This is a genomic window from Streptomyces sp. NPDC024555, assembly GCF_055559335.1.
The window spans coordinates 230,361-286,935 of sequence record NZ_JBVHKV010000004.1 but is presented as its reverse complement, the minus strand read 5'-3'; the positions used below and the strand labels follow the sequence as shown (position 1 = coordinate 286,935).

Sequence of the window (56,575 nt, the reverse complement as noted above, 5' to 3'; positions counted from 1 at the left end):
TCGTTCACCGGGCACCTCCGGAGGCCGGGGCGGTCACGGCGCTGCGGGACTTCAGCAGGCCGCCCCCGCCGGTGTCCAGGCCGAGCCGCCGCTTGGCCGACCGCTCCAGCAGGTTCATCAGCAGCGTCAGCGCGTACGCCAGCACGAAGTAGCAGACGAGCAGCGTCCCGTAGGCGGCGAGCGTCTCACCGGTGCGGCTGCGCAGCTGCTCGATCGCGGTCATCAGATCGGCCGCCGAGATCAGCCAGAGCAGCGGTGTGCACTTCAGCAGCTGGATCAGCAGATTGGTGAAGGACGGGATCATCTGCACCCACGCCTGGGGCAGGATCACCTTGCGCATCCGGTGCAGCGGCGTCATGTTGAGCGCCACCGCCGCCTCGTACTGCGCACGCGGTACGGAGTTGATCGCGCCGCGCACCACCTCGGCGCCGTAGGCACCGTAGTTGAGCCCGAACGCGACGACCCCGCAGAGCAGCGGCGTCAGCTCGTACCCCGTCAGCAGCGGCATCGCGTAGTAGAGCCAGAACAGCTGGACGTACAGCGAGGTGCCGCGGAAGAACTCCACGACCACCCGGGACACGCCGCGCACCGCGATCAGCCCGCTGACCGACATCAGGCCGAGCGCGAAGGCGAGCACCAGGGCCGTCAGGGCGCCCAGGACGGTGGCCTCCAGGGTCACCCACAGGCCCGAGCGGAGCTGGGGCAGATCGTCGGCGAGGGCGGAGAAGAAATCACTCATGCGGTGGGTTCCGTCCCTGTCAGCCCTTGCAGAGGTCGGCCGTCTTCAGGGTGGCCGGCGGGAGTTCGGTGGCTCCGAAGCCGTAGTCCTGGAGCAGCTGCACATAGCGGGACTTGTCCGAGACGATCTTCTTCAGCTCGCGGTTGAAGGCGTCCCGCAGCTCCTCGTTGCCCTTGCGGAAGACGGCGCCGCCGGGGCTGTACTGCTTGACCCCGTCCAGCTCCGGCAGGAAGGCCTCGGTGACCTCGGTCTCCGGGTTGGTCTTCGCCAGCCAGCGCAGCGAGATGCCGGTCAGCAGGAAGGCGTCGACCCGGCCGCCCTTCACCGCGTCGGCCCCGTCCTGCGGCTTCTGGAGGGTCTTGATCTTCCCCTTGGATATGCCGGCGCCCTCGGCGTACGAGCCCTCGACCGCACCGGCCATGACGCCGACGGTGATCCCGGCGGCCTTCGCCGAGGCCAGATCGGTGATCTTCTCCGGGTTGCCCTTCTTCACCATCATCGCGGTGGGGGAGATGAACTCCGGCTCGGAGAACAGGGCGTTGGCGCAGCGCTCCGGCGTGATCGCCATACCGGCGCTGACCACGTCGTACTTCCCGGCCTGGAGGCCGGGGATCAGGCCGTCCCAGTCGGAGAGCGTCGGCTTCAGCTCGTCGACCCCGAGGGCCTTGAAGATCTCCCGGTGCAGCGCGGGCGCCTCGCCCTTCAGCTCCTTGCCCTCCATGTAGCCGTACGGCGCCTCGTTGGCGTACGCGACCCGGACGTAGCCCTGGTCGCGGAGCTTGTCGAGCGCCCCCTTCCCGTCCGCCGAGCCGGAGTCGGTCTTGCTGCACGCGGTGAGCAGCCCGGGGACGACGAGCAGACCTCCCACGGCGGCCGATCGGTTGAGAAAGCCCCGGCGGGACAGGTTCGGGAAGTCAGCCATGTTCGCAATCTCCTGAAGGGGTCGCACAGTCCGGACAGGGTTGGCGCCTGCCCGATCCCGTACGTCTATGCAGGAAACCCGGTCATGTAATCGAACGGTGGCCGGAGGGTGACCTTCCCGTGTCCGAATTCCGGGTGTCCGGTGCCGGGGTCACGGACCCGGTGTGTAGCCGAGCACCGGGTCCACCGGATGCGGCAACTCCTCGCCGGCCGCCCACTGTTCGTACAGCGCGACGAACTGCTCGGCCAGCCGGTCGGACCGGCCCGCCACCGCCCCGGCCCGGCGGGGCGTCACGAGCAGCCCCGGCACCTCCGCCGGAGCGCCGGCCGGCCCGTCGAGCGCCGCCCCCGCGATCCACCGGTCGCGCACCGCGGCGGCCAGCTCGTCCTCGGCCACCGAGGCCGCGCTGCCGACGTTGACGAACACGGCCGAGGGCTGCATCAGCCCGAAGAACCGCCGGTCGAACAGGCCCCGGGTGAGCGGCGTCGGCGGCAGGGCGGCGACCACCCCGTCCGCGGCCGCGGCCAGCCGGTCCAGATCGTCCATGCCGTGGATGGTCCGCCGCGCCGTGCGCCCCACCAGCGCCACCTCCACCCCGAGCGCCATCAGCAGCCGGGCCGTCTCGCGCCCGACCGGACCGGCCCCGACGACCACCGCGCGCGAACCGGCCAGCAGCACCGGCGTACGGCCCCGCCGACTCTCCCGCGAACCGGGGAAGTCCTGGGCGAAGGCCAGCAGCAGCCCGGCCACGTACTCCGCGACCGGCCGCTCGAAGACGCCCCGCGCCCGGGTCAGCACCGTCCCGCCCGCCGCCAGCTCCGGGCAGACCACCCGGTCCACGTCGGGGCCCGCCACATGCACCCAGGCCGGACGCCGCCCGGACCCGGGCCAGGCCGTGCGCACCGCGTCGGAGCCGGTGTCCCAGACCAGCAGCGCATCGGCGTCCGGCAGCGCCGCGGCCAGCCCGGCGCCGTCGGTGCGCCGGACGCGCACCCGGCCCGTCAGCGCGCCGAGCCGGGGCGGCGGATCGGCGTCCAGGACGAGCAGAACGGGCTGCTCCGGCATCGGGCGGTTCCTCCGCGTCGGCCGAGACGGACGGTCCTTCCACGCTCGCAGCAGCCCCCCGGCCCGTCAACCGGCCGCGACCTCATCCGGCGCGTCCCCGCACCGGATGCGAGGAATACTGGAACCGAGGCGGGGAACGCGGCCGGAATGCCGCGGTCCGCCCCGTCTCGTCCGGACCGTGCCGCACCGGACAGGAAGGGTGGACATGACGACCGTCGGATTCCTCTACCCGGGCCAGGGTGCGCAGGACGACTTCCCGCGCCTGGAGATCCTCCTCGACAGCACCATCAGACTCGTCGTCCACCGCACCGGGTGCCCCGACGACGCCTACCGCGAGGACGCCCTGCGCGCCCTGGGCGCCACCGGGCTGCTCCTCCCCGGGATCGAGGAGCTCCAGCGCTCCGGGGTGCAGTCCGTCGTCTGGGCGTGCGACGCGGGCAGCTTCCTGTACGGGCGGCAGGGCGCCCACGACCAGGTGATGGCCGTCGCCCGCGCGGCGGGCGTCCCCGCCTCCAGCACCTCGATCGGCTTCGTCCACGCCGTACGGAAACTGGGCGTCGCCCGGGTCGCGGTCGCCGCCACCTACCCCGAGGAGATCGCCGCGGGCTTCACCGCGTTCCTCGGCGAGGCGGGTGTGGAGGTGGTCGCCACGCACGCGGCGGGCGCGGCGTCCGCCGCCGAGGTCGCGGAGTGGGGCCCGGAGCGGGTGGCGGAGCTGGCCGCGGCGGCGGACCGGCCGGAGGCCGAAGCGGTCCTGCTGCCGGACACCGCCCTGCACACCGTCGGCTCGCTCCCCGCGCTGGAGGAGGCCCTGGGCAAACCGGTCCTCACGGCCAACCAGGTCGCGGCCCGGGAGGCCCTGCGGCTGGCCGACCGCCCCGCCTGGGCGCCCCGGCTCGGCGCCCTGTTCGCGGGCCGCGAGGCCGCCCCGGCGCCCGTGACCCCCACCCGGCGGCGGGCGTACGCGCACACCCGGCGGCCCTGACCCGGAACGGCGCGGCCGGGGCCAGGAATAAGGGGCCAGGAATAAACGGAGTCATCCTCCTGTTGGCGTTCTCCGGACCGGAAGCAACGACGCGAGCACCACCGGAGAGGCCAGGACGTGGACGAGACCCGAGGCGACGAGATCCGTGGCGAGGCGCGGGGGACGGCGCCCGTACCCCTGTCCGTACTGGACCTGGTGACGGTCGGGAAGGGCCGCACCGCGAGCCAGGCCCTGCGCACCGGCGTGGAGATCGCCCGGCTCGCCGAGTCCCGCGGCTACCACCGCTACTGGGTCGCCGAGCACCACTCCATGCCCGGGGTCGCCTCCTCCTCGCCGGCCGTGATCCTCGCCCACACCGCCGCCCGCACCGAGCGCATCCGGCTCGGCTCCGGCGGCGTCATGCTGCCCAACCACGCCCCGCTCGTCATCGCCGAGCAGTTCGGCACGCTGGAGGCCATGGCCCCCGGCCGCATCGACCTCGGCCTGGGCCGCGCGCCCGGCACCGACGGCGCCACGGCCGCCGCCCTGCGCCGCACCGACCGGCTGAACGAGGGCGCGGACGACTTCCCGCAGCAGCTCATGGAGCTGACCCGGTTCCTCGACGACGACTTCCCCGACGGCCACCCCTACGCCCGGATCCACGCCGTCCCCGGCCCGGTCCAGGCCACCGGTGACGGCGGCGTCCAGTCGCCGTCCCGCCCGCCGCTCTGGCTGCTCGGCTCCTCCGGCTTCAGCGCCCGGCTGGCCGGACTGCTCGGGCTGCCCTTCGCCTTCGCCCACCACTTCTCGGCGCAGAACACCGTGCCCGCCCTGGAGCTGTACCGCGAGTCCTTCAAGCCCTCGGCGGTCCTGGACGAGCCGTACGCCCTGATCGGGGTCGCCGCGCTGGCCGCCGAGGACGAGGCGGAGGCCCGCCGCGAGGTGCTGACCGGCGCCCTGTCGATGCTCCGGCTGCGCTCAGGGCGGCCCGGCCTGGTCCCGACGCCCGAGGAGGCGGAGGCGTACGCCTTCTCCCCGATGGAGCGCGAGTTCGTCGACAGCTGGCTCGTCAACATCGTCCACGGCACCCCGGACGAGGTCCGCACCGGCCTCGACGACCTGGTCAAGCGGACCGGCGCCGACGAGCTGATGATCACCGCCAACGCGCACGGCGGCGAGGCCCGGCTCCGCAGCTACGGCCTGATCGCGGACGCCTACGGGATGCCCGGGGCCTGAGCGCCGGAGTCCGCGGACGCCCCGGGGCCGGGGCCGCTCACGGGCTGCCCGGGGCCCGGGTCACGGCCCGCGCGCCGATCAGTTCCGTGATGCGCTCCGGGGCGACCGCGCGGGAGTACAGCCAGCCCTGACCGGTGTCGCAGCCGATCCGGCGCAGCCGCTCCGCCTGGCCCGCCGTCTCCACGCACTCCGCGGTGACGGTGAGGCCGAGGCGGTGGGCCAGCTGCACCATCGCCTCCACGATCGTCTCGTCGGCGGGGGTGGGATGCGTGCCGTCCTCGTAGCGGAAGCCCCGCACGAAGGCGCCGTCCAGCTTCAGCGCGGAGACCGGCAGCCGGCTCAGATAGGCGAGGTTGGAGTAGCCGGTGCCGAAGTCGTCGATGGCGATCCGCACGCCCATGTCGCTGAGGGACTGGAGGGCCCGCAGCGGCCGGCCCGCCGAGCCCATCACCGCCGACTCGGTCAGCTCCAGCTGGAGCAGCGAGGGGTCCAGACCGGTCTCGGCGAGGATCTCCGCCACATCGGTGACCAGGTCGGAGTCCCAGACCTGGCGTACGGCGACATTGACGCTGATGAAGAGCGGCGGCTCGTCCGGGTGGGCGAGCTGCCAGGCCCTGGCCTGCCGGCAGGCCGCGCGCAGCACCCACCGCCCCAGCTGCACGATCGAACCGTCCTCCTCGGCGATCGCGACGAACCGATTCGGCGCGAGCAGACCGAACTGCGGGTGGTTCCAGCGCACCAGCGCCTCCACCCCGCGCACCACCCCGTCGGCCATCCCGACCAGCGGCTGGTACTCCACGGTGAACTCCCCGCGCTCCACGGCGGGGCGGAGCGTGGAGGAGAGCGCCTGGCGGGTCATGCGGTGGGCGTTGCGCTCGGGGTCGAACAGGGTCCAGCGCGCCTTGCCGTCGGCCTTCGCCCAGTAGAGCGTGGTGTCGGCGGCCTGCATCAGCCCGGTGGCCGAGGTGCCCGTCACCGGACGCTCCACCACACCGATCGAGGCGGAGACCGCGAGCCGCTGGCCGGCCAGGTCGAAGGGCTGCTGGAGGGCGCCGAGCAGGGTGCGCGCCAGTTCGGTCAACTGCCGGGTGCCGGTCGACTCCTCGACCAGGACGGCGAACTCGTCGCCGCCCAGCCGGGCCACCAGATGCGGACCGAGCGCGTGCTCCCCGCCCCGGGCGGCGCAGTCGGTGAGCCGGGCGGCCACGGCGGCCAGCAGCCGGTCGCCGGTGCGGTGGCCCAGGGTGTCGTTGACCGCCTTGAAGCCGTCCAGATCGAGGTAGCAGAGCCCGATCCGGCCGGTGTCGTCCCGGTACGGACCCGGCCCCAGGACCGCCGAGAGCCGTTCGAAGAACAGCGTCCGGTTGGGCAGCCGGGTCACCGGGTCGTGCATCTGGAGGTGGCGCAATCGTTTGCGCAGTTCGCGACGGTCGCTGACGTCGGCCACGGACATCAGGACCTGGCCGGGGCCCGCCGCCGCGTCCGCCCGGTCCGGGGGAGCGGCCATCGGCACGACGGTGATCTCCGCCCACAGGGAACGTCCGTCGGGGTGCTTGAGGCGGCGGGTGCAGCGGAAGCGGGAGCGGCGGCCGTGCAGCACCTCGCGGTACGCGTGCCAGGTGCGGCCGTCCGCGCCGAGGTCGACCAGGTCCGAGGCCGACTGCGCGGTCAGGGCCGCCGCACCGGTCCCGGCCAGCGCGCCCAGCGCCTCGTTGGCGGTGACGATCAGTCCCTCGTGGTCCACCACGGCCATCGGGAGCGTCGCGGCCCGGAAGGCCGCCCGGTAGTCGTGCGCCTCGGCGGCCGGACCGGCACACCGCCACGCCTCGTCACGTTCCGTGACCGTATGGGGTGGGGACGAGGGGGTCGTGCCTGCCGGGGGCCTGGGCCCCTCGGAGGTTCCGCTCACCGTTCGCTCCCGCCGTGCAGTTCTGTCCCGGACGCCTCCGGCCGGACCGGCCCGCCGCGTGGAACGCCGTTGTCAGGGGCGCGGACCGCGCGGGAAAGCGAGGTGAAGCATAGAGGCTGGTGCCTCGGCCGTTCCAGCGCCCCGACGGTCCGGGGCCGCTTCCCCCGCGCACGGCCCAGGACGGCACCCATCCGCTTTGTCCGCGACTGACTCTTTCTGCGCGGCTCTGTTCTTCCGCGTTGCTCCGGTGATCGATTGTGACTGTACGTGAGCATGGTGGGTGCTCCGGTGGCTGACCCGAGTGGGGCAGCCCAACAGGACGTACCTCTCGAACCGCCCCAAGGTGGTGACCAGGCCGCTGGAGTCCGCACCCGCACCGGAGGTAGATGTGCCGCGTCAGTACGGGCCCCGAAGGGTGGAGAGACCCACCCCGCGCGCGCTCGCCGCCGGACTGATCTCCCTCCTCGCGGTCGCCGCCACCTCGCTCGTGGCCGGCCCCGCCTCCGCCGCCACCGGCACCGCCGAACCCTGCGCCCTGCCCCGCACCGACGCCCACCACTCCCTCGGCCTGGACGACTGGAACGGCGCCTACCCGCGCCCCGACCGCGCCCTCGACGCGGTGATGGTCTTCCTCTCGTTCCCCGACTCCCGCCCCCTCACCACCCCCGCCGAACTGGCCGCCGACTACTTCCCGGCCACCACCCGCTTCTTCCAGCGCGCCTCGTACGGGAAGTTCACCCTGCGCCCGCACCCCGAGCGCCGGTGGATCCGGATGCCCCGGCCTTCGTCCGCGTACGGCATACAGCGCGACTGGGCCGACGACCGGCGCAGCGCCTACCTCCGCGACGCGATCGACGCCGCCGACCCGCGGGTCGACTTCTCCCGGTACGACATCGTCTACCTCGTCGCGGACCCGGACGCCCCCGGCGTCGACTCCGACGCCACCAAGGTCGTCAACTTCGACCGGCCGCTGCGCGCCGACGGCAAGGACATCCGGCGCGTGGTCACCGTTTTCGAACACCACCCGCCGGACCACAACGTCCTCGCCCACGAGACCGGCCACGTCTTCGACCTGCCCGACCTCTACCACCGCCCCGCGGACGGCAAGGGCGACTGGGACACCTACGTCGGCGACTGGGACGTCATGGGCAGCCAGTTCGGCCTCGCCCCCGACCTCTTCGGCTGGCACAAGTGGAAGCTGGGCTGGCTCGACGACCGGCAGGTGGTCTGCGTCCAGAGCAGCCGGGTGCTCACCCTGGAACCGATGTCCTCCGTGCCCGTCCGCGGCGCCTCCATGGGCACCCGGCTCGCCGTCATCCGGACCGGCGAGGGCAGCGCCGTCGGCATCGAGGCCCGCAGCGCCACCGGCAACGACGGCACCACCTGCTCCGAAGGCGTGCTCCTCTACCGGATCCGGAACGAGACCCCCTCGGGCGGCGGCCCCGTCGACGTCCTCGACACCCACCCCGGCACCGACGCCTGCTGGGACCGCTCCGTCTACCCGCCGCTCGCCGACGCCCCGCTCCGGGTCGGCGAGACCTACTCGGTGCCCGGCGGGCACGCCACGGTCGAGGTGGCCGACCGGACGCCGTCGGGCGCGTGGACCGTACGGATCACCACCGGCACCTGAGGCCGCGGAGGAGGTCCGGACAACGAAGAAGCCCCCCGCTTCCGCGAGGGGCTTCTTCCGTCGGTGCGCCGCCAGGGACTCGAACCCCGGACCCGCTGATTAAGAGTCAGCTGCTCTAACCAACTGAGCTAGCGGCGCCTGCTGACGTCGTAGACCTTAGCACCCTGATCGGCGGGAGGAAAAATCGAAATACGAGGGGGCGGAGCGGGCACCGCGCGGGCCACCCGGACACAGGCCCAGAGCAGCGCGTCCGGCCCCGGGAGCCAAGGGCTGCGGGTGTCCGGGGCGACCAGCCAGCGGGGTCCGGTGTACCCGGGACCGCAGGTCAGGGGCGGGACCGTCACCGCGTCCCCGGCGCCGTGGCAGAGCAGCGGAGGCACCCGCGGGGCGGTGTCCCCGGGGGCCGCCGCCGTCCGCCCGGAGGGCCCGGACGGGCCGCCGCCCCACTCCTCCCAGTCGAGCAGCGAGGGCAGCCGCTGGGCCGTGCCGGGGCTGGCGAAGAGCAGCATCCGGCCCCGGTGCGAGGCGACCGGACCCGAGCCCGGACCGTCCGCCCACAGATGCTCCAGCATCCGCCGCCCGAAGAGCGTCGGCACGTTCACCACGTCGAAGGCGGAGCCGCACGGCAGGACGCCGGGGGCCGAGGGGTGCGACTCCCACTGGGCCAGGGTGCTGCGCGGATACGCGGTGGCCCCGGCCAGCCAGGCGGCACCGGCCGCGGTCACCTGGGCGGTCCGGTTCCCGGCCTGCTCGCGCAGGAGGGCGAAGATGTCCTCGCCGCCGCCCCCGGCGGGGGTGCGGGGGCCGTCGCCGTGATGCAGGGTCGTTTCGTCAGGCAGCCATGCGGTCATGTGCACAGGTCTACCCGGAGTGATCAAGCGGATTCCGAGAGTTGCCGGAAATCGGGACAGGGCGGGGTGCCAGGGGGTATCTTGCGCGGCTGGCATATGCCAGGCGGGTCGACGGGACTACCCGGAGTCATCGGAACGGCCGGTCGGCGGACCGGTCCGGAGCCCCCCGCGCCCCCGCGTCAGGGCCGGCGTTCGTTCAGCAGGCTGCGGCCGAACTCCACCATCTTCACCGCGTAGTCCTCGGTCCACTCCGCCCGCCGCGCGATGTCCGCCGTCGACAGCCGGTCGAAACGGCGCGGATCGGCCAGCTGGGCCGCCGCGATCGCCTGGAACTCCACGGCCCGGTCCGTCGCCGCGCGGAAGGCCAGCGTCAGCTCGGTGGCCCGGCCGAGCAGCTCCTTCGGGTCCTCCATCGACTCCAGGTCGAAGAAGTGCTCCGGATCGGCGACCGCCGCCGACGGCTCGAAGAGCAGCGGTGCGGGGCGCAGCCTCTGCTGCTCGTTCCGCTCGGGTTGTGCCATGGGTGTCGTCCTCCTCCGGTGGCCGGGCGGCCACCCTCCATTGTCCGGGCGGGCGCAAGGGCGCCCGGCGTGCTCACGGCCGCCCGCGCCCCCGCACTCAACACCCCGCCCGCCCCCGGTGTTCCGCCGGACGGGCAGGGGGCCGGTGCGGTGGTCACGGTCGCCAGACCACGCGGTGTTCCGCGAGATGGGCCAGCACCGCGTGATTCGCCTCCCAGCCGTCCGGGGCTGCAGCCGTCGGCCGCCTCCGGCGGCGTGCCGGACTCCGTCCGGCGGTGGGGCGGCGACGGGATCGGCGCGGGACGGGCAGGGGGCCGGTGCGGTGGTCACGGTCGCCAGACCACCCGGTGTTCCGCCAGGTGCGCCAGCACTGCGTGATTCGCCTCCCAGCCGTCCGGGGCTGCAGCCGTCGGCCGCCTCTGGCGGCGTGCCGGACTCCGTCCGGCGGTGGGGCGGCGACGGGATCGGCGCCGGGCGGGCAGGTGGCCGGTGCGGTGGTCACGGTCGCCAGACCACCCGGTGTTCCGCGAGATGCGCCAGCACCGCGTGATTCGCCTCCCAGCCGTCCGGGAACTTGACCGTGACCCCCAGCTGCACCGGCTCCGTGGACGGATGCTCGTCCAGCAGCTCCGCCACGCCCTCCCGGCACACCACGATGCACGCGTGCCGGTGCCGGGACGCCAGCACGCACAGCCGGCCCGTCTCCAGATGGAAAGCGGTGGCGTCCGGGCGCCCGGACAGCGGATGGAGGACCACCGTCACATCGAACTCGCGGCCCTGGAGCCGGTTGGCCGTGTCCACCGCGACGCCGGACACCCCCAACTCGGCGAGGGCCGCGCGCACCGCCGCCGCCTGGTCCCGGTGGGCCGTGCCGACCGCCACCCGGTCCGCCGTCACCGGCGCGGGCACCTCGGAGCGCTCGCTGACCGCGGCCCCGCCCCGGTCGAGCAGCCGGCGCACCACCCCGGCCACCGCCCGGACCGCCTCCGGATCGGTGCGCGGGGTGTGCCGGGCCGGCAGCTCCAGCAGCCCCCAGCCCGACTCCGCCGCCTCGTCCAGCACCCGGTCCGCCGCCGACCCGTCCGACGCCACCCCGAACGACAGCCGCCGGTCCCCGTGGTCCGTACCGCTGCGGAACGGGGTGTACGGGTAGAAGGCGTCCGACACCAGCGGCGCGGCCGAGGCCGGCAGCCGCCAGGACACCGGGAGCCGGTGCTGCGGAAGCTCCGGATTGTGCGCGAGCAGCGTGCTCACCGCACTGGCCGAGGGGTCGTAGCTCAGCCCCGCCCACTGGTCCGCGCCCACGATCGAGAACGGGTCCAGCTGGCCCGGATCACCGACGAACAGCGCCCGCTCGAAGAGCCCGGCCACGGCCAGCAGCGCGTCCGAACGCATCTGGTACGCCTCGTCGACGATCGCGTGCCCCCACGGCTCCACGTTCTTCACATGGGCCCACTTCGCCGCCGTCGAGATGACGACGTCGAGCCCCGCCAGATCCGCCGCCTTCGCCGACTTGCGTACGTTGTCCAGGCCGTCCAGCACCTTGTCGTACGGGTCGGAGTCATTGCTGTGCAGCCGGCCCACCGGCAGCCCCGGGTCCTTCTCCGCCAGCCGCACCACCAGGTCGTCGACCTGCGCGTTGGTCTGCGCCACCACCATCAGCGGCCGGCCGGCCGCGGCCAGCTCCCGCGCGGCCCGCACCACCAGCGTCGACTTGCCGGCCCCCGGCGGGGAGTCCACCACGATGCCCCGGGCGGTCCCGTGCAGCGTGTCCTCCAGGATCCGGGCGGTGGCCAGGTCCGCCGCCGCGCCCGGGTCGAATACGGCCGTCACAGCAGGTCCTCCGGGGTCACGGGGTCGGGGCGCTCGGCGGTGTCGCCGCCCGGCGGGCCGCCGTGGGTCCACGGCGTCTCCTCCGCGTCCGGCAGCTGCGGCCCGCCGCGCTGGTCGTGCTCGAACAGGGTCCAGGCGATGCGCTCACCCGGCCCGGGGACGGACCCCGGCGCCGGCTCCCTGCCCCGGCCCATCCGGTCCAGGATCCGCAGCACCAGCGCGGGCGCGCCGTCCTCGCCGTCCGCCGGGCCGTATCCCGCGAACTCCGCCGTCTGCGGCTTGCCGTCCAGCGTGCGGTAGACCTTCACGCGCTCGCCCAGCTGCGGCCGCTCGTCGGTGCGCACGGTCACCAGCGGGCGCGGCGAGGGCCGCTTGGACTCGCTGTACGCCATCTCCACCGCGGCCACCTCGCCGAGGAACGCCTCGCCCGCCAGCCGCCGGCCGGCCAGCACCAGCGGATCGTCCAGCGCCTCCTGGGCCTCCAGCTGGGCCTGCGCCGTCTCGCGCGCGGCCAGCTTGCGGGCGGCCGTGACCGCGTCGTCCCGGCGCGGCTGCGGCGGCTCACCGGCCCGCACCCGGTCGCGGTGGCTGGTGAACGACCAGCGGTCACGCGTCCAGCGGTCCTCCGCCCCGGCCCCCTCCGGCAGCTCCCGCAGCAGGTCCAGGGCGTGCCACACCGCGTCCCAGGTCGGCCGCATCACCCCGGCCAGCAGCCCCCGGATCTCCCGCTCGGCCGCCGTCAGCTCCGCCAGCCGGGCATCGGCCGCCAGACCGTCCTCGGCCGAGGCCAGCGCCGTGCGCGTCCGGTCGAACCGCTCGATCGCCGGGGCCAGCAGCCGGTTGTCGAAGTCCGGATCGGTGGCCGGACCGGCCGGCGGGCAGAGCAACTGGCCCCCGGCGTCCCTGGCCAGCTCGGCGCGGAACGCGGCCTCGGCCCCCGACTCGCCCGCCGGCGGATCGATCCAGGCCAGCAGGGCGCCCAGATGCTGGTCCTCCAGCGAGGACTGGCCGCTCGCCCAGTGCCGGTTCAGCAGGTCCGTGGCGGCCAGCAGCAGCGAGGAGCCCGGCACCCGGGCCCGCTCCCCGTAGTGCGTCAGCCAGCGGCCCAGCAGCGGCACCCGGACGGGCGCCGGATACGGGGTGTCCGGATCGTCCTCGGCGGTGCGCCGGAACCGCATCGAGCGGCCCAGCAGCCGGACGAACTCGATGCCCGCCCGGCTCGGCACGATCAGCTGCGCCGCGTCCAGGCACAGCTCCGCCTCGACCTTCGTCCGCTTGCCCGTCGCGGGATCCGTCTCGTTCCGCTCGACGGGCTCGACCTCGTCCGCGTACGCCTCGACGGCCGGCAGGACCGCCTCGGCCAGCTCGGCCAGGAAGGAGAAGCGCAGATCCCGGTCGCGCGGCTGGGCCACCGTCAGCAGCCGGGGCGCGTCCCGGTCCGTGCCCACCAGCGCGCCCAGCGGCGCGCCCGCCTCGCCCGCCGTGGTCAGCGGCACCAGCACCAGCGGCCGCTCCACCAGATGCCGGTGGCGGACCGTGGCCGTCGGCTGTGCGCGCCCGCTCTCCACGGCCTCCAGCCGGGCCAGGGTGGTGATCAGCGACATGCCGCACCGCCCTCCAGCGCCTCGGCGCGCAGCGCCGCCGCCCGGCGCAGCGCGGCGACCGTCGGGTCCGCCGGATCGCCCTCCTTGCCCGCGGCGGCGGCCAGCACCCCGCCGACCGTGGTCAGTCCGCCCAGCTCACCGCGGATCCCGCGCCCCAGCGCCTCGACCGCTCCCGCGTCCCGGGCCCGGGACCGGCAGTGGAAGGCCAGCTCGCAGGCGGCCAGGCACTCCGGCGCATAGGCCGCCGCGACCGCGTCGACGGCGGTGCACAGCTCCTGGGGCGAGGACGCGGGGTCGAAGGTGGTGCCCTCGGGGAGGGCGTCGGCGATCTCCTCGATCCGGGTGAGCCGGGTCAGCTGGCGGCGGGTGACCGCGCGCTGCTTGCGGACGTCGACGACGGAGGCGGTGGGCAGATTGGAGAAGTCCTTGGGACAGACCAGCAGCACCCGGTGGTCCACCGACGCCCCGTCGGTCGCGTCCGCGACCCGCTCCAGCGCCAGGACGTAGACGGCGGACTGGCGGGCGGCGGCGCCGACCTTCGCGGCGTCGGCGGAGCCGTCGATCATGGGGAAGGACTTGATCTCGACGACCGTCCAGGTGCCGTCGGGGTGGACCACCACCGCGTCCGGCTCCAGATAGGCGGGGGAGCCCGCCACCTCCAGGGCCAGCATCGGGTGGTCGAGCAGCGTCCAGCCGCCGGAGCCGGTCGCCTCGCGCAGGGCCAGCGCGGTGCGGGCCGCGCGCCCCTCGGGCCCGGCCGCCGCCAGATCGGGCACCGCCACGTCCCGGGGCGGCTCGCCGGGCACCCCGAAGCGGTCGTGCAGCAGCCGCATCAGCTCCGTACCCCCGTCGGCCTTGACGCGGGCCTCGAAGGCGTTGCCCCGCATGAAGGCGAACTGGGACTGGCCGAAGGGGGCCGGGGAGCCGAGGGCGGTGGCGAGGGCGCCCTTGTCGACCCCCGCCCCGTCCAGCAGGGCGCGCCGTCTGCAGCCGGGATTGGCGGCCAGGGCGGCCAGCGCGCGGGCGTCCAGCGGACGCGGCGCGACCGCCGGTCCCCTCAGCTCAGCGAGCCGCCGCCGCAGGGTCGCCGCCGGTGGCCCGTCCGGCTCCGGCGGTGACATCGGCCGGGGCAGCCGGGCCGGTTGCTGCGGTGTCGGCGGGGTCTGCGGAGGAGGTCCGCTGGCCGGGAATTCGCTCACCCGCGGAAGTCTTGCATCCGGCACTGACATCCGGGGCGCCCACCGGCGCGGACACCCGGGCGAAGCGCGCTCCCACCGCCGCCTTGACCCGGTCGGCCAGACGCATGACGGGCCGGGCCAGCAGCGCCCCGACCCCCATCACGGCGGCACCGGCGACGGCGTCGAGGAAGTAGTGGTTGGCGGTGCCCATCACGACGAACACGGTGATCAGCGGGTAGGCGATCCCCGCGGCCCGCAGCAGCGGGTGCTTGGCGTGGCGCCAGAGCAGGATGCCGCACCACAGCGCCCAGCCCACGTGCAGACTCGGCATCGCCGCGTACTGGTTGGTCATGCCCCCCATGCCGCGCGGGGCGCTGGCCTCGGTGCCCCACCAGCCGTACGAGCTGTACTGGGCCATCGTGTCGACGAAGCCGTGCGTGGCGTCCAGCAGCCGCGGCGGGCAGGTCGGCATCAGCGTGAAGCCGATCAGACCGAGCATCGTGGAGGTCATGAGCCAGGTGCGGGCCCGGCGGTAGACGTCGGAGTGGCGCCGGAACAGCCAGATGAGCACGGCCGGGGTGACCACGTAGTGCAGGGAGGCATAGGCGAAGTCCGCCGGTATGCCTATGGAGGCGTGGGCGGTGAAGAGCCGGTTGAGCGGATGCTCGGCGTTGAGGTAGAGGGCCTTCTCCAGGTCCAGGATCCGCAGGCCGTGGTCGACGGCCGTGGACACGTCGCCGCGGACCAGGAGCCGGCCGCCCGAGTAGCACGCGTACACCAGGGCCAGGAGCGGAAGCTCGGTCCACCAGCGGGGCCTGGGGCGCTGCTCGGGCGCGGTGGTGGCAAGCGGCATCCGGAAGCTCTCCATCATGTGTTCATGCGGCCGACGACGGGCGTTCAACCGTACGGTGCACGTCGGCCGCGATTCCCCCGGGGGTGCCGGCGGGCACCCCACAGCTGCTCATTCTGTCTGTGGTCACAGGGACGTCGTGACGGCCCTGCGGGTTGCCTCGCGCACAGGTGCGCGATGATGGAAATCCGGACGTTCCGTTCCCCCGCTCCGCCCGTTCCATCCCGGACGGATCCGTCCCCGTCGAAGTCCAAGATCTCAGATCTCCGCACCTCAGGTCTCAGTTTTCCAGGGAGAACCGTCACATGGCACCGCGCATCCTGCTGGCCCGGCACGGTCGGACGGAATGGTCCGTCCGCGGCAATCACACCGGCAGGACGGACATTCCGCTGCTCGACTCGGGGCGCGAGGGGGCCAAGCTGCTCGGTGAGCGACTTCACAGCGGACCGTGGGCGGATCTGCCCGGTCTGGAGGTCCGCACCAGCCCGCTCGTACGGGCCTCGGAGACCTGCGCCCTCGCGGGCTTCGGCGGGCGGGCCGAACCGTGGGACGCGCTGCTGGAGTGGGACTACGGCGCCTACGAGGGGATGACGCCGGCCGAGATCAAGGCGATCCGGCCCGACTGGTTCATCTGGCGCGACGGAGTGCCGGACGGGGAGACGCTGGACGAGGTCTCGGCCCGTGCCGACGAGGTCGTGGAGTGGGCGCGCTCGGCCGACCGCGACGTCCTGGTCTTCGGCCACGGCCACATCCTGCGGGTGCTGGGCGCGCGCTGGCTGGGCGAGCACGCCTCCTTCGCGGCCCGCATCCGGCTGGACCCGACCTCGCTCTCCGTCCTGGGCTGGGCGTACGACGCCCCGGCGATCGAGCGCTGGAACGACACCGGGCACCTGGAGCGGTAGGGCGCGACGCCCCGCTACACGGAGGCCCGTGCCGTCGCGTGGCGGTCGAGGAAGTCCTTGACGTCCACCGAGCCGCGGACCCGGGGCCGCAGCACCGACGCCGCGTTCGCCAGCATCGTGCGGATCCGCGAGGACTGGACCTGGTCGAGCAGGTCCAGCACCCGGTGCCCGGTCGCGGCGGCCTCCTCGGTGAGACCGGCGCGGGCCAGGTCCATGGTCAGTTCCGTGCGGTAGAGGGCCAGGTTCCGGGTGAAGTGCGGGTCCTGGAGCCGGGTGGCCCGGCGGGCGTGCCGGGCGGCCCGCGCCCACTCGCCCAGCGCCGACCAGCACTGCGCCTCCAGCATCTCCAGCTCCGCCTCGCGGAAGAACGTCATCCACTCCGGGTCCGAGGCCCCCGGGCCCCTGGCGAACGCGGTGTGCGCCCGGCCGAGCGCCCGTTCGCAGCCGGTACGGTCCCCGAGCCCGGCCCGCCCGCCCGCCTCGCGCAGCGAGAGCAGCGCCTCCAGCCGGGGCGAGCCCAGCGGCCGGGCGGCGCGCTGCCCGGCCTCGGCCGCGCGGACGGCCTCACGCGGCCGGCCGGTGTCGCGGGCCAGGAAGGAGGTGTTGCAGAAGGCGTGCGCCTCCAGCGCCGCGTCCCCGGCCACCCGCGCGGTGGCCAGCGCCTCCGCGTAGTGCGAGCGGGCGTCCGCGAAGCGGCCCGAGTCATGGGCCAGCCACCCCACCGAGATCGCCAGTTCGCCGGCGCCGGCGTGCAGCCGGTCCGCGGTGGAGCGGCGGGCGGCGACGCCGGAGTCGAGCAGGGCGTAGGCGGTGCGCAGGGGGTGCGAGGCGCGCCGGTAGAGGCCGTCGCCGCCGTGCCGGTCGTCGAGCAGCCGGATCTGGCGCACCGCCCTCTCGACGGCGTTCACCTCCGCCTCGCCGACCCGGCGTTGCAGGGGCAGGGCGACGGCGGGGCCGCCGAGGCCCAGGCCCAGGGAGGCGGCCACCGTGGTGCCGCCCGTCATGAATGCGCGACGCAGCACGTCGCTCTCCTCGTCGGTGTCGCTGCCGAGCACGAGCAGCGGGGAAGTCGGGGACGGCGGGGATTCCGCCGCGGGCCTGGCCGCCCGGCCGCGTACCGATTCACGCGGGGAGAAGCCGAGGTCCGCGAGGCTCGCCCCGGGGAACATGTGGAGGAAGACCCGTTCGTACGCGTAGTTGGGGCAGCGGATCTCGCCGGACTCCACGCGCCCGATGTAACGGGCGTCGCACGCGACCTGCTCGCCGATCTCGCGGGCGGACCTGCGGACCGCGGCAGCGAACTCCCCGGCGGACCGCTGTCCGCGCAGTCGCCGGAAGGCGAGGTTGGGAACTGCCCCTGTCGACACCATGGCGGGGCCCTCTCTGCTGCGAGCCGGAAGCCGGTTGCCGGGTCTCCCGGCGGGCAAGAACGTACCTGCCGTGACGAGGCACACACGCAGCGTTTCCCAACAAAACGGGTATCTCGGCCACGATCCGCCATGAACTGCCACCCTTTGCGGCGGTGCTGCACCGTAGCCCTTGACGCGGTCCGCGCGTTGGTCCATGCGGTGGCGGAGTCCGGCTCCGTCCGGCGATGAGAGGAGAGGTCCCTTGTTGCATCCCGGCACGGCGACCGGCGCGCGGACGCCCGCGACGACGACGGCCGCGACCGCGACGAGTGGCACCGAGGTGCCCGCCGGCGGGGACGGCGCGCCCCCGGTCCCCGAACCCTGCGACCTGGTCACGGTCCCCGCGCGGCAGGGCCTGGAGGCGGTCGACATCCTGCGCCGCGGCGCGGCCCAGGAGGCCGTCGGCCCGGTCATCCACGACGGCGCCTGCGCCACGGTCGGCTTCCTGGTGCCGCCCGGCACCGCCCAGGGCTGGGACGTGCCGGGCAGCGCCTGCACCCGGACCGACGGCCGGGGGCTGCGCATCCCCGCCGAACCCCCGGCCGCCGGAAGCGGCTGGCTGCTGCCGCCCGCCGAGAACACCCCCGTCACCGACCCGGCCGTGCTCAGGGCCGCGCTCGACCAGGCCGCCCGGCTCATCGAGGCGGCCGACAACTGCCGCTGAGCGTCCGTCCCGGGGTGCCGCCCATAATGGGGGGGAACGGCACGGAGCGGGGACGAGGGGCAGTGGCACGCAGAGGAACGTCCGGCGGTACGGGCGACCGCAGGCAGCGGGCGGACCGGGGGACCGGGCGCCGGTCGGCGCGCGGCTCCGGCGCCGCCGGCACCGTCTCCGAACCGGTCGGCGGCGGGCTCGCCGCGCTCGTGCCCGACCGGGAGCGCCCGCGCGCCCGGACGCTGACGATCGACGGCGCCCCGCAGTCCCATGTGGACCTCGACGACCCGGCGTACCTCTCCTTCTCCTACCAGCGCCGGATCGGCCACATCGCGGATCTGGCGGCCCCCGCCGGACAGCCGCTGCACGTGGTGCACCTGGGCGGCGGGGCCTTCACCCTGGCCCGCTACATCGCAGCCACCCGGCCCCGCTCCACCCAGCAGGTCATCGAGGTGGACGAGGCGCTCGTCGCCCTGGTCCGCCGGGAACTGCCGCTGGACCCGCAGGCCAGGATCCGGGTCCGCGCCACCGACGCCCGCGCCGGGCTCGGCAGGATCCAGGACGGCTGGGCCGACCTCGTCATCGCCGACGTCTTCAGCGGCGCCCGCACCCCCGCCCATCTCACCAGCACCGAATTCCTCACCGAGGTCCGCCGCGTGCTGAAGCCCGGCGGGAGCTACGCGGCCAACCTCGCGGACGGACCGCCGCTCGCCCATCTGCGCGGCCAGATCGCCACCGCGGCCGCCCTCTTCCCCGAACTCGCCCTCGCCGCCGACCCGGCCGTCCTGCGCGGCCGGCGCTTCGGCAACGCCGTACTGCTCGCCTCGGACACCGCGCCGCGGACCGCCGAGCTGACCCGCAGGGTGGCGACCGATCCGCATCCGGGACGGGTGCTCCACGGCCCGGAGCTGACCGGCTTCACCGGCGGCGCGAGCCCCGTCCACGACGCCGCGGCCAAGGCCTCCCCGGCCCCGCCCCCCGGCGCCTTCGACTGAGCGGCCCGGCCCCGCGGGGTCAGGAGGCCACCACGTCGACCTTCGGCGGATGGTCGTGCCAGGTGCAGTAGACCGACACCGTCGTGCCGTCGACCTTGGCGAAGTTCACCCGGATCCAGGTGGAGTTGGTCCACACCTGCACCGACCAGCCCTGGTCCGGGGTGGCGGAGACCAGCGTCGCCGCGTCCGCGCGGAACTCGAAGACGACCCGGCCGCCGTCCGTGGCGTAACTGCGCGCCGTGCCCGAGGAGGCGGCCGCCGGTTTCGGGGAGCCGGCCGGGGTGTGCGAGGGCGCCCGGGACGGGGCCGCCGACGGCGTCGGTGTGGCCCCGGGAGCGGTGTGCGCGGGCGAGGGCGTCGGGCGCGGGCGGTGCGTGGAGGACGCCAGCGTCGTCGCCGCGTCCCGGTCGTCCGTCGTGATCGGCACCGCGCGCGGCGGGTCGTACGCCGTCCCCGCCATCACGGTGTGCACGCCCCACCACGTCAGCGTGACCGCGGCGCCGGTGGCGAGCGACCACGCGAGCGTGTGTACGAGTCCTCGTTGCATCGGGGCACATCCTGCACCACAGGTCCCGGCGGTGTCCTCCCCGCCCGTTCCCCGCCCCCTCCCCGGCCGGACCGTGTCCGGAACGGACCCGAATGGCGTACGGTGCCGCCCATGCCCAGTGTGCTCGTGGTCGAGGACGACCAGTTCGTACGTTCCGCCCTCATCCGGCACCTGACCGAGGCCTCGCACACCGTGCGCAGCGTCGGCACCGCGCTCGAAGCGCTGCGCGAGGTCGCCCACTTCCGGTTCGACGTGGTCATCCTCGACCTCGGACTGCCCGACCTCGACGGCGCCGAGGCGCTGAAGATGCTGCGCGGCATCACCGACGTCCCCGTCATCATCGCGACCGCCCGCGACGACGAGAGCGAGATCGTCCGGCTGCTCAACGACGGCGCCGACGACTATCTGACCAAGCCGTTCTCCGTGGAGCACCTGTCCGCGCGGATGGCCGCCGTGCTGCGCCGCTCCCGGGGTACCGGCGGACGGACCGCGCCGCCCCGCGTCATCCAGGTCGGCGGGCTCTCCATCGACCCGCTGCGCCGCAGCGCCGAACTCGACGGCGCCGCACTCGACCTGACCCGGCGCGAGTTCGACCTGCTCGCCTTCCTGGCGGGCCGGCCCGGTGTCGTCGTCGCCCGCAAGGAACTGCTCGCCGAGGTCTGGCAGCAGTCCTACGGGGACGACCAGACCATCGACGTCCACCTCTCCTGGCTGCGCCGGAAGCTGGGCGAGACGGCGGCCCGGCCCCGCTATCTGCACACCCTGCGCGGTGTCGGCGTGAAGCTCCAGCCGCCCGCCGCCCCGGAGCCGCCCGCATGAGATGGGCCCTGGTCAAGGTCTGCCTGGCCGTCACCGCGATGGTCGTGGTGGCCTTCGCCGTCCCGCTCGGCCTGGTCGTCAAGGAGATGGCCCGCGACCGGGCCTTCTCCGACGCCGAACGGCAGGCCGCCACGATCGGCCCCACGCTCTCCATCACCACCGACCGCGACAAACTGCAGAAGGCCGTCCTCACCACCGAGCCGGGCGCCGAGGGCCGGATGGCCGTCCACGTCCCCGCCTCCGGCGAGACCGGGAGCGCCGCCGTGGAGATCGGCACCCGCCGCGCCACCCGCGCGGACCTGGAGACCGTACGGAAGTCGGGGCGGGCCGCCATCACCGAGGTGACCGGCGGCTCCGCGCTGCTCCAGCCGACCTCGCTGGGCGCGCGCGGCACCGTCGTCGTCGAGGTCTTCGTCCCCGAGGACGAGGTCTCCACCGGGGTCACCACCGCCTGGCTGATGCTCGCGGCCGTCGGCATCGCGCTGGTCGTCGGCTCCGTGGCGGTGGCCGACCGGCTCGGGGTGCGCATGGTGGAACCGGCCCGGCGGCTGGCGGACGCCGCCCAGGACCTGGGGGAGGGGCGGCTCGGCACCCGCGTCCCGGAGGAGGGGCCCACCGAACTGCGCTCCGCCGCGACCGCGTTCAACTCCATGGCCGACCAGGTCGTCCAGCTCCTCGCCAACGAGCGGGAACTGGCCGCCGACCTCTCGCACCGGCTGCGCACCCCGCTCACCGTGCTCCGCCTCAACGCCGCCTCGCTCGGCGAGGGCCCGGCCGCCGAGCAGACCCGGGCCGCCGTCGAGCAGCTGGAGCGGGAGGTCGACACCATCATCCGGACCGCCCGCGAACAACGCCCCCAGACCCAGGGGCAGTCCGGTGGTCCGGGCGCGGGCTGCGACGCCTCCGAGGTGATCCGCGAGCGGATGGCGTTCTGGTCGGCGCTGGCCGAGGACGAGGGCCGGGAGGTGCGGCTGGCCGGGGTGGACCGGACCGTACGCATCCCGGTGGCCCGCCCCGAACTGGCCGCCGCCCTCGACGCCCTGCTCGGCAACGTCTTCCGCCACACCCCCGAGGGCACCGCCTTCGCCGTCGACGTCCACCACAGCGGGGACGCCGTGATCGTGCTCGTCTCGGACGCCGGGCGCGGCATCGCCGACCCGAAGGCGGCACTGGCGCGCGGCGGCAGCGGCGGGGGAGCGCGGGGCGCGGTCGGCTCCACCGGGCTCGGCCTCGACATCGTGCGCCGGGTCGCCGAGTCCACCGGCGGCGATGTGCGGATCGGGCGCTCGGTGCTGGGCGGCGCGGAGGTCCGGATCTGGATCGGGCTCGGCCCGCAGGGCCCGCAGGGGCGCGGGCGCGGCCACCGGGTGGGACGGCAGCGGCGCGGGGTGCTGCGCCGGCGCCCCCGCCCGCGCTCCGGCGCGGGCCCCCGCCTCTGACCCGGCCCCTGCTTCCGACCGGCCCCGCCCCCCCTGCTTCCGACCGGCCCCGCCCCCCCGCTTCCGACCGGCCCCGCCCCCCGCCTCCGACCCGCCCCCCGCCCTCTGACCGGCCCCCGTCTCTGACCGGCCCCCGCCTCCGACCGGCCCCCGCGCCTCCTGCCGCGCTCCCGGTGCCGGGTCCGGGCGCCGTTCTTAACCCGTGCCGATGCGTTCCTTAAGCCCACCCTAAGAACGCCAACAGCCGCCCGAATGGGGAGCTTTGCCGGAATCGGGGCCGCTAGCGTGCTTCCGGATCCCCCACTTCCGTATGACGAGGCAGGAACGCGATGGGCACCAGCACGCACCGGCGCACCGTGAGCACCCGGACGAAGGCGATCGGCGCGGTCGTCGCCGCGGCCGTGATCGGCGGCACCGTCTTCGCCCTCACCGGCACGGCCCAGGCCGCCGCCGTGGGTGCCGCGTACACCCGGACCAGCGGCTGGACCGGCGGATACACCGGGCAGTACGTCGTCACCAACGACACCGGCAGCGCCCGGTCCGGCTGGACCCTGGAGTTCGACCTGCCCGCCGGCACCCGGATCAGCTCGCTGTGGAACGGCGAACACACCGTCAGCGGACAGCACGTGACGGTGAAGCCCGCGAGCTGGGACAAGGAGCTGCCCCCGGGCCGGTCCGTCACCGTCGGCTTCGTCACCACCTCCGACACCACGGCCGCCGACCCCACCGGCTGCCGCATCGACGGCACCGCGTGCTCCGTCGACACCGGCGCCACCCCCGAGCCCAGCGGCCGCCCCAGCGAGACCGCCACCCCCACCCCGACGGCCTCCGCGACCCCCACCGCCACCCCGACCGGGAAGCCCACCGCGACCGCGAGCCCGACACCCACCCCCACCCCCACGCAGACCGGGGGCGGCGGCACGGCGGGCGGCGCACGGTTCGCCCCCTACGTGGACACCTCGCTCTACCCCGCGTACGACCTGCTCGACACCGCGGCCAAGACGGGCGTGAAGGAGTTCACCCTCGCCTTCATCACCTCCGGCGGCGGCTGCGCCCCGCTCTGGGGCGGGGTCACCGGACTGGGCGACGACCACGTCGCCTCCCAGATCGGTGCCCTGCGCGCCGCCGGCGGCGACGTCCGCGTCTCCTTCGGCGGAGCGGCCGGCTCCGAACTGGCCCTGCGCTGCACCTCGGCCGCCGACCTCGCCGCCGCGTACGGCAAGGTCGTCGACACCTACAAGCTCACCAAGGCCGACTTCGACATCGAGGGCGGGGCGCTCCCCGACACCGCCGCGAACACCCGCCGCGCCCAGGCCATCGCCCAGCTCCAGAAGTCCCACCCCGGTCTGGACGTCTCCTTCACCCTGCCGGTGATGCCCGAGGGCCTGACGCAGCCCGGCGTCGACCTGATCGCCGACGCGAAGAAGAACGGCGTCGACGTCGGGGCGGTCAACGTGATGGCGATGGACTACGGCGCCGCCTACAGCGGCGACATGGGCGCCTACGCCGTCCAGGCCGCCACCGCCACCCAGGCCCAGATCAAGGGCGTGCTCGGGCTCTCCGACGCGGAGGCCTGGAAGACCGTCGCCGTCACCCCGATGATCGGCGTGAACGACGTCAGCACCGAGGTCTTCACGGTCGAGGACGCCACGCAGCTGGCCGCCTTCGCCGAGGAGAAGGGCCTCGCCCGGCTCGCCATGTGGTCCGGCACCCGGGACAAGGAGTGCGCCGGCGGCCCCAAGCCCGCCGCGGACGCCTCGTGCAGCTCCATCGCCCAGGAACCGCTGGCCTTCACCAAGGCACTCGGCGCCTACAAGTAGCGCCCGGCAGCAGCGCCCGCGAGCAGCTCCTCCGGGCGGCACCCACCAGAAGCCATCCTTCCCCGCGCATCCCGGCCGGCCCCCCACCCCCCACCGCCCGGCCGGGGTGCGCCCCCTTCCCGCCCCGGCCGGGGGAACCGCCCTTCCCCCGGCCGGGGTGCGTCACCCTTCTTTCCCCCTGGCTCGGTCGAGGGCCGGGGCCGGGACGTCCATCCGGTTCACCGCCGAGAGGACCGCGGCCACCGCGGCCGCCACCGCCGAGTCCGCCCGGCCCGCGCCCCAGCGCACCGTCCCGCCGGAGCGGCACTCCGCGTACGCCGTGACCGTCCCCGGAACCGCACCGCCCTCCGCGCCGTGCTCCGCGAAGTCGAGGACCGCGACCGGGACCCCCGCGGCCTCCAGGGCGTGGGTGAACGCCGAGACCGGGCCGCCGCCGGTGCCCTCGTAGTCGCCCTCGCGCCCGTCCACCCGCAGCGAGCAGACGAACCGGCACTCACCGGACCCGGTCGTCTCCGCCGACCACGAGGTCAGCACGACCCGCTCGTCCCCGCCCGGCGCCAGATACGTGGCCGCGAACAGGTCCCACAGATCCCGGGCGCTCGCCTCCCGGCCGCTGTCGTCCGTCGCCCGCTGCACCGTCCGCGAGAAGTCCGCGCGCATCCGCTCCGGCAGGTCCACCCCGTGCCCGGCGCGCAGCAGATGGGCGATGCCGCCCTTGCCGGACTGGCTGTTGACCCGGATGACCGCCTCGTACGTACGCCCCACGTCCGCCGGGTCGATCGGCAGATAGGGCACCTCCCACCGCTCCTGGCCGGTCCGCTCCCGGTGGGCGAAGCCCTTGCTGATCGCGTCCTGGTGGGTGCCGGAGAACGCGGTGTGGACCAGATCGCCGCCGTACGGATGGCGCGGCGGCACGGCCAGCCGGTTGCAGTGCTCGACGGTGCGGCGGATCTCGTCGATGTCCGAGAAGTCGACCATCGGGTCCACGCCCTGCGCGTGGAGGTTGAGGGCCAGCGTGACCAGGTCGACGTTGCCGGTGCGCTCGCCGTTGCCGAACAGGCAGCCCTCCACCCGCTGCGCGCCCGCCAGCACGGCCAGCTCCGCGCAGGCCACCCCGGTGCCCCGGTCGTTGTGCGGGTGCACGGAGAGGATCACCGAGTCGCGGCGGTCCAGATGGCGGTGCATGTACTCGATCTGGTCCGCGTAGACGTTCGGCGTCGCGATCTCCACCGTGGCCGGGAGGTTGTGGATGACCGGCCGGTCCGGCGAGGCCTCCCACAGCCGGGTGAGGCTGTCGCACAGCTCCAGGACGTAGTCCGGCTCGGTCAGCACGAAGACCTCGGGGGAGAACTCGAAGCGGATGTCCGCCCCGGGCCGCGCCGCCGCCAGCCGGTCCATCAGCCGCGCCGCGTCCAGCACCAGACCGTGCAGCTCCGCCCGGTCGCGCCCCAGGACGACATCGCGCCAGACCGGGGCGGTCGGGACGTAGAGGTGGACGACGGCCCGGTCCAGGTCCTCGACCGAGGCGAAGGTCCGCTCGATCAGGTCCGCCCTGGCCGGGGTGAACACCACCGGGGTGACGTCGTCCGGCACGGCCCCGCTCGTCGCCAGATGGCGGACGAAGTCGAAGTCGGTGCGGCTCGCGGACGGGTAGCCGACCTCGATCTCCTTGTAGCCCATCGCCACCAGCAGATCGAACATCCGGCGCTTGCGCGGGGTGTCCATCGGCTCGGCCAGGGCCTGGTTGCCGTCGCGCAGGTCGACCGGGACCCAGAGCGGGGCCTGTTCGGTACGGGCCGACGGCCAGCTCCGGGCGGTCAGGGGTACGTCCACGCGCTCGAAGGCCGGGCGGTAGCGATGGGAGGGCATCGAGCTGGAGCGCTGCGGATTCCAGCGCGGGGCGTCCTCGGGCACCGGGCCGCGCGGGGTGCAGAGGGTGGGGAAGGCGAACATCGGGGACGGGGCGCCGGCCGGGGGCTCGGGCGTGGACTGCTGAGGGAACTCGGGCATGAACACGGTCTCTTCTCGCATCGCCGGACGCGACCGGCACAGCACGGCACCCCGCGGCGGGGTGCCGATCGCTTCAGGCCCCGCCGCGGCAGCCGAGAAGAAGGAGACCGCGGTACGTCATGATCGGTACACTAGCCAGAAACCAAGTCCTCAGACAACCTGACAGGTGAACGCGTGTCCTCGCTCGGCCCCCTCCACCCCAGCCCCCTGGTCGACCAGGCGACGCGCCATCTGCGCGCCCAGATCACCGAGGGCCACTGGCCGGTCGGCACGAAGATCCCCGGCGAGACCACGCTCGCCCGCACCCTGGGCGTCGGCCGCTCCACCGTGCGCGAGGCCGTGCGCACGCTCTCCGCGCTCGGACTGCTCCGCGCCCGCCAGGGCTCCGGCGTCTTCGTCATCGCCGACGAGGCCGCCGAGGAGTGGCCGCTGCGACTGCGCCGCGCCGCCGTCACCGATGTCTACGAGGTCCGGATGCTGATCGAGGTCCAGGCCGCCCGGCTCGCCGCCCGCCGCCGCACCGACGAGGACCTGACCGCCCTGGACGCCGCGCTCACCGCCCGGCGGGCGGCCGGCTCCGGCCCCGACGCCGCGTTCGTCGACGCCGACATCGCCCTGCACCGCACGGTCGTGGCCGCCGCCCACAATCCCGTACTCACCGATCTCTTCGGCGAGTTCGCCCCCGTCCTGCGGCAGGGGCTGATCGATCTCGTCGAACTGCTCGGACTGCGCCGCGCCGATCCGCACCACGGCGAGGCCGAGCACCACGCGCTGGTCAGGGCGGTCGTGGCGGGCGACGCCGAGGCGGCGGGCCGGGCCGCGCAGGCGGAACTGGAACGGACCCTGGACCGCCTGCGCACCGCCTGAACTCAGGCCGCGCCCGCCGCCCCCGAGGCCCGCCACTCCTGGGCGTACTCGTCGAAGATGGTCCGCAGCTGGTGGCCGATCTTCAGATAGTCGAGGTCGTCGAGATTGGCCAGCGAGACCCGGACCGACCACTCCGGGCCGTCGAAGCCGCCGCCGTTGAGCAGCACCACGGAGGTCTGCTCGGCCAGCCGGAACAGCGGGTCCACGGGCTCGTAGTTCTGCTCCAGGTAGTCGGCGAACTCCTTGCCCAGGGTCCGTTCGGCCTCCGCGAGCAGATCCAGCTCGATGTAGTACGCCGCCCGCTTGGGGTCCTCGGAGATCTTCATATGGGCGCCCTCCAGCAGCAGTTCGAGCCGCTGGTGCACGATGGCGCGGATCCGGGCCTTGTACTCCTGCCCCTCGTCCAGCATGTCGAAGAGCGAGAAGAGCACCATCATCACCTGCTGCGGCAGCGACAGCCCCGCCGTGTGGTTCAGCGCCACCTGCCGGGAGTCCGCCAGCAGCCGGTCGATGAACCGCATCCGCTCCGGCTCCAGGGTCAGCGAGCCGTACCGCTTCGCCAGCCGGGCCTTCTCCCCGGGGCCCTGCGCGGCCAGCGCGTCGTCGATGACGTTGTCGTCGTGCAGCCCGATCACCCCGAGCCGCCAGCCGGTCGCGCCGTAGTGCTTGGAGTACGAGTACACCAGCAGCGTGTTGCGCGGCAGATCGGCGGCCAGCGAGCGGAAGCCCTCCACGAAGGTCCCGTAGACGTCGTCCGTCACCACGATCAGGTTCGGGTTGTCCTTCTCCACGATCCCGACGATCTGCTCGGCGACCCGCGGGGCCAGCGCCAGCGACGGCGGGTTGCTCGGGTTGACGCAGCACACCATCCGCACCGAGGGGTCCGCCAGCTTGGCGATCTCCTCCGGCGGATAGCGCCACTGCCGCACCCCGGTCTCGGTGAACAGGTTCGCCTCCACGTGCACCACGTCGAAGCCGTACGTGTCCAGCTCCGGGATCTCCAGGTACGGGGTGAAGACCGGCACCATCAGGGCGATCCGGTCGCCCTTCTTGAGGACCCCGTTCTTCAGCAGCGAATCGAAGAGGTAGCACATCGCGGCGGTGCCGCCCTCGGTCGCGAACAGGCTCAGCGTCTGCCCCTCCGGCGGCCGGTGGTCGAACATCTCGTCCGCCAGATAGCCGCGCACGATCTGCTCGGCGTGCGGCAGGATCCGGCCCGGCACCGGGTAGTTGTCCCCGATCGAGGAGTCCGCCAGCTCATGGACGAAGGCGTCGGGCACGAAGCCGAAGCGCTTGACCGCCAGATCGACGCACGCCTTCAGCAGCTCGATCCCCGGCAGCTCCGGATGCGTCCGGGTGAACCGGGCGAACCGCTCCGCGCAGCCGTCCTCCTCCGGCATCCCGCCCAGGTTGTCCGCCGTCCAGACCCGGCGCGACTCCTCGATCGCGAAGTAGCCGAGCGCGTGGTACGCCTCGCGGGGGCCGGTGGCGACCCAGTTCGGGTTGCCGCGGCCCGCGTTGAGCATGACCCGCGTCGTCTTCCCCTTCTGACCGGGCTTGTCGCTCTGCGCCGACTGGGCGATGCTGATGAACTTGTCCTTCAGCTCGAACGGGCTGAGCTGGGCGAACGAGCGGATCTCGGCACGGCTGAGAGTGGCCTTGGGCATGACTGCGCTCCCGGTTCAGTGGTTGAGGATGACGATGACGGCGCCCCACACGGTCAGCAGCACATTGCCGACGGCGTACGGGATGGTGTAGCCGAGCGTGGGGATCTGGGACTTCGAGGTCTCGTTGACGGCCCCGATCGCGGCCGTGGTGGTCTGGCCGCCGGCCAGCACCCCCATGAGGATGGGGAACCTGATCCTCTGCACGTAGTGCCCGACCAGGAAGCCGACGATCAGCGGGACGACGGTGGCGACCGCGCCCAGGAGCAGCAGCCCCCAGCCCGCCGACGACAGCCCGCTGGTGAAGCTGGGACCGGCGTTGATGCCGACCACCGCGACGAACACGCACAGGCCCAGCGTGTCCATGAACCACTGGGCGCCCGGCGGCACGTTCCCGTACGTGGGGTACTTGCCCCGGATCCAGCCGAAGACCAGCCCCATGATCAGCCCGCCGCCCGAGGTGGACAGCGAGATCGGCACCCCGCCCGCGGTCAGCGCCGGAATGCCGATGCAGCCGCCGAGGAAGATGCCGAGCCCCACCCAGACCATGTCGGTCGCGAAGCTCGTCGGCACCGGCTTGCCCAGCTCCCGCCCGGCCGGACCGACCAGCCGCTCGGGACCGGAGAGCACCAGCGTGTCCCCGCGCTCCACCGGGGTGGAGAGCCGGAAGGGGAACTCCGCCCCGGCCCGGTAGATCTTCTCGATGTAGACCCCGGCCATGAAGGGCTCGCGGCGCAGCTCCTCCACGCTCCGCCCCAGCACGGCCTTCTCGGACACCACCACGTGCAGCGTCTCGGTGCGGTAGCCGAGCAGCGCCACGTCGTCGGCCTCCGGACCCACATGCGTACGGGCGTCGAAGTCGACCAGATCGTGGCGCAGGGCGCTGACCGCGACCGTGTCGCCCTCGCGCAGCACCAGGGACTGGTCCTGCGGCAGGACGCTCCCCTCGCGCCGGACTCCGGTGATGTAGACCCGGCGGCCGAGCGCCTGCTGCTGGGCCTCGATGTCGGAGATGCTGCGGCCGACGAGGTCGTGGCGCACGACGGTGTACGCGCGCAGCACGGTCTCGTAGTAGCCGCTGCCCTCGTCCGGGTTCTCGTCCGGGGCGTCCAGTTCGGCGGCCAGCTCCGCGCTCTCCTTCGCCAGGTCCCTGCGGTAGAGCCGGGGCAGGACGTTGGCCAGGAGCATCGCGCACAGGATGGTGCCCAGCGGGTAGGTGACCGCGTAGCCGACGGCGACCAGGTTCTGTTCGGACTTCACCTGCGAGGAGGAGAGTCCGGGCAGGGTGCCGATGGCGTCCTGGGCGACACCGATGGCGGCCGACTGGGTGAGCGCGCCGCTCATCAGACCGGCGCCGAGCCCGGGGCCGTAGCCGAGCAGCACGGCGAACAGCCAGGAGACCAGCAGCCCGGTCACACAGACCACGACCGCGTTGAGGACCTGCGGCAGCCCGTCCTTGCGCAGCCCGCGGAAGAACTGCGGGCCGACCCGGTAGCCGAGCGCGAACAGGAACATGATGAAGAACAGGTTCTTCACCGTGCCGTCGATCTGGACCTCGAACTGCGCGCCGAGCACCAGCCCGGCGACCAGGCAGCCCGTGACCGCGCCCAGCGCGATCGCCCTGTAGCGGACCTTGCCCAGCAGGAAGCCGAGCGCGAGGACGAGGAAGACCAGCAGTTCGGGGTGGGGCTCGAAGATGTTGCGGTTCAGGAAATCGATCATTCAGTTCCCCAGGACGCCGACGAGGATGGGACCGGTGAGCGGCAGCAGGAAGTTGGAGAGCGCGTAGGTGATCGTGTAGCCGAGCAGCGGGACGGAGCTCTGCGCCACCTGGGTGATGGAGGTGATCGCCGGGGTCGAGCACTGCTGGCCGGCGATCGCGCCGATGAGCAGCGGTTTCTCGATGTGCAGCAGTTTGAGCCCGACGAACAGGGAGATGGTCGCGGGCACCAGGACCATGGCGATCCCGGCGAACGGGAGCAGCGCCCCGTACTCCTTCAGCAGCGGCCAGGCCTGCGGCCCCGCGGTCAGCCCGGTGCAGGCGATGAAGACGGCGAGCCCCAGGTCCTTGAGGGTGTTGGCGGCCTGCGGGGGGAAGGCCCCGAAGGTCTGCTTGCGGGAGCGGAACCAGCCGAAGAGCAGCCCGGAGACCAGACAGCCGCCGCCGGTGCCGAGCGACATCGGGATGTCGCCGATGCGGACGACGACCTGGCCGAGCAGGGAGCCCGCCACGATGCCCGCACCCAGGTAGATGAAGTCCGTCGCGTCGTTCTTGACCACCGCGCCGATCTTCGCCACGAGCCGGTTCAGCCCCGAGCGGGCGCCGACCAGGGTGAGGACGTCGCCGCGCTGGACCGTGGTCTCGGCCGAGGCGGGCAGATGCTGGTCGTTGCGCAGGACATCGGTGATGTACACCCCGTCCTGTCGGAATTCGGGATGGTCCTGCTCCAACTGGGCGATGCTGGAGCCGGCCGTGGCCTTCTCGGTGACCGCGACCTGGCGGGTGGCGAGCGGGGTGTCGAGGCCCGGGACCGCCGGGGTCTCCGGTCCGATCTCCCGGCCGGCCTCGATGATCCCGGCCCGGCGGCCGACCAGCTGGACCAGGTCGCTCAGGGTCAGTTCGAGATCCGGGGCGGGGTCCATCAGCACGCTGCCGCGTTTGACGGCCTCGACGGTGACGGTGCCGCCCAGTGAGGACTCCAGCTCCCCGACGGTGCGGCCGTCGGCGAGGGTGACGAGGAAGGTGCGGCCGACCGTGCCGGGCAGCGCCTCGCGCTCGTCGGACTCCAGTCCGCGGACGCCGCCGCGCATCTTCTCCCAGAGTTCGCGCGAGGCGTCCCGGAGGTTGATGCGCATCAGCATCGGCATGATCTGGCTGGTGTAGAGCACGATGGTGACCAGGCCGAAGAGGTAGCAGACCGTGTAGGCGGTGGCCACGTGCCCCTGGTACTGGGTGATCTGGGCCGAGGTCAGCCCGTCGAGCTTGCCGATGGCCTCGGTGGCCGTACCGACCACGGCGGACTCGGTGGCGGCCCCGGCCAGGATGCCGGACGCGGTGCCCACGTCGAGGTCGAAGGCCTTGGCCAGACCGAAGGCGATGCCCAGCACGCAGACCAGCTCGATCAGGCAGAGCGCGAAGAACCGCAGGCTCTTGCGGTTCAGGTTGGCGAAGAACTGGGGTCCGGCCAGATAGCCGAGCGAGAAGATGAACAGCGCGAAGAAGACCGTCTTGACGTCGTCGTTCACGCTGACGTGCCGGGTGCCGATCAGCAGCGAGACGATCAGCGTGCCGCAGATCCCGCCGAGCGTGATAGGGCCGACGCGGATCTTCCCGACCAGGTAGCCGAGGGACAGACAGAGGAACAGGGCGAGTTCGGGATGATCGCGGACCACTCCCATCCGGCCTCACCCGCCCCTGGTGTCATACATGATCATCTGGTGCATAAGGGAGAAATTAACAGCGGGTGAGCTGGGTGGCATGTCCGCTTCGCGCTACGGGAATCGGCGACTCCGGATGCGCCGATGGGGTGACGATCCGGTCAGGCGGCGGCCGGGCGTTCCGGCCACCGTCCGGCGCCCGGGTTCGGGGAAAGAACGCGAAACGGGGTCCGGGCGGGCCCGGGACGCGGGGCCCCGTTCACCTTCCGGCGGGGGGAGTACGGGTAACGACAGCCGTTCACCGGCCGTGGCGGAAATCCGGCGCGATCGCGACGACTTCCCGGCGGCGGTCCCAAGATCCACTCCCAACACCGCCCCCACCTGCGGTTATTCGGGAATCTCCCGCTCCGCTTGAGGGGGCGGGGTGCTTTGGCAAGCCCTCGGCCGGACACGGTCTCGTGACTTGCAGGACACGCTCGCGCAACGGAAGCGTCTTCAAGTCTTGACACCCACCCCCCCGAGGCAGCAACCTTCCGACATCGACGCATGGGAGCGCTCCCACATCGCTCCGGGTTTTCCCGGGCGAACAGCACTGCCCGTGTCTTCCCCCCCGACCCCACGGCACCCGCGCCCACCAGCGGGAACGCCACGCAGTGAGCCAGTCCCACCCTGGAACAAGGAGTAGTGGAATGCGTATCACCCGCACCGTCGCCGGACGGAGCCGCAGAGTCGCGGTTCTGACCACCACGGGCCTGACAGCGGCAGCCCTGCTGCTGACGGGCTGCGGCAGCGACTCGGACGACTCGGACAGTGCCGGCGGCGAAGCAGGCGGGAAGATCACGCTGACCGTCGCCGACTTCGGGCAGTTCGGCTACAAGGAGGCCGGGCTCTTCGAGAAGTACCACGAGCTGAACCCGAACATCACGGTCAAGGAAACGACCGCGGCGGACGAGAAGGTCTACTACCCCAAGCTGCTCCAGCAGCTGAACTCGGGCAGCGGCCTGGCGGACGTCCAGGGCATCGAGGTCGGCCGCATCAAGGAACTGGTCGACACCAAGGCCGACAAGTTCGCCGACCTGAGCAAGGTCATCGACGTCAACGAGTGGGTGTCCTGGAAGGAGAAGCAGGCCACCACGCCCGACGGCAAGGTGATCGGCGCGGGCACCGACATCGGCCCGATGTCCCTCTGCTACAACACCGACCTCTTCAAGAAGGCCGGTCTGCCGACCGACCGCAAGGAGGTCGCCGCCAAGGTCGCCGGGGGCTGGGAGGACTACCTCAAGCTCGGTGAGGAGTACAAGAAGAAGGCGCCCTCCGGCACGTTCTTCATGGACTCCGCCAGCGCCATGTACAACGCCGTCGTCAGCTCCAACGCGGAGCAGTACTACGACGAGAGCGGCAAGCCGGTCTACAAGGACAGCGCCAGCGTCAAGCAGGGCTGGAACCTGGCGGCCGAGGCCGCGGACAAGAAGCTGACCCAGGGCCTCGCGCAGTTCAACGACCCGTGGAAGGCTGCCCTCCGCAAGGGCACCATCGCCACCGTCGCCTGCCCCGCGTGGATGGCCGGCCAGATCTCGGTGAACGCCGGTGACGGCAACAAGGGCAAGTGGGACATCACCACCGCCCCCGGTGACACCGCCGCCAACTGGGGCGGTTCCTTCCTCGGCGTCCCGACCGCCGGCAAGCACGTCGAGGAGGCCAGCAAGCTCGTCAAGTGGCTGACCGCCCCCGAGCAGCAGGCCGCCGTCTTCAAGGCGATCGGCAGCTTCCCGTCCAACAAGGGCGCGTACGACCTGCCCGACGTGAAGAACGCGACGCTCCCGTACTTCAACGACGCCCCCATCGGCCAGATCTACGCCGATGAGGCCAAGTCCATCCCCGAGACGATCCTCGGCCCGAAGGACGGGATCATCAAGGACACCATCTCCACGCAGATCAACAACATGGAGCAGCGCGGCACCAAGCCGGACGACGCCTGGAAGGCGGCGACCGAGTCGATCGACAAGGCGATCGGCTGACGTTCCGCAAGCGCGGGCGGCCCCCGGGCCGCCCGCACCTGCGTGTCCCACTCCAGGGGCACTGGGCTCCGCGGGTCGGCCGCGCGGAGGGCTTGGACGGGGCGGCCGGAAGACTCCGGCCGCCCCGTGCAAGCCCACCGCCCGCGCCCTCGCCGACGGCCAGGCCCCGTACCCGGGTAACCAAGCAATCCAGGGAAGGACTCCCGCTCGTGGCCACCTCGACTCCCACCCGGGACGCATACACCCCGCCACCCCGGCGCTCCCAGCAGCCCGTGGACAGCCGCCGGCAGACGTGGCGGAGCCGGCTCTGGCGTTTCGACGACAAGGCGTCGCCGTACGCCTACATAGCCCCGTTCTTCCTCATCTTCGGCGCCTTCGGGCTCTACCCGCTGCTCTACACCGGGTGGATCGCCCTGCACCGGGTCGAGATGACCGGCATGGACCAGATGGAATGGGTCGGCTGGGGCAACTTCGACAAGATCCTGCACGACTCGGAGTTCTGGACCGCCGTCAGCAACACCTTCCTGATCGGTGTGATGTCCACGGTCCCGCAGCTCCTCGTGGCGCTCGGCCTGGCCCACCTGCTGAACTACAAGCTCCGCGCCAGCACCTTCTGGCGGACGGTCATCCTCACCCCGTACGCCACCTCCGTCGCCTCCGCGGCCCTGGTCTTCGCGCTGGTCTTCCGCGCCGACGGCGGTCTGCTGAACTGGGCGCTGGACTTCATCGGCTTCGGCCACACCAACTGGGCCAACGGGTCCTGGACCTCGAAGATCGCGATCTCCGTCATCGTCATCTGGCGCTGGACCGGGTACAACACGCTGATCTACCTGGCGGCGATGCAGGCCGTGCCCTCCGATCTCTACGAGGCCGCCTCGCTCGACGGCGCCAGCCGCTGGCAGCAGTTCCGCAAGGTGACCATCCCCTCGCTGCGCCCCACGATCCTCTTCACGATCGTCATCTCGACCATCGGCTCCATGCAGCTGTTCGGTGAACCCCTCCTGCTGGAGGGCGGCACCATCGGCGCCAGCGGCGGGACCGAGCACCAGTACGAGACGCTCAGCGTCTACCTCTACAACTACGGCTGGAACCTGGGTCATCTCGGTCCGGCCGCCGCCGTGGCCTGGGCGATGCTCGCCCTCCTGCTGATCATCGCCGGGATCAACTGGCTCATCGGCCGCTTCGTACGCAAGTCCGCGGTCTGACCGGGAGCGATATCCATGACCCTCACCAGCCCTTCCCCAGTCAAGGGATCCGCCGTCCCGGCGCGCACCGCACACCGCGCGCCCAAGCGCCGCAGCCGCTTCAAGCCCGGTGCCGGGCAGCAGCTGAAGGGCGGCCCCTTCGCCTACATCGCGCTGATCGTCGTCGGCATCGGCTCGCTGCTGCCGCTGTACTGGACCCTGGTCGCCGCGTCCCACACCCAGGACGACGTCCTGGCCTCCACCCCGCCGTTCCTGCCGGGCGGGCGGCTCCTGGACAACCTCCAGGCCGCCTGGGACCAGGCCCACCTGGGCAAGGCGATCGTCAACAGCTTCATCGTCTCCGCCTGCATCACGGCCGCGACGCTCTTCTTCTGCACCCTGGCCGGCTACGCCTTCGCCAAGATGCGCTTCCGCGGCCGCGGCGCGCTGATGACCGGCGTCATCGCGACGCTGACCATCCCGCCGCAGCTCAGCGTGGTCCCGCTCTTCATGCTCATGTCCGACCTGGGCTGGAGCGGCAGTCTGGAGTCGGTGATCTTCCCGACCCTGGTCAGCGCGTTCGGCGTGTTCTTCATGAGGCAGTACCTCAGTGAAGCGCTTCCGTACGAGCTGATCGAGGCGGCCAAGATCGACGGCGCCAACAACTTCCGCATCGTGCTCAGCGTGGTGCTGCCGGTGGCCCGTCCCGCGATGATGGTGCTCGGCATGCTCACCTTCGTCCAGGCGTGGAACGACTTCTTCTGGCCCTTCCTCTCGCTGAACGCGGAGAACCCCACGCTCCAGGTGGCCCTCGGCCAGCTGAGCGCGTCCTACACCCCCGACCAGAGCATCGTGATGGCCGGCGCCCTGATCAGCACGCTGCCCCTGCTCATCGTGTTCGTGATCTTCGGCAAGCAGATCGTCGGCGGGATCATGTCCGGCGCCGTCAAGGGCTGACGCCCCCGCACGCCACCCCGTCCCGGTCACTCCGTACGGCCCCGCCCGCACCGCGGGCCGTACGGGCTCCGGAGTTCCACTCCATGCCCCTGTCCGTCCATTCCTGGGAGCGCTCCCGCATGACTGCCGTACGACCTGACATCGCCCCGAAGCAAGCGCCCGAGGCCACCAGATTCCCGACGGGCTTCGTCTGGGGGGCGGCCACCGCCGCCTACCAGGTCGAGGGCGCCGCCGCCGAGGACGGACGCACGCCCTCCATCTGGGACACCTTCAGCCGCACACCGGGCAAGGTCCGCAACGGGGACACCGGCGACATCGCCGCCGACCACTACCACCGCTTCCGCGACGACGTGGCGCTGATGAAGCAGCTGGGGCTGAAGGCGTACCGCTTCTCCGTCTCCTGGTCGCGGGTGCAGCCCACCGGCCGGGGCCCCGCCGTCGAACGCGGCCTGGACTTCTACCGCAAGCTCGTCGACGAACTGCTGGAGGCGGGCATCGCCCCCGTCGCCACCCTCTACCACTGGGACCTGCCCCAGGAGCTGGAGGACGCCGGCGGCTGGCCGGAGCGGGGGACCGCCGACCGGTTCACCGACTACGCCGCGATCGTGGCGGGCGCCCTCGGCGACCGGGTGCAGACCTGGACCACCCTGAACGAGCCGTGGTGCTCGGCCTTCCTCGGCTACGGCTCGGGCGTGCACGCCCCCGGCCGCACCGAGCCCGCCTCCGCCCTGCGGGCGGCCCACCACCTCAACCTCGCCCATGGCCGGGCGATCGAGGTTCTGCGCGGACAACTCCCCGCTGGTGCGCAGACCTCGGTCACCCTCAACCTCCACCAGGTCCGCCCGCTGACCGCGAACCCGGCCGACGCCGAGGCGGCCCGCCGGATCGACGCCGTCGGCAACCGGGTCTTCACCGGCCCGATGCTGAACGGCGCCTACCCGGAGGACCTGCTCGCCGACACCGCGCACCTGGTGGACTGGTCCTCGCTCGTCCGGGACGGCGACCTGGCGACGATCTCCAACCCCGTCGACGTCCTCGGCGTCAACTACTACACCCCGACGCTGGTCTCCCTTCCGGAGAAGGGCGAGACGGGCTCTGGCAACGATGTCCACGGCGCCAGCGCCTTCTCCCCGTGGCCCGGTTCCGAGCATGTCGCCTTCCACCTCGCCGAGGGGAAGGAGCGGACCGCGATGAACTGGTCCATCGACCCCAACGGCCTGCACAGCCTGCTGATGGACCTCCACCGCGACCACCCGGGCCTGCCCCTGATGGTCACGGAGAACGGCGCCGCCTTCGACGACTACGTCTCGCCCGAGGGCCGGGTGGAGGACCCCGAGCGCATCGCCTACCTCCACGGCCACCTCGACGCCGTCCAGCGCGCGGTCGCCGACGGCGCGGACGTGCGCGGCTACTTCCTCTGGTCGCTGATGGACAACTTCGAGTGGGCGTACGGCTATTCGAAGCGCTTCGGCACCGTCTACGTCGACTACGCCTCGCAGCGCCGCATCCCCAAGGCGAGCGCCCACTGGTACTCCGACGTGATCCGCCGCCACGCCCTGCCGCCGCTGGACAGCGCCTCCTGACCCACCACGCGCACCTTCCACGCCACACCCTCTGAGACCCGGCCCGCGGCCGGGTCTCAGTCGTGTCCCGGCCCTTCTCCGGCCGTCCACCCGGGGGACCTGCGAGCCGTCGCGCCCACGCGCGTAGAGTGGGAGCGCTCCCACGATGCGGTCCCGGGAGCGGCGGGCCGGTCCCGTCGAGTGTCAAGGGATCCCACACCAGGACTTGGTTTGGTTATCCGACTGTGAGAAATTGACCGCGAACGGGAGGCAGCCATGACGGCAGCGCGAGTACGGAGCGGGGGCCGGCCCACGCTCGAAGAGGTCGCGGCACGGGCGGGGGTGGGGCGCGGTACCGCCTCGCGGGTCATCAACGGCTCGCCGCGCGTCAGCGCGCACACCCGGCAGGCCGTCGAGGCGGCCGTGGCCGAGCTGGGCTACGTGCCCAACCGCGCGGCCAGGGCCCTGGCCGGGAACCGGACGGACGCCGTCGCGCTCGTCGTCCCCGAGTCGGAGAGCCGCTTCTTCGCCGAGCCGTACTTCTCCGACATCGTCCGCGGGGTGGGCGCCGCCCTCGCCGACACGGAGATGCAGCTCCTGCTCACCCTGGTCGGCAGCGACCGCGAGCGCCGCCGGCTCGCCCAGTACCTCACCGCCCACCGCGTGGACGGCGTGCTCCTGGTCTCCGTCCACGCCGACGACCCGCTGCCCGACCTCCTCGAACAGCTCGGCATGCCCGCCGTGATGAACGGCCGCCGCTCCGCCGCCGAATCCCTCCCCTCGGTCGACTCCGACAACTTCGAGGGCGCCCGCGGCGCCGTCGAGCACCTCGTCTCCCGGGGCCGCCGCTCCATCGCCACCATCACCGGCCGCCTCGACGTCTACGCCTCCCAGCGCCGCCTCGACGGCTACCGCAGGGCCCTCGCGGACGCCGGCCTCGAACCCGACGAACGCCTCATCGCCCCCGCCGACTTCTCCGAGGAGGGCGGCGTCCACGCCATGCGCGAACTCCTCGCCCGCCGCCCCGACGTCGACGCCGTCTTCGCCGCCTCCGACCTCATGGCCGCCGGCGCCCGCCAGGTCCTCCGCGAGGCCGGCCGCCGCATCCCCGACGACGTCGCCCTCATCGGCTTCGACGACTCCGCCGTCGCTCGCCACATGGACCCCGCCCTCACCAGCGTCCGCCAGCCCATCGAGGAGATGGGCCGCACCATGACCCGCGTCCTCCTCGACCAGATCGGCGGCGAGGGCGCGGAGCATCCGCAGATCGTGCTGCCTACGGAGCTGGTGGTGCGGGATTCGTCGTGAGGGGGCTGCCGTCCTTCCGTTGCCCCGGCCGATCGCGGCGGTCAGTCCTGCCAGTCGGTTTCGCCGCCCGGACCCACCAGGACAGGATCGATTCCCGAGCCGGTGAGGCTCCACGACTCGTAGTCGGAGTGCGGCTCGACGCCGAGCCGGGTGCCGTCGTCGAAGCCGAGGCACAGAGCGCCTGACCCGGTGACCTCGGTCTCGGTGACGGTCCTGGCGAACAGGCCGAGCAGCGGAGCCAACGACGGTCCGGTGCCGGGGGAGAGAAGGACTTGGTGGCCCGAGGCATCGGTGAAGACGCACGGTGTCTCGATGACGAGCTCGCCATCGACGCGTACGCGGCCGTCCGGGGTGTGATCGGTGAAGCTGATCCGGACCTGGTGGTCGAAGGCCGTGCGCCCGACACGGGTGCCGACCAGCTCCGTGGGTATCTTCACCGTTCCCCCTGCTGCGCTCCTGCCGTGTGAGCCGGGAGGCCGACGACCGGCTCCAAGGCCCTGAGCAGTGTAGGCGGATGTGCGGCGGGAGCTGCCCCGGCCGGACGTCTTGCGGGTTGCGGTTCGGCAGACGGTGCACCCGTGATCGCCTCGGGCGCCTCGGTCCCGGGTCAGGGACCCGGACGCGTGGTGGGATGCCGGCGTTGTCGGAGCCTTCGCACAGGCACCGGGCCGCGACCTCGCGCGCGGACGGTGTGGAAGGAGGAATCTTCCCCAGGTCCGCTCTCAGGCGAGGGGGTGCGGCGAGGCGGTGAAGTCGGCGGAAGGGATCGCGTACCGCCAGGCCGTATCGCGTGCCTGGCACGCTGCGAGCACTTCTGCTGGATCCTCGGAGAGGGTGACTCCCACCGTCGTGTCGTGCTCGTCGAAGAGGAACCGCATCAGGAGGCGGGAGTCGAAGAGCCAGAAGTCCCAGTCGGGCAGCCCGAGTCGTACGGCATCTCTCCGCCACAGGTTACGGATGTCCTCCCCGGCGGCCACGTTGCCCGGCGCGGAGCTCAACAGGAAGCGCTGTCCGGCGGTGGGAGGGTCGTCGACCAGGCGGACGCGTTCGAATCGCCGCCCCTCGTCGGTGGCGGCACGGACGTTGAGCTGCCACGTGTCGAAGGGATCCGCCGAGATGTCTTCGCCGGCCAGCCAGCGCTGCCACTCGTTGCTGGTGCGGTCGGAGCCATAGCCTCTTCTCGTCTCCAGCCGCCATGCAGCATGCGTGAAGTCCCGGAACAGGTGGGACACCTCGGAGAACGGGACGAGCTCCGGGCCCGGCGCCACCGGCGGGGATGCGGTCCCGACCCTGCTCGGCTGTTCCGTACCGTCGAGCAGCCGCCGCAGACGCTGTCGGCGCCGGTCGCGGGGGCGGCATTCCGGTGTGCGGGGCGGATGGGCGTAGGAGTCCTGGCGGGCCGCCGACATCGACTCGCCCGCCGCGATCACCACGTAGGGGCCTGTGATCACCTGGTCGCAGTCGGCGCAGATCATGTCCGCACCGCCCGTCGGCGTTCCTGCCTCCAGCGCCGGGCCAGATGCCGGGCGTCGGAGCACGGACCGGGGACGCAACGGCAGCAGGCGTACGTATGGTCGACCCATGCCCGGTACGCGTCCTCACCCCTGAGCGGGGGCGGTGTGCTCATGCGGAGTACAGGTGTCAACGGGGGCCTCCTCGGGGCAGGACCGGCAGCGGCGGGGGAAGATCTGTACGGATGAGCCGTCGCGCTCGGGGCGGGCCCCGAGGTCGACGGCCGTGGTGGCGGTCAGCTGGGCGGAGCACCGTACGCAGGCGGTGCCGCGCAACTGCTGGGAGGTCAACGACTCGACGGGCGGCAGGGGTTCGGGCCGACGCCGGTTCGATGGAGCGTCCCGGTCCACGGCGGGTCGAGACGGTCGGGACCCCGTCTGCGACGGACGCTCGCCGGGGCGGGGGCAGAGGGCGCGTTCCGGTCCCCCGCTGTGTGTCCGTGAGGCCATGACGTACACGTTAGAGAGCGGCATGGGGCCTGTGCCCGTGGATTGCTTCTGATTGCGGACGGGGTTCTGGCCATCTGAGAGCGCGTTGCTACGACCGGTTCAGCAGCGCCTTTGCCCGGCTGATCAGGCGGCGAGCCCGTTGTCCGTGGACTGCCGCTTCATCCGTCCATGCCCACGCCCGTTCGTACAACGCGATGTTGTCCGCGTCGTCCAGCCACAGTTCGACGTTGATGGTCTCCACGACGACGAGCCGCCGGTCGTAGATCCAGAAGCCGTGCGTCGGAGGGCGGCGCAACCGGGCGCCGAACGGGATGATGCCCAACTCGACAGTGTCCAGTTCGCTGAGGACCGCCAGTCGCTCCAATTGGTCGGTCATTACCTTGGTCGGGCACGTGAGGACGTGAAGCGCGGCCTCCCAGACGAGGAACCGGAACTCTCGGCCGGGCCTGTGCAAGTCTTCCTGACGCTTCATCCGGGCCTTGACGGCTTCCTCGGTGTCGCGAGGCGTCTGCCGGAAGGCCGCGTTGGCCATGAAGACGTGCCGAGCGTAGTCGGCGGTCTGAAACACCCCGGGAATCCGGGACACCTCCAGCCCCCGGATCACCCTGGTGGCGGCGCTCTCGGCCACCCCCAGTTCCTGACGGGCTCGATGGCCACCGACGAGTTGCCGCCGCCAGGAGCGGTACTGGGTCTCCAGTCCGGCGAGCCTTGCTTTCAGCTCCCCCGCCAGATCCTCCCGCCGTGCCGCCCGTGCCCAAGCCACCAGGTCATCGGCCGAAGGCGTCTGCTTGCCGTTCTCCAAGCGCGACACCTTGGAGGGCTGCCACCCCAGCAGGGCGGCGATTCCCCTGCCGTCCAACCCGGCCTCGGTGCGCAGCTCACGAAGCCGCACACCGAGGTTGATCCGGGCCGCCTGAAAGTCCGTGCTCACACCCTGGAACGTACCGTCCGTCAGAAGTCGGCGGTAAGGATCGCGTGATGCCATGCCTTGTCGCGCACCTGGCAGGCCGCGAGTACTTCTGCCGGGTCCTCGGAGATCACGACCCCGACGGTTGTGTCGTTCTCGTCGAAGACGAACCGCATCAGAACGCGGGAGTCGAAGAGCCAGAAGTCCCAGTCGGGAAGTCCGAGACGTACGGCATCGGCGCGTCGAAGGTTACGGATGTCCTCGCCTGCCGCGACGTTGCCCGGTGCGGAGTCCAGCAGGTAGCACTGCCCCTCGGTGGGAGGGTCGTCGACCAGGCGGACGCGTTCGAACCGCCGCCCCTCCTCGGTGGCGGCGCGGACATTGAGCCGCCAGGCATCGAACGGCTCGGCCGCGATGTCCTGGCCGGCCAGCCAGCGCTGCCACTTCTCACCAGTGCGGTCGGAGGCGTACCCCCGTCGTGTTTCCAGCCGCCATGCCGTGTGCCTGAACTCCCGGAACATGTGGGACACCTGGGAGAACGGGACGACCTCCCGAGCTGACGAGTCTCTGGGGGCGAACCGGGTGAGCAGATCACGCGGTACGACGACGAAGGTTTCCGAAGCCTTCACGTCGCGCAGCGCGGCAAGGTGCTCGGGGTTGGTGACCCTGTCTCCCTGCACGAGGACGTTGTCGCTCCCCTCGATCTCGTACAGGGTGGGGCAGTCGCCGTCATCGCTCGTTGTGCCAAGAAACCGCAGTGCCATCTCCGCCTCCGGGTCGTCGTGGTGAACCGCCGCCCCAGCATGGGGCGAGCGGCGTTCGAGTGGGCGGGAATTGCGGCAGATTGCGCTTGGGGGCGCAGAGCTCTGCGAGGCACCCGCAACGGCCATGGGTGTCGGGGTGGAAGGATGGTGCACGGTCAGCCTCCTGGCGACAGCAGGTGTCTGGCCGGCCCCGACCGGAGCTGCGTACTCCCGCCGGGGCCGTTCTGTTGCAGCGACGAGGCCCGGAGTGGTCCCGCGTCGGCAGGTTAGACCCCGGGTCTATGCAAATCAAGACCCGGGGTCTAATGTGACGTGCGGGCCGCCCCTGCAGGAGGGAGCGCCCAGTGGAGGATCAGCCGAAGGAGGTGCTCAGATTCATGGATGCTGTCAACGCGCTCAGGGCCATCGAGGACGACGCCGCGTGCGCGAAGGCGATCAGCAGTGCTCTGAAGTACTGGGGAGACACCAGCGGGACCCTTCGAGAAGTCCGCCAGGAGCGCGTCCAACGCCTCCGGGACCAGGGCAGGACCTGGCAGGAGATCGGCGATCTGATGGGCGTGCACTTCACGCGTGCCCAGCAGATCGCCAAAGGTTTTCGCGGGTCGAAGAGGCCCAAGAAGTCTGCCGAACAGCCGGGCCAGTAGGAACGGCCGAGCGGTGTGGAGACCGCCCGGCCGTGGTGAGTAACGGGTTCGCGTCCCGTTGCCCGGTGAATCGACTCGCGTCAGAGAGGACTCGTACCGGATCGTACGACCCGTGCCCGCGCGGTGACCATTCCCGCGCCCCGGAGCCCGCCTTCCGGACCACGCCGTGGAGCGGAAGGCCTGCGACCGGGCTCGCCTGAGTCCCTTTCCCCGTAGACCGCGGCGGATTTCCGCTGCCCTCGTAGACGGACCTCTCATGCGTCGTCCCCACGGCGCGGCCACGCGCCGCGCTGCTTCGCCCTGCCCGGATCGGGGATGGGCTCCCGTTCCCCGTGCGCTCCAGGAGCTGGAATGTACGGAGTCACGCCGCGCGCGGCCGGGTGCATGGCTGCGCGCGGTGGTGTGGCTGGTCGAGGCCGGCGTGCACAGGGGTGCCGGGGCGACGACCCTGACCGTGGCGAGGGACCTGGCGGAGCGGATGGACTACCGGCTCGGGTTCGTGCTGTACGACCTGGAGGGCACGGCGGCCCGGTGCGGGGTGTCGGTGGCGACGGTGAAGCGGCACGTCCGGGTCCTGCGCGAGCTGGGCGTGCTGGTCTGGCAACGGCACGGCAGCAAGCGGAACCTGCACCTGCCCGGCAGGGCGTACGCGGGTACCGCGACGATCTACGCCGCCACGGTCCCGGCCGTGTACGACGCGGCGATGGGGCACCGGCTGGACGGGACCGGGTACGGGGCCAGGGTCGTCGGGGTGGCCCGGACCGGGCGCCGTGCGGGCGGGCCTGCGCCCCATTCCTTACGGCCCCGCCCCCACGCACCCACAGTTGACGTGCGAGAGGGGGGTAAAGACACCTCGCGCGCACGTGTACGCGTGAGCCGCCGTCGTCCGTCGGCCCGGCACCCCCTCCAGGTCGCTCGCGACATCGCGGTCGCCCGGCAGGTCCGCCCGCTCGTCGGCTGGACGCAGGGGGAGGGGCTGCGCCGTCTCGCCTTCGCCCTGCGTCCGCTGATCGACCGGGGCGCCGGTGCCCAGGAGATCGCGGCACAACTCCACGCATGGTGGCTCGACTGGCGCCCGGCCCGCCCCGCCGCGTACATCACGGCCGAACTGCGCCGCCGCGCCGACCGGGAGACGCCCCCCGGGCACACCGGAGAACCGCCGGAGGCGTTCTCCCGGACCGTGACGGACCTCCGGGCAGCGGATGGCCCCGCAACGGATCCCGCACCGGACCCCGCAGCGGGCGCTCCCGCAGCCGACGGCGGTCCTCCGCACGGCATCGAGGCGCTGTCGCCCGCCGACATCGTCGAACTGCGCTCCGCCGCCGCGCACGACCACCGTCTCGTCCTCTCCGCCCTGGAGTACCTGGGCGAACGCGACACCCGACGTCTGTACACGAACCGCCTCGTCGACACCGCCCGGCTCCGCGCCTTTGGCGGGGCGCGTCTGGCGGTCGGGTACTGAGGAGCAGCGGGATCCCGGGCGCCGGGCGCACCCCGCAACCCGTCAGTGCAGCCCCTCCGGCGCCCCCTCCGCCCCCGTGAGCAACGCCGTGATCTCCTCGGCCGCCTCCGGGCCGAGCTCGCCCCAGCCGTCCTTGTAGCCGTAGACGCTCGCGAGGCCGCGGGCGTCGTAGTCGCCGTTCATGATTTCGATGTCGGCGGTGGTGATGAGGCCGGGGTGGGGGACGCCGACGGCGCCGGAGACCTTGAGGAGTTCCTTGCGGAGGGTGCGGAGGTAGACGGCGGCGCGCTGGGCCTTGGAGGGGGCGTCGATGCCGCGGGCCAGCCAGGGGTCCTGGGTGGCGATGCCGGTGGGGCACTTGTCGGTGTGGCACTTCTGGGCCTGGATGCAGCCGATGGAGAGCATGGCCTCGCGGGCGACGTTGATCATGTCGACGCCGAGGGCGAAGGCGACGACGGCGTTCTCGGGGAGGCCGAGCTTGCCGGAGCCGATGAAGGTGATGTCGTCGGTGAGACCGCGTTCGGCGAAGGTGCCGTAGACGCGGGAGAAGCCCATGCGGAAGGGCAGGGAGACCGAGTCGGAGAAGATCAGGGGCGCGGCGCCGGTGCCGCCCTCGCCGCCGTCCACGGTGATGAAGTCGACGCCGCGGTCGCCGCGTGCCATGAGGGTGGCCAGCTCCTCCCAGAAGGCCATGTCGCCGACGGCGCTCTTGATGCCGACGGGGAGGCCGGTCTCCTCGGCGAGCAGCTCCACGAAGTCGAGCATCGAGTCGACGTCGTGGAAGGCGGTGTGCCGGGACGGGGAGGCGCAGTCCTTGCCCGCGGGGATACCGCGGATCTCCGCGATCTCGGGGGTCACCTTCGCCGCCGGGAGGAGCCCGCCGAGACCCGGCTTGGCGCCCTGCGAGAGCTTGATCTCGATCGCTCGGACCGGGGCGCCCGCCACGACCTGCTTCAGCCGGTCGAGGCTGAAGGTGCCGTCGTCGTTGCGGCAGCCGAAGTAGGAGGTGCCGATCTGGAGGACGAGGTCGCCCCCGCCCCGGTGGTACGGGGAGAGCCCGCCCTCGCCGGTGTTCTGGAGCGCGCCGGCCAGCGCCGCGCCCTTGTTCAGGGCGGTCACGGCCGCGCCCGACAGGGAGCCGAAGCTCATCGCGGAGATGTTCACCACGCTCGCCGGACGGAACGCCTTGGCGCGCCCGCGCGGGCCGCCCAGCACCTTGGCCGAGGGCAGCGGGGCCTGCGGGTCGTGGAGGTCGGGCAGCGGCCCGGCGAACGTGCGCTGCTTCACATACGCGTGCCCCTGCACATGCTCCACGTCCACGTCCGTGCCGAAGCCGAAGTAGTTGTTCTCCTCCTTCGCGGAGGCGTAGATCCAGGTGCGCTGGTCGCGGCTGAAGGGGCGCTCCTCCTCGTTGGAGGTCACGACGTACTGCCGCAGCTCCGGGCCGATGGTCTCCAGCAGATACCGGGCGTGGCCGATCACCGGGAAGTTCCTGAGCAGCGCGTGCTTCTTCTGTACGAGGTCGCGGGCTGCCACCAGCGCCAGTGCGGCCGCCGCGGCCGTGCCGATAGTCCGGGCGCGCATGAACGTTCCTCTCGTCGACTGTGTGCTGCGTCGACCATAGAGAAGGGCGGAACAGAGAGAAGGGCCGGTCCGACTGAGCGGACCGGCCCTTCTTCATTCAGGGTGAGTAACGGGACTCGAACCCGCGACATCCTGGACCACAACCAGGTGCTCTACCATCTGAGCTATACCCACCATGTCCGGTCGTTTCCGACCGGCCGAGAAAAAGTGTACAGGGTCCGGGAGGGTGCTCGCGCCCTCATTGTTCCGCGGCCGGGTCAGGCCCCCGGAAGGGCCGTGACCAGCGGCTTCGCGGGGACCTACGCGGAGGGGGCGGAGAGCCGCGCCGCGATGGACCTGGCGCGCTCCGAGTCCGGTCCCGGCTGCGGCACGAAGACGGCCTCGCGGTAGTAGCGCAGCTCCGTGATGGAGTCGCGGATGTCCGCGAGCGCCCGGTGGTTGCCGTTCTTCTCCGGGCTGTTGAAGTACGCCCTCGGGAACCAGCGGCGGGCCAGCTCCTTGACCGAGGAGACATCGACGATCCGGTAGTGGAGGTAGCCCTCCAGCGACGGCATGTCGCGGGCCAGGAAGCCGCGGTCGGTGCCCACCGAGTTCCCGCAGAGCGGGGCCTTGCCGGGCTCCTTCACGTGCGCGCGGATGTAGTCCATGACCTTCTCCTCGGCGTCGGCCAGGGTGGTGCCCCCGGCCAGCTCGTCGAGCAGACCCGAGGTGGTGTGCATCTGCCGCACCACCTCGGGCATGGTCTCCAGCGCCGCGTCCGGCGGGCGGATCACGATGTCCACCCCTTCGCCGAGCACGTTCAACTCCGAGTCGGTGACCAGGGCGGCCACCTCGATGAGTGCGTCTTCCGTCAACGAGAGCCCGGTCATCTCGCAGTCGATCCACACCATGCGGTCGTTCATGCGCCCCACCCTACGGGGCGCTCCGCTGTCCCGGCAGGGCCGGGCGGCCGGCGGCGAACGCGTCGGGGCCCGGTTTCCCGTGCTCCCCGCGCACCCCGTCCGCACCCGCCGCCGCGACGGCCGGCGGGACCGGTGGGCCCCCCGCCGCGGACGCCGGGAGGACCGGTGCGCCACGACGGCTCGCCGAACTCCCCTGAGCGGGCACCAGCGGCTCGGCCGCGACGGCGACCGCCTCCGCACCGCCCTGCGGGCGACGGGCCCGGTAGGCGGCCCGGTACGCCGCGGGGGAGGAGCCCAGCTGGCGCCGGAAGTGCCCGCGCAGCGCGACCGGCGAGCGGAAGCCGCAGCGGCCCGCGACCTCGTCGACCGAGTAGTCGGACGTCTCCAGCAGCCGCTGCGCCTGGAGCACCCGCTGGGTGATCAGCCACTGCAGCGGGGCGCTTCCGGTGAGCGAACGGAACCTCCGGTCGAAGGTCCGCCGGCTCATGTAGGCGCGCGCGGCCAGCGTCTCCACGTCGAACTGCTCGTGCAGATGCTCCAGGGCCCAGGCCACGACCTCGGCGAGCGGGTCGGACCCGATCTCCTCGGGTAAAGACCTGTCGAGGTAGCGCTCCTGACCGCCACTGCGCCGGGGCGGCACGACGAGCCTGCGGGCCAGTGCCCCGGCGGCCTCCGTGCCGTGGTCCGAGCGGACTATGTGCAGACAGAGGTCGATCCCGGCCGCCGTTCCGGCGGAGGTGAGCACGTCGCCGTCGTCGACGAACAGCTCGCGCGGATCGACGTGCACCGACGGATAGCGCTTGGCCAGCGTCGGCGCGTACATCCAGTGCGTCGTCGCCGGGCGGCCGTCCAGCAGGCCGGCGGCGGCGAGCACGAAGGCCCCCGTGCACAGACCGACGATGCGGGCGCCCTCCTCGTGGGCGCGGCGCAGGGCGTCGAGCGCCTCCACGGGCGGCGGCGAGGTGATCGAGCGCCAGGCGGGCACCACGACGGTGCCGGCCCTGCTGATCGCCTCCAGCCCGTAGGGCGCGGTCAGTTCGAGACCGCCCGTGGTGCGCAGCGGTCCTTCTTCGCCGCTGCACACGAGCAACCGGTAGCGCGGAACCCCCGCGTCCTGGCGGTCGATCCCGAACACGGAGAGCGGGATGGAGCTCTCGAAGATGGGGCCACCGCTGAACAGCAGTACGGCGACCACCTCGCGGCGCCTGCGCCCGCTCAGCTTCCGTACGGCCTCCGTTGCGGTGGCGGAGTCCTGACTCATGACGCTAAGCCCCCCTCGGTGTTCGCGTCTTCCTGGTCCTTACGGGCCTGTCGCACCTGCACATGTCCCCTCGGTCGTGCACGAGTCCCCGGCTTCGACACCCAAGATCGAATCTACTGCGTCCCGTGGTGCCGTCGTGACAAGTTCACCAACCGGCTTTATGTCGACAAGGCCACCTGGCGGGAAGCATTCGATCACGAAGCGTTTCACTCGTGAGTCGCGCAGGGAAGTGCGCCTGGCGTTCATGGCCCGTCCCCATGGGGTGGAAGCGTACCGCTCGGTCTCTTCCTGCCTGCTGGCAAGGCGGTTGATCGGCCATTTCGACAAGGGGTGCACCCCCACCAGAAGTTGGCTGAAAACATACGGTCGCGTGTGCGGAAATCAGTCGTTCTACCGGCGCACTACCCCCGGGAGACGTCACCTCGGTGCGCCCCCTCGATCGGGTGGTTCCGGATGCCGGGGGCGGGCGGGACGGCGGACGCGGGCCGGGCGGATGCGACGGGGTTCGGCGCGGGTGGTTCCGGGGGGCGCTCCGGTGCGTCCGGAACGCCGGCGGGCGACGGTCCCCGGAAGCCCCCGGAGGCGGGTTCCGGGGGCCCGGGACGTCCGTGTACCGCGCATCCGGCATTGCCATACGGGGCGGTCTCGGGCATGCTCCGTGAAACGTCGCACGCGCTTTGCGCGGGTCTGGGCAGTGGATGAGTGGCGCCGTACCCTTGGGGGTAAGGGGTTGGGAAGATGATTCCCGGACACCGCAACACCGCCCGCTGACAGTTCCCACGTCGCTTTCCTCACGAGGACTCTCTTCGCCGAGACACCGATGGCCGGTCACGAATTCCCCGAACCCGCGGACCGCAAGCAGGTAGCCGACCCCCGGTCGGACCAGCAGGCGGCCGAAGAAGCGCGCCCTTCCTGCGATCCCGCCTTCCGGCACGGTGTCGTCGTCGGTTTCGACGGCTCGACCTCCAGTGAGCGGGCCCTCGCGTACGCCATCGGCATGGCCCGGAGAACGGGCTCCGGGCTGATCATCGTCCACGTCGCCAACCGGCTGCCGACCACGGTCTGGGCGGGCTGCGAGCCCCCCGTCTTCGTGGACGTGCCCGACCACCGCACCGAGGTCCTCGGCCTGGAGCTCGCCTGCGCGGACTACCTCTCCGAGGTGCCCTGGGTGCTGGTCGAGCGCGGCGGCGACATCTGCCACGAGCTGGAGGAGGTCGGCCGGGAGTACTCGGCCGACGCGATCGTCGTCGGCTCCACGCACGGGATCGTCGGCCGGATCTTCGGTTCGGTCGCGGGACGGCTCGCCCGCCGGGCGCAGCGCCCGGTCGTCGTCATCCCGTAGCCCGCCGGGCCCTCTTCGCCCTCCGGACCTTCTTCCGTTTTCTCGCCGTCCCCTCTTCCGGGCTCTCTTCCTCCCCTCCCGGCCGCCGCCGGCCGGCCCCTTCGCGCGCCCCCGCCGGGTCCTCGCGGGCCGCGCATCGTGGCCGTGACCGGTCTGCTTCGAGGGTGTTCTGATCAGCCAATGATCGAGCCCGGCCGACGGCCGGTCTTTTTCCATCCGTTGAGACCGACGTGGCGTCAACTCGTCTACGGAAACAGGGAACCGGGTGCGTCTACCGGCCCGTACATGTGGATTGTGCGCTTATGAAGTGTGCATAAACGTCAGGGGAGGTGAGCCGGGAGTGCGCCGGGCGCGTATACGGGAGCGCCCCGCACCCGGTGGACCGTGGGTGCGGGGCGCTCCCGCTGTACGCCCCCCGGAGGGGAGAGCAGGGGGAGGGGACTACTCGACGGTGACGGACTTCGCGAGGTTGCGCGGCTTGTCGATGTCGCGGCCCATGGCCAGGGCGGTGTGGTACGCGAAGAGCTGGAGCGGGATGCCCATGAGGATCGGGTCCAGCTCGTTCTCGTTCTTCGGCACGACGATGGTGTGGTCGGCCTTCTCCTGCGGCTGGTGCGCGACCGCGAGGATGCGGCCGCTGCGGGCCTTGATCTCCTCCATCGCGGCGCGGTTCTTCTCCAGCAGGTCGTCGTCCGGCACGATCGCCACGGTCGGCATCGCGGGCTCGATCAGGGCGAGGGGGCCGTGCTTCAGCTCGGAGGCGGGATAGGCCTCGGCGTGGATGTACGAGACCTCCTTGAGCTTCAGCGAGGCCTCGCGGGCCACGGGGTAGCCGCGCACCCGGCCGATGAACATCATCGACTTGGCGTCCGCGTACTCGGCGGCCAGCTTCTTGATCTCGTCCTCGCCCTCCAGGATCTCGCTGATCTGGGCGGGCAGCCGGCGCAGGCCCTCGATGATCCGCTTGCCGTCGGCGACCGAGAGGTCCCGGATCCGGCCCAGGTGCAGGGCGAGCAGCGCGAAGGCGACCACGGTGTTGGTGAAGCACTTGGTGGAGACCACGCAGACCTCGGGGCCGGCGTGCACGTACGTACCGCCGTCCGCCTCCCGGGCGATCGCGGAACCGACCACGTTGACCACACCGAGGACCCGCGCGCCCTTGCGCTTCAGCTCCTGGACGGCGGCCAGCACGTCGTACGTCTCACCGGACTGCGAGACCGCGACGTACAGGGTGTCGGGGTCGACCACCGGATTGCGGTAGCGGAACTCGGAGGCGGGCTCGGCGTCCGCGGGGATGCGGGCCAGCTCCTCGATCAGCTGGGCGCCGATCTGGCCCGCGTGGTACGAGGTGCCGCAGCCGAGGATCTTGATCCGGCGGACCCCGCGCGCCTCGCGGGCGTCCAGGTTGAGGCCGCCCAGGTGCACGGTGGCGAACCGGTCGTCGATCCGGCCGCGCAGCACCCGGTCGACGGCGTCGGCCTGCTCGGAGATCTCCTTGTGCATGTACGTGTCGTGGCCGCCCATGTCGTACGACTCGGCCTCCCACTCCACGGTGGTCGGCGTGGCCGTCGTGGTCGAGCCCTCCGTCGTGTACGTACGGAAGTCGTCGGCCTTCAGGGTGGCCATCTCGCCGTCGTCGAGGGTGACGACCTGGCGGGTGTGGGCGACGAGCGCGGCTACGTCCGAGGCGACGAACATCTCCTTCTCGCCGATGCCGAGGACGACCGGGGAGCCGTTGCGGGCGACGACGATGCGGTCGTTGAAGTCGGCGTGCATCACGGCGATGCCGTACGTGCCCTCGACCGAGCGCAGGGCCTCGCGGACCTTGCCCTCCAGGGTGTCCGCCTGCGAGCGGGCGATGAGGTGGACCAGGACCTCGGTGTCGGTCTCGGAGAGGAAGACGACGCCGTCGGCGGTCAGCCGGGCGCGCAGCTCGGCCGCGTTGTCGATGATGCCGTTGTGGACGACGGCGACCTTGTTGTCGGCGTCCAGGTGCGGGTGGGCGTTCTCGTCGCTCGGTGCGCCGTGCGTGGCCCAGCGGGTGTGCGCGATGCCGGTGGTGCCGGTGAAGCGCTTGGGGACGCGGGCCTCCAGATCGCGGACCCGGCCCTTGGCCTTGACCATCTTGAGCGCGGCGGGCTTGCCGGCCGCCGGCTTCCCGGTGATCACGATGCCCGCGGAGTCGTAGCCGCGGTACTCCAGCCGCTGCAGCCCTTCCAGCAGCAGCGGAGCGACATCACGCTTTCCGATGTAACCGACGATTCCGCACATGAGGTCTCTGCCCTCCATCGACGTACAGGTAATGACTGAATGAGCGCGTGGGTGACCGGTCAGCCGTAGACGATGCGGCGCAGCTGGCGGAGCGAGAGCTCCGGCGGCGCGACCGCGCGGTGCGGCAGCTCGGCCGAGATCCGTTCGAAGATCTCCGTGTTGACCAGTCCGCCGGACTGGAGCTCGCGATGGCGGCGGCGGACGAACGCGTCGGTCGTCTCGTCGAAGTAGGCCAGCACGTCGAGGACCACCCGGGCGGCTTCCCCGCGCTGGAGCGCGGTGCTGCGCACCAGGTGGTCGATGAGGTCGTCATGGGACGAACGGCGTTCAAGCACTCGTCGATATTGCGGTGGAAGGGGTCCAGACGCAACAATCCTGCCCGATATCGGGCAGGGATGACGGGGAACGGCTCTCATTTTTCCGTTCTGGGGGATTCTTCCGGGTCTCGGGCCCGTCGGAACGCGGATCGGCGACGGGTCGGCGGAGGGGCCGTCGACGGGTCCGCGCGGGCCGGTGGGACGTATTCGGCCAGTACGCCCGGACTGTCGGCCATGTTCCATCGGGGGCCGTACGGGGAAGTGGTCTACACCTTGACCATCCGTGAGGTACGCGGTACGCATGGCGACGGTTCGAATGGTCAGGAGAGATCCAGGTGTGACCCCCTAGAAAGGGACTGCTTGTGAGACCGCACACAGCGAGGCGCGGCGCCCTGTCCCGCGCGCTGCCCCGCCTTCTCGGCTCGCTCCTCCTCGTCACCGCGGCCGGAATCTCCAGCGCCTGCGCGGCCCCCGAGGCGTCCGCCGCGGGCGGGGCGCCCGCCGCGTCGGAGCCCCGGCCGCTCGGCCAGATCGTGCCCGCCCCCGTCTCGGTGAGACCCGGCGGATCCCCGTACGCCCTCACCCCCGCCACCGCCATCCGGGTGGACGGGTCCTCGGGCGAGGTGCGGAGGATCGGCGAATACCTGGCGGGCGTGCTGCGCCCCTCGACCGGATACGCGCTGCCGGTCACCGACCGCTCCGGGCCGGGCGGCATCCGGCTGCGGCTGGGCTCCGCCGACACCTCGCTCGGCGCGGAGGGCTACACCCTGACGTCGGGCCGGGGCTCCGTCACCATCACCGCCCGCAAGCCCGCAGGGCTCTTCCACGGCGTGCAGACGCTGCGTCAGCTCCTCCCGGACCGGATCGAGCGCGACAGCGTCCAGAAGGGGCCGTGGAAGGTCGCGGGCGGCACGCTGACCGACGCGCCGCGCTACGGCTACCGGGGCGTGATGCTCGACGTCTCCCGGCACTTCTTCTCGGTGGCGGAGGTCAAGCGCTACATCGACCAGGTGGCGCTGTACAAGATCAACACCTTCCACATCCACCTCTCCGACGACCAGGGCTGGCGGATCGCCGTCGACTCCTGGCCGAACCTGGCCACGTACGGCGGATCGACCGAGGTCGGCGGCGGTCCGGGCGGCTACTACACCAAGAGCCAGTACAAGGAGATCGTGCGGTACGCGGCCTCCCGCTATCTGGAGGTGGTGCCGGAGATCGACATGCCCGGCCACACCAACGCCGCCCTCGCCTCGTACGCCGAGCTGAACTGCGACGGTGTCGCGCCCCCGCTCTACACCGGGATCAAGGTCGGCTTCAGCTCGCTCTGCGCGGCCAAGGACGTCACCTACAGGTTCATCGACGACGTCATCGGGGAGGTGGCCGCGCTGACCCCCGGCCGCTACCTCCACATCGGCGGCGACGAGGCGCACTCCACGAGCCACGACGACTACGCCAAGATCATGGAACGGGCGCAGGCCGCGGTCGGCCGGCACGGCAAGACCGTGATGGGCTGGCACCAGCTGACCGGGGCGTCCCCGGTCAAGGGTGCGGTCGCCCAGTACTGGGGCTACGACAAGACCAGTGCCGCGGACCGGCAGCAGGTGGTGGACGCGGCGAAGAACGGCACCCGGCTGGTGCTGTCGCCGGCCGACCGGGTGTACCTCGACATGAAGTACACCGCGGACACCGTGCTCGGGCTGAAGTGGGCGGGCCTGGTGGAGGTGCAGCGCTCCTACGACTGGGACCCGGCGGCCTATCTCACGGGCGCTCCGGCGGACTCCGTGCTCGGGGTCGAGGCGCCGATCTGGGCGGAGACGCTGACCGACAGCGACGACATCGACGCGATGGCGTTCCCGAGGCTGCCCGGGGCGGCGGAGCTGGGCTGGTCCCCGGCCGAGACGCACGACTGGGACACGTACAAGCTGCGGCTGGCGGCGCTGGGGCCGCGGTTCACCGCGATGGGCATCGACTACTACCGCTCACCGCAGGTGCCGTGGCCGGCGGAGCCGGCGGCGGGCTGAACCGTACGAAAGGTCCGAGGGGCGGCCGGGGACGCGAAGTCCCCGGCCGCCCCTCGGGCTGTCCGGTCCCCGACGGGGAATCCCGCGCCGAGGTGTGTCGGGCGGCCGTCTTCCGGGGCCCGGACGCGGCCGGTCCGGGGTGCCCGGCGGCCGGTTCCGTCGCCGGACCGGCCGCCGCGCACCGCCGGACATCAACCGGAAGGTATGGTTCCGGACTTCGGCGCGCGGAGACCGGGTCGGCGGCGGCTCAGGCGACCTTCTTGGCCTTCTCGATGGCCTCGGCCAGGTCCTCCAGGATCGGCGCGCACTTGTCGTAGCTGTAGATCGGCTCGGTGGTACGCGGCACGACCTGGCCGGCCTTGACGGCGGGCAGCTGGGCCCAGGTCGGCTTGGAGGTCAGGGCCGAGGGCTGGAGGGCCGAGGAGCGGTTGTCCATCATGATCACGTCGGCCTGGTACTTGTCGACGTTCTCCCAGCTCAGCTCCTCGAAGAAACCGGCCGCGTTCACCTTCGGCTCGACGAACTTCACGCCCAGCTCCTGGAAGTACAGGGTGTCGGCGGAGGTCTTGGCGAGCGAGACGTAGAACAGGTCCTGGCTGGCCGAGCCGATCATCACCCGGATCTCCGGCTTGGACTTCGCGGCGGCGCGCAGCCGGGCCGCGGCCTTCTCGAAGCGGGCCTTGGCGTCGGTGACCGCCTTGGCCTTCACGTCCGCGCCGAGCGAGGCCGCCAGGTCCTCGTGGCGCTGGATCGCCTTGGGGATCGTGGTCTGCGCGGCCCACAGGGCGACGCTCGGGGCGAGCTTGAGGATCTTGTCCTTGGACGCGTCCGGCACGTACCAGAGGGCGTCCTTCTCCCACATCGCGGTGACGAGCAGATCCGGGCCGAGGGCCGCGTACTTCTCGACGTTGAACTCGCCCCAGACGTTGCCGAGGATCTCGACCTTGTTCACATCGAGGTCGCCGGCCTGGACGTCGGCCTTGCCGTCCGTGGTCTTCGTCGGCCCGAACACGGCCTTGACCTCGACGCCGTAGTCGTGGAGGGCGGCGGCCACCCCGGTGAAGGCGACGATGTTCTTCGGGACGGACTTCGCCTCGGCGGTCTTCCCGCGGTCGTCCTCGAAGCTCCACGGCCCGGCGTCGGCGCTCTTCGCCCCGGTGGACCCGGAGTCCTTCGTGTCGCTGTCGCCGCAGGCCGCGAGCACGGCGCCGAGACCGACGGCGCCGCCCATGGCCAGCAGGCCGCGACGGGTGGGACGGGAGGCTCGGGCGGTGCGCATGACGGGATCCGCTTTCGTACGAGCCGGAGGGCCGGCCGTTGACACGTTTGAGGGAAGGTTAGCCTAACCTCAGAACGCCTCCGCGCCGGGTGCCGGGGTGCCCGGGTCTCCCGGTGTCCGTCACCAGACGATGACGCCTCCGCCCACGTCCAGGGCCCGTTCGGCCGCCGCCCTGATGTTGGCCAGCCGCGCGGCCACGTAGTCCTCGTGGAAGCCGGCGTGCGCGGCCAGTGCCGCCGTGTGCGGGCGCAGGGACTCCAGCTCGGCCAGGAACTCCTCGGTCTCCTCCGGCTCCACGCACAGATCCGTCTCCGCCAGCCGCGGCAGGAACCGCGCCCCGAGCGCCCGCGTCGGCTCGGCACCCCAGAGCTTGGTCCGGCTGCTCTCGAAGCCCGCGAGTGTGAGCCCGTGTTCGGGATCCTCCAGGAAGTGGTCCTTGCCGCTGCGGCCGCGGACGTACGTGTGGACGAGGAGGCTCATCCGAACAGCTCCCGGCACCCGTCCAGCCCCTCGACCGACACCTCGACCTCGCGCGCCTCCTCCCAGCGGGCCCGGTCCAGGCGCAGCCGCTGGAGTGTGACGCGACCGCCCCGGAGCGAGGCGGTCTCCAGTCCGTCGGGGAGGTAGCCGAGGCGTCGTGAGACGCCCAGCGAGCGCGGGTTGTCGGTCATCGCCGCGGAGACCGCCGAGTCCGCGCCCAGGCCGGCGAAGGCGAGGTGGAGGGCGGCGGCCCGCATCTCGGTGCCGATGCCGCGGCCCTGGTGGGCGAGGCCCAGCCAGGATCCGGTGCTCACCTCGCGGACGGTGCGGAAGTCCCGGGCCGCCACGTCCTGCCGCCCGACCACCCGGCCCTCGTGCAGCACCGCGAGGCTCAGCACCCAGTCGGACTCCTGCCAGCCGGCGATCGTGCCCAGGACGTGCTGGAACACCGCCCGCCGCCGCGCGCCGGGGCTCCCGTCGGTCCAGGGCACGGTGAACGGCATGGCATCCGGAGCGTGCACCCCGTCCGCCGCGACGGACGCCA

Annotated in this window: 48 protein-coding genes and 2 tRNA genes (2 of these 50 only partly in view); 19 read left to right on the top strand and 31 right to left on the bottom strand. The window is 72.4% G+C overall.

Annotated elements, in window-relative coordinates; all coding sequences use genetic code 11:
* The 4 genes from ehuD to ACZ4FH_RS08890 all read right to left on the bottom strand — a co-directional run.
* Positions 1-8 carry the start of an ectoine/hydroxyectoine ABC transporter permease subunit EhuD gene (ehuD, locus tag ACZ4FH_RS08905; RefSeq protein WP_467303373.1) on the bottom strand. Its footprint begins 637 nt before the window's first position, so 8 of the gene's 645 nt are visible here — the first part of the coding sequence; its start codon is at positions 6-8; the stop codon falls past the left edge of the window.
* Entirely contained in the window at positions 5-739 is a 735-nt protein-coding gene (gene ehuC, locus ACZ4FH_RS08900) for an ectoine/hydroxyectoine ABC transporter permease subunit EhuC (protein ID WP_385107810.1), read from the bottom strand. The genes ehuD and ehuC overlap by 4 nt, the downstream gene beginning before the upstream one ends.
* Positions 740-758: 19 nt before the next feature.
* Entirely contained in the window at positions 759-1,661 is a 903-nt protein-coding gene (gene ehuB, locus ACZ4FH_RS08895; protein WP_467303370.1) for an ectoine/hydroxyectoine ABC transporter substrate-binding protein EhuB, read from the bottom strand.
* A gap of 150 nt (positions 1,662-1,811) precedes the next feature.
* A complete protein-coding gene (locus tag ACZ4FH_RS08890) occupies positions 1,812-2,726 on the bottom strand; it encodes an NAD(P)-dependent oxidoreductase (RefSeq protein ID WP_467303369.1) in 915 nt (304 codons plus the stop codon).
* 205 nt (positions 2,727-2,931) lie between these two features.
* On the opposite strand from ACZ4FH_RS08890, the gene ACZ4FH_RS08885 reads away from it, so the two are divergent.
* Positions 2,932-3,711, top strand: coding sequence for a maleate cis-trans isomerase family protein (locus ACZ4FH_RS08885; RefSeq protein WP_467303367.1), 780 nt, complete (start codon positions 2,932-2,934; stop codon positions 3,709-3,711).
* Positions 3,712-3,828: 117 nt separating this feature from the next.
* Positions 3,829-4,926 (top strand): LLM class flavin-dependent oxidoreductase, encoded by a 1,098-nt coding sequence (locus ACZ4FH_RS08880; RefSeq protein WP_467303366.1) that lies wholly within the window; start codon positions 3,829-3,831, stop codon positions 4,924-4,926.
* A 37-nt stretch (positions 4,927-4,963) separates the two neighbouring features.
* Here ACZ4FH_RS08880 and ACZ4FH_RS08875 read toward each other — a convergent pair whose 3' ends face one another.
* A complete protein-coding gene (locus ACZ4FH_RS08875) occupies positions 4,964-6,835 on the bottom strand; it encodes a putative bifunctional diguanylate cyclase/phosphodiesterase (protein ID WP_467303364.1) in 1,872 nt (623 codons plus the stop codon).
* Between the two features lie 415 nt (positions 6,836-7,250).
* Here ACZ4FH_RS08875 and ACZ4FH_RS08870 point away from each other — a divergent pair, with 415 nt between their 5' ends.
* On the top strand, positions 7,251-8,465 hold the full coding sequence (locus tag ACZ4FH_RS08870; protein ID WP_467303363.1) for a M6 family metalloprotease domain-containing protein: 1,215 nt from the start codon (positions 7,251-7,253) through the stop codon (positions 8,463-8,465).
* 64 nt (positions 8,466-8,529) lie between these two features.
* Here ACZ4FH_RS08870 and ACZ4FH_RS08865 read toward each other — a convergent pair.
* The 7 genes from ACZ4FH_RS08865 to ACZ4FH_RS08835 form a co-directional block, all read right to left on the bottom strand.
* Positions 8,530-8,603 (bottom strand) — tRNA-Lys (locus ACZ4FH_RS08865).
* A complete protein-coding gene (locus ACZ4FH_RS08860; protein ID WP_467303362.1) occupies positions 8,594-9,316 on the bottom strand; it encodes a bifunctional DNA primase/polymerase in 723 nt (240 codons plus the stop codon). The genes ACZ4FH_RS08865 and ACZ4FH_RS08860 overlap by 10 nt, the downstream gene beginning before the upstream one ends.
* 179 nt (positions 9,317-9,495) lie before the next feature.
* Positions 9,496-9,837 (bottom strand): hypothetical protein, encoded by a 342-nt coding sequence (locus tag ACZ4FH_RS08855; protein WP_383640531.1) that lies wholly within the window; start codon positions 9,835-9,837, stop codon positions 9,496-9,498.
* A 498-nt stretch (positions 9,838-10,335) separates the two neighbouring features.
* A complete protein-coding gene (locus tag ACZ4FH_RS08850; RefSeq protein WP_467303360.1) occupies positions 10,336-11,670 on the bottom strand; it encodes an AAA family ATPase in 1,335 nt (444 codons plus the stop codon).
* Positions 11,667-13,274, bottom strand: a complete 1,608-nt coding sequence (locus ACZ4FH_RS08845) for a hypothetical protein (RefSeq protein ID WP_467303358.1) — start codon at positions 13,272-13,274, stop codon at positions 11,667-11,669. Before ACZ4FH_RS08845 ends, ACZ4FH_RS08850 begins: the two co-directional genes overlap by 4 nt.
* A complete protein-coding gene (locus tag ACZ4FH_RS08840; protein WP_467303357.1) occupies positions 13,265-14,395 on the bottom strand; it encodes a hypothetical protein in 1,131 nt (376 codons plus the stop codon). Before ACZ4FH_RS08840 ends, ACZ4FH_RS08845 begins: the two co-directional genes overlap by 10 nt.
* Positions 14,337-15,305 carry a phosphatase PAP2 family protein gene (locus ACZ4FH_RS08835; protein WP_467303355.1) on the bottom strand — a complete coding sequence of 323 codons (969 nt, stop codon included), beginning with the start codon at positions 15,303-15,305 and terminating at the stop codon, positions 14,337-14,339. Before ACZ4FH_RS08835 ends, ACZ4FH_RS08840 begins: the two co-directional genes overlap by 59 nt.
* A 302-nt stretch (positions 15,306-15,607) precedes the next feature.
* Here ACZ4FH_RS08835 and ACZ4FH_RS08830 point away from each other — a divergent pair, with 302 nt between their 5' ends.
* Positions 15,608-16,204 (top strand): histidine phosphatase family protein, encoded by a 597-nt coding sequence (locus ACZ4FH_RS08830; RefSeq protein ID WP_467303354.1) that lies wholly within the window; start codon positions 15,608-15,610, stop codon positions 16,202-16,204.
* Between the two features lie 14 nt (positions 16,205-16,218).
* Here the strand turns inward: ACZ4FH_RS08830 and ACZ4FH_RS08825 are convergent, their stop codons facing one another.
* Complete coding sequence (locus ACZ4FH_RS08825) at positions 16,219-17,574, bottom strand: tetratricopeptide repeat protein (RefSeq protein WP_467303353.1); 1,356 nt, start codon at positions 17,572-17,574, stop codon at positions 16,219-16,221.
* Between the two features lie 241 nt (positions 17,575-17,815).
* Between ACZ4FH_RS08825 and ACZ4FH_RS08820 the strand changes: the two genes are divergently transcribed.
* Both ACZ4FH_RS08820 and ACZ4FH_RS08815 read left to right on the top strand, forming a co-directional pair.
* Positions 17,816-18,277, top strand: a complete 462-nt coding sequence (locus ACZ4FH_RS08820; protein WP_467303352.1) for a hypothetical protein — start codon at positions 17,816-17,818, stop codon at positions 18,275-18,277.
* 62 nt (positions 18,278-18,339) lie between these two features.
* Complete coding sequence (locus tag ACZ4FH_RS08815; protein WP_467303351.1) at positions 18,340-19,263, top strand: spermidine synthase; 924 nt, start codon at positions 18,340-18,342, stop codon at positions 19,261-19,263.
* 19 nt (positions 19,264-19,282) lie between these two features.
* Here the strand turns inward: ACZ4FH_RS08815 and ACZ4FH_RS08810 are convergent, their stop codons facing one another.
* On the bottom strand, positions 19,283-19,810 hold the full coding sequence (locus tag ACZ4FH_RS08810) for a hypothetical protein (protein WP_467303350.1): 528 nt from the start codon (positions 19,808-19,810) through the stop codon (positions 19,283-19,285).
* Positions 19,811-19,921: 111 nt separating this feature from the next.
* Here ACZ4FH_RS08810 and ACZ4FH_RS08805 point away from each other — a divergent pair, with 111 nt between their 5' ends.
* The 3 genes from ACZ4FH_RS08805 to ACZ4FH_RS08795 all read left to right on the top strand — a co-directional run bounded on the left by ACZ4FH_RS08805 (position 19,922) and on the right by ACZ4FH_RS08795 (position 23,888).
* Positions 19,922-20,629, top strand: coding sequence for a response regulator transcription factor (locus ACZ4FH_RS08805; protein WP_467303349.1), 708 nt, complete (start codon positions 19,922-19,924; stop codon positions 20,627-20,629).
* A complete protein-coding gene (locus tag ACZ4FH_RS08800) occupies positions 20,626-22,068 on the top strand; it encodes a HAMP domain-containing sensor histidine kinase (protein ID WP_467303348.1) in 1,443 nt (480 codons plus the stop codon). The genes ACZ4FH_RS08805 and ACZ4FH_RS08800 overlap by 4 nt, the downstream gene beginning before the upstream one ends.
* Positions 22,069-22,397: 329 nt before the next feature.
* Positions 22,398-23,888 (top strand): glycoside hydrolase family 18 protein, encoded by a 1,491-nt coding sequence (locus ACZ4FH_RS08795; RefSeq protein WP_467303347.1) that lies wholly within the window; start codon positions 22,398-22,400, stop codon positions 23,886-23,888.
* Positions 23,889-24,050: 162 nt separating this feature from the next.
* Here ACZ4FH_RS08795 and ACZ4FH_RS08790 read toward each other — a convergent pair whose 3' ends face one another.
* Positions 24,051-25,841, bottom strand: a complete 1,791-nt coding sequence (locus tag ACZ4FH_RS08790) for a 2-isopropylmalate synthase (RefSeq protein WP_467303551.1) — start codon at positions 25,839-25,841, stop codon at positions 24,051-24,053.
* A 231-nt stretch (positions 25,842-26,072) separates the two neighbouring features.
* On the opposite strand from ACZ4FH_RS08790, the gene ACZ4FH_RS08785 reads away from it, so the two are divergent.
* Positions 26,073-26,765: a FadR/GntR family transcriptional regulator gene (locus tag ACZ4FH_RS08785; RefSeq protein ID WP_467303346.1), complete on the top strand. Its 693-nt coding sequence runs from the start codon at positions 26,073-26,075 to the stop codon at positions 26,763-26,765.
* 2 nt (positions 26,766-26,767) lie between these two features.
* Here ACZ4FH_RS08785 and ACZ4FH_RS08780 read toward each other — a convergent pair whose 3' ends face one another.
* From ACZ4FH_RS08780 to aspT (ACZ4FH_RS08770), 3 genes are read right to left on the bottom strand one after another with little or no spacing between them, the layout of a single operon-like run.
* Positions 26,768-28,432, bottom strand: a complete 1,665-nt coding sequence (locus tag ACZ4FH_RS08780; protein WP_467303345.1) for a bifunctional aspartate transaminase/aspartate 4-decarboxylase — start codon at positions 28,430-28,432, stop codon at positions 26,768-26,770.
* Positions 28,433-28,447: 15 nt separating this feature from the next.
* Positions 28,448-30,151: an aspartate-alanine antiporter gene (gene aspT / locus ACZ4FH_RS08775; protein WP_467303344.1), complete on the bottom strand. Its 1,704-nt coding sequence runs from the start codon at positions 30,149-30,151 to the stop codon at positions 28,448-28,450.
* Entirely contained in the window at positions 30,152-31,828 is a 1,677-nt protein-coding gene (gene aspT, locus ACZ4FH_RS08770; RefSeq protein ID WP_467303343.1) for an aspartate-alanine antiporter, read from the bottom strand.
* 668 nt (positions 31,829-32,496) lie between these two features.
* Here aspT (ACZ4FH_RS08770) and ACZ4FH_RS08765 point away from each other — a divergent pair.
* The 5 genes from ACZ4FH_RS08765 to ACZ4FH_RS08745 all read left to right on the top strand — a co-directional run bounded on the left by ACZ4FH_RS08765 (position 32,497) and on the right by ACZ4FH_RS08745 (position 38,836).
* Positions 32,497-33,825, top strand: a complete 1,329-nt coding sequence (locus ACZ4FH_RS08765; protein ID WP_467303341.1) for an ABC transporter substrate-binding protein — start codon at positions 32,497-32,499, stop codon at positions 33,823-33,825.
* 209 nt (positions 33,826-34,034) lie between these two features.
* A complete protein-coding gene (locus tag ACZ4FH_RS08760; RefSeq protein WP_467303340.1) occupies positions 34,035-35,030 on the top strand; it encodes a carbohydrate ABC transporter permease in 996 nt (331 codons plus the stop codon).
* Between the two features lie 15 nt (positions 35,031-35,045).
* Positions 35,046-35,966: a carbohydrate ABC transporter permease gene (locus ACZ4FH_RS08755; protein ID WP_467303338.1), complete on the top strand. Its 921-nt coding sequence runs from the start codon at positions 35,046-35,048 to the stop codon at positions 35,964-35,966.
* Positions 35,967-36,085: 119 nt separating this feature from the next.
* The gene (locus ACZ4FH_RS08750) at positions 36,086-37,549 is read left to right on the top strand and encodes a GH1 family beta-glucosidase (protein ID WP_467303336.1); all 1,464 of its coding nucleotides are present in this window, start codon (positions 36,086-36,088) and stop codon (positions 37,547-37,549) included.
* Between the two features lie 255 nt (positions 37,550-37,804).
* Positions 37,805-38,836 (top strand): LacI family DNA-binding transcriptional regulator, encoded by a 1,032-nt coding sequence (locus ACZ4FH_RS08745; protein WP_467303335.1) that lies wholly within the window; start codon positions 37,805-37,807, stop codon positions 38,834-38,836.
* A gap of 41 nt (positions 38,837-38,877) precedes the next feature.
* Here the strand turns inward: ACZ4FH_RS08745 and ACZ4FH_RS08740 are convergent, their stop codons facing one another.
* The 4 genes from ACZ4FH_RS08740 to ACZ4FH_RS08725 form a co-directional block, all read right to left on the bottom strand.
* Positions 38,878-39,273 carry a DUF6188 family protein gene (locus tag ACZ4FH_RS08740; protein WP_467303334.1) on the bottom strand — a complete coding sequence of 132 codons (396 nt, stop codon included), beginning with the start codon at positions 39,271-39,273 and terminating at the stop codon, positions 38,878-38,880.
* A 285-nt stretch (positions 39,274-39,558) separates the two neighbouring features.
* Complete coding sequence (locus tag ACZ4FH_RS08735) at positions 39,559-40,311, bottom strand: DUF6879 family protein (RefSeq protein WP_467303332.1); 753 nt, start codon at positions 40,309-40,311, stop codon at positions 39,559-39,561.
* A gap of 574 nt (positions 40,312-40,885) precedes the next feature.
* On the bottom strand, positions 40,886-41,728 hold the full coding sequence (locus tag ACZ4FH_RS08730; protein ID WP_467303331.1) for a helix-turn-helix domain-containing protein: 843 nt from the start codon (positions 41,726-41,728) through the stop codon (positions 40,886-40,888).
* 20 nt (positions 41,729-41,748) lie between these two features.
* Positions 41,749-42,468, bottom strand: coding sequence for a DUF6879 family protein (locus tag ACZ4FH_RS08725; RefSeq protein ID WP_467303330.1), 720 nt, complete (start codon positions 42,466-42,468; stop codon positions 41,749-41,751).
* A 377-nt stretch (positions 42,469-42,845) separates the two neighbouring features.
* Here ACZ4FH_RS08725 and ACZ4FH_RS08720 point away from each other — a divergent pair, with 377 nt between their 5' ends.
* Both ACZ4FH_RS08720 and ACZ4FH_RS08715 read left to right on the top strand, forming a co-directional pair.
* Positions 42,846-43,112 (top strand): hypothetical protein, encoded by a 267-nt coding sequence (locus ACZ4FH_RS08720; RefSeq protein WP_467303328.1) that lies wholly within the window; start codon positions 42,846-42,848, stop codon positions 43,110-43,112.
* Positions 43,113-43,566: 454 nt separating this feature from the next.
* The gene (locus ACZ4FH_RS08715; RefSeq protein WP_467303326.1) at positions 43,567-44,574 is read left to right on the top strand and encodes a cell wall protein; all 1,008 of its coding nucleotides are present in this window, start codon (positions 43,567-43,569) and stop codon (positions 44,572-44,574) included.
* Between the two features lie 42 nt (positions 44,575-44,616).
* Here ACZ4FH_RS08715 and ACZ4FH_RS08710 read toward each other — a convergent pair whose 3' ends face one another.
* From ACZ4FH_RS08710 to ACZ4FH_RS08695, 4 genes are all read right to left on the bottom strand, one after another.
* Positions 44,617-46,158 (bottom strand): FMN-binding glutamate synthase family protein, encoded by a 1,542-nt coding sequence (locus ACZ4FH_RS08710; protein WP_467303325.1) that lies wholly within the window; start codon positions 46,156-46,158, stop codon positions 44,617-44,619.
* Positions 46,159-46,259: 101 nt separating this feature from the next.
* Positions 46,260-46,332: transfer RNA gene (locus tag ACZ4FH_RS08705), tRNA-His, on the bottom strand.
* Positions 46,333-46,457: 125 nt separating this feature from the next.
* The gene (gene orn / locus ACZ4FH_RS08700; protein WP_383640436.1) at positions 46,458-47,060 is read right to left on the bottom strand and encodes an oligoribonuclease; all 603 of its coding nucleotides are present in this window, start codon (positions 47,058-47,060) and stop codon (positions 46,458-46,460) included.
* 10 nt (positions 47,061-47,070) lie between these two features.
* Positions 47,071-48,321 (bottom strand): helix-turn-helix domain-containing protein, encoded by a 1,251-nt coding sequence (locus ACZ4FH_RS08695; protein WP_385114523.1) that lies wholly within the window; start codon positions 48,319-48,321, stop codon positions 47,071-47,073.
* An 820-nt stretch (positions 48,322-49,141) separates the two neighbouring features.
* Here ACZ4FH_RS08695 and ACZ4FH_RS08690 point away from each other — a divergent pair.
* Positions 49,142-49,663, top strand: coding sequence for a universal stress protein (locus ACZ4FH_RS08690; RefSeq protein ID WP_383640430.1), 522 nt, complete (start codon positions 49,142-49,144; stop codon positions 49,661-49,663).
* Positions 49,664-50,104: 441 nt separating this feature from the next.
* Here ACZ4FH_RS08690 and glmS read toward each other — a convergent pair whose 3' ends face one another.
* Together glmS and ACZ4FH_RS08680 are read right to left on the bottom strand one after the other, a co-directional pair.
* Entirely contained in the window at positions 50,105-51,934 is a 1,830-nt protein-coding gene (gene glmS / locus ACZ4FH_RS08685; protein WP_467303550.1) for a glutamine--fructose-6-phosphate transaminase (isomerizing), read from the bottom strand.
* A 59-nt stretch (positions 51,935-51,993) separates the two neighbouring features.
* Entirely contained in the window at positions 51,994-52,269 is a 276-nt protein-coding gene (locus ACZ4FH_RS08680) for a hypothetical protein (protein ID WP_383640424.1), read from the bottom strand.
* A gap of 344 nt (positions 52,270-52,613) precedes the next feature.
* On the opposite strand from ACZ4FH_RS08680, the gene ACZ4FH_RS08675 reads away from it, so the two are divergent.
* Positions 52,614-54,272: a beta-N-acetylhexosaminidase gene (locus ACZ4FH_RS08675; protein WP_467303323.1), complete on the top strand. Its 1,659-nt coding sequence runs from the start codon at positions 52,614-52,616 to the stop codon at positions 54,270-54,272.
* A gap of 247 nt (positions 54,273-54,519) precedes the next feature.
* Here ACZ4FH_RS08675 and ACZ4FH_RS08670 read toward each other — a convergent pair whose 3' ends face one another.
* From ACZ4FH_RS08670 to ACZ4FH_RS08660, 3 genes are all read right to left on the bottom strand, one after another.
* Positions 54,520-55,551, bottom strand: coding sequence for an ABC transporter substrate-binding protein (locus ACZ4FH_RS08670; RefSeq protein WP_467303322.1), 1,032 nt, complete (start codon positions 55,549-55,551; stop codon positions 54,520-54,522).
* A 120-nt stretch (positions 55,552-55,671) separates the two neighbouring features.
* A complete protein-coding gene (locus ACZ4FH_RS08665; protein ID WP_467303319.1) occupies positions 55,672-56,031 on the bottom strand; it encodes a hypothetical protein in 360 nt (119 codons plus the stop codon).
* Positions 56,028-56,575: the 3' portion of a GNAT family N-acetyltransferase gene (locus ACZ4FH_RS08660; protein WP_467303317.1), read on the bottom strand. 91 nt of this gene lie beyond the right edge of the window; 548 of the gene's 639 nt are visible here — the last part of the coding sequence; its start codon lies off the right edge, out of view; its stop codon occupies positions 56,028-56,030. Before ACZ4FH_RS08660 ends, ACZ4FH_RS08665 begins: the two co-directional genes overlap by 4 nt.

Bases quoted from the DNA above. Each gene is read 5' to 3' on its own strand.
- ehuC (WP_385107810.1), bottom strand. From the start codon at position 739: ATGAGTGATTTCTTCTCCGCCCTCGCCGACGATCTGCCCCAGCTCCGC.
- ehuB (WP_467303370.1), bottom strand. From the start codon at position 1,661: ATGGCTGACTTCCCGAACCTGTCCCGCCGGGGCTTTCTCAACCGATCG.
- ACZ4FH_RS08890 (WP_467303369.1), bottom strand. From the start codon at position 2,726: ATGCCGGAGCAGCCCGTTCTGCTCGTCCTGGACGCCGATCCGCCGCCC.
- ACZ4FH_RS08885 (WP_467303367.1), top strand. From the start codon at position 2,932: ATGACGACCGTCGGATTCCTCTACCCGGGCCAGGGTGCGCAGGACGAC.
- ACZ4FH_RS08860 (WP_467303362.1), bottom strand. From the start codon at position 9,316: ATGACCGCATGGCTGCCTGACGAAACGACCCTGCATCACGGCGACGGC.
- ACZ4FH_RS08855 (WP_383640531.1), bottom strand. From the start codon at position 9,837: ATGGCACAACCCGAGCGGAACGAGCAGCAGAGGCTGCGCCCCGCACCG.
- ACZ4FH_RS08845 (WP_467303358.1), bottom strand. From the start codon at position 13,274: ATGTCGCTGATCACCACCCTGGCCCGGCTGGAGGCCGTGGAGAGCGGG.
- ACZ4FH_RS08840 (WP_467303357.1), bottom strand. From the start codon at position 14,395: ATGTCACCGCCGGAGCCGGACGGGCCACCGGCGGCGACCCTGCGGCGG.
- ACZ4FH_RS08835 (WP_467303355.1), bottom strand. From the start codon at position 15,305: ATGCCGCTTGCCACCACCGCGCCCGAGCAGCGCCCCAGGCCCCGCTGG.
- ACZ4FH_RS08830 (WP_467303354.1), top strand. From the start codon at position 15,608: ATGGCACCGCGCATCCTGCTGGCCCGGCACGGTCGGACGGAATGGTCC.
- ACZ4FH_RS08825 (WP_467303353.1), bottom strand. From the start codon at position 17,574: ATGGTGTCGACAGGGGCAGTTCCCAACCTCGCCTTCCGGCGACTGCGC.
- ACZ4FH_RS08810 (WP_467303350.1), bottom strand. From the start codon at position 19,810: ATGCAACGAGGACTCGTACACACGCTCGCGTGGTCGCTCGCCACCGGC.
- ACZ4FH_RS08805 (WP_467303349.1), top strand. From the start codon at position 19,922: ATGCCCAGTGTGCTCGTGGTCGAGGACGACCAGTTCGTACGTTCCGCC.
- ACZ4FH_RS08800 (WP_467303348.1), top strand. From the start codon at position 20,626: ATGAGATGGGCCCTGGTCAAGGTCTGCCTGGCCGTCACCGCGATGGTC.
- ACZ4FH_RS08795 (WP_467303347.1), top strand. From the start codon at position 22,398: ATGGGCACCAGCACGCACCGGCGCACCGTGAGCACCCGGACGAAGGCG.
- ACZ4FH_RS08790 (WP_467303551.1), bottom strand. From the start codon at position 25,841: ATGTTCGCCTTCCCCACCCTCTGCACCCCGCGCGGCCCGGTGCCCGAG.
- ACZ4FH_RS08780 (WP_467303345.1), bottom strand. From the start codon at position 28,432: ATGCCCAAGGCCACTCTCAGCCGTGCCGAGATCCGCTCGTTCGCCCAG.
- aspT (WP_467303344.1), bottom strand. From the start codon at position 30,151: ATGATCGATTTCCTGAACCGCAACATCTTCGAGCCCCACCCCGAACTG.
- aspT (WP_467303343.1), bottom strand. From the start codon at position 31,828: ATGGGAGTGGTCCGCGATCATCCCGAACTCGCCCTGTTCCTCTGTCTG.
- ACZ4FH_RS08765 (WP_467303341.1), top strand. From the start codon at position 32,497: ATGCGTATCACCCGCACCGTCGCCGGACGGAGCCGCAGAGTCGCGGTT.
- ACZ4FH_RS08755 (WP_467303338.1), top strand. From the start codon at position 35,046: ATGACCCTCACCAGCCCTTCCCCAGTCAAGGGATCCGCCGTCCCGGCG.
- ACZ4FH_RS08750 (WP_467303336.1), top strand. From the start codon at position 36,086: ATGACTGCCGTACGACCTGACATCGCCCCGAAGCAAGCGCCCGAGGCC.
- ACZ4FH_RS08745 (WP_467303335.1), top strand. From the start codon at position 37,805: ATGACGGCAGCGCGAGTACGGAGCGGGGGCCGGCCCACGCTCGAAGAG.
- ACZ4FH_RS08735 (WP_467303332.1), bottom strand. From the start codon at position 40,311: ATGATCTGCGCCGACTGCGACCAGGTGATCACAGGCCCCTACGTGGTG.
- ACZ4FH_RS08725 (WP_467303330.1), bottom strand. From the start codon at position 42,468: ATGGCACTGCGGTTTCTTGGCACAACGAGCGATGACGGCGACTGCCCC.
- ACZ4FH_RS08720 (WP_467303328.1), top strand. From the start codon at position 42,846: ATGGATGCTGTCAACGCGCTCAGGGCCATCGAGGACGACGCCGCGTGC.
- ACZ4FH_RS08710 (WP_467303325.1), bottom strand. From the start codon at position 46,158: ATGCGCGCCCGGACTATCGGCACGGCCGCGGCGGCCGCACTGGCGCTG.
- orn (WP_383640436.1), bottom strand. From the start codon at position 47,060: ATGAACGACCGCATGGTGTGGATCGACTGCGAGATGACCGGGCTCTCG.
- ACZ4FH_RS08695 (WP_385114523.1), bottom strand. From the start codon at position 48,321: ATGAGTCAGGACTCCGCCACCGCAACGGAGGCCGTACGGAAGCTGAGC.
- ACZ4FH_RS08690 (WP_383640430.1), top strand. From the start codon at position 49,142: ATGGCCGGTCACGAATTCCCCGAACCCGCGGACCGCAAGCAGGTAGCC.
- glmS (WP_467303550.1), bottom strand. From the start codon at position 51,934: ATGTGCGGAATCGTCGGTTACATCGGAAAGCGTGATGTCGCTCCGCTG.
- ACZ4FH_RS08670 (WP_467303322.1), bottom strand. From the start codon at position 55,551: ATGCGCACCGCCCGAGCCTCCCGTCCCACCCGTCGCGGCCTGCTGGCC.
- ACZ4FH_RS08665 (WP_467303319.1), bottom strand. From the start codon at position 56,031: ATGAGCCTCCTCGTCCACACGTACGTCCGCGGCCGCAGCGGCAAGGAC.